Origin of the sequence: Flavobacterium luteum (assembly GCF_008806775.1) — a bacterium.
Classification (GTDB): domain Bacteria; phylum Bacteroidota; class Bacteroidia; order Flavobacteriales; family Flavobacteriaceae; genus Flavobacterium; species Flavobacterium luteum.
Window position 1 is genome coordinate 576,716 of the sequence record NZ_WAEM01000002.1, and the last position, 57,671, is coordinate 634,386.

Genomic DNA, 57,671 nt, shown 5'->3' on the forward strand with positions numbered 1-57,671 from the left:
AAAACGGGTAAATCTGGATTTTTGCCTTCGAGTCTTCCTATTAAATTTCCAAAATTATCGATGTGAGTAGTCATTCCTGCAGCTTTCATCCAAGAAGCAGCAAGTTCAAAACCTTGTTTTTCTAATTCAGTGTGTGCTGGTCTACAAGTGCCCGTTTCGCCTATTTTACCTATTAGGCTCATGGCTTCAAAATGATCTTGTAGTCTTTGAGAATTTATTTTCATAGTATCTAGATTAAAAATCAAAAATCAAGACTAAAGAATCGTAAATAAATTCTTTGCTCTTGATTCTTGTTTCTATTTTTCTTTATTTTAATGATCGTTCAACGGCAACCCTTGTGCTTGCCAATCTTTCCAGTTTACATATTCCGGTGCAACACGATGCTCTTCCATTGTGATACATTCATCAACAGGACATACTAACTTACACAAATTACAACCCACACATTCTTCTTCTTTAATCGTATAATTGTTGTACGGATTGCCTCTTTCTACATTAATAGATTGATGCGATGTATCTTCGCAAGCAATATAACACAACCCACAATGAATACATTTGTCTTGATTGATTTTGGCTATATGATGGAAATTGATGTCCAAATCTTCCCAATGTGTTATTTTTTCAACTGATTTTCCAATAAAGTCAGTAGTTTTTTCATAGCCTTTTTCGTCCATCCAGTTATTCAGTCCTTCGCACATGTCCTCCACAATTCGAAACCCATGGGTCATAGCAGCAGTACATACTTGAACAGAAGTAGCCCCTAATAACATGAACTCAACAGCGTCTTTCCAAGTGCTTACTCCTCCAATTCCAGAAACCGGAACTCTTGAAGCTACTGGGTCTTGAGCAACGGTAGTTAACATTTTTAAGGCTATTGGTTTCACAGCTGGACCACAATACCCTCCAAAAACACTTTTACCAGCCACATAAGGATTCGGAACTAAAGTGTCTAAATCGACTCCTGTTACACTTTGAATGGTGTTAATTAAACTCAATGCATTTGTTCCGCCTTCGACTGCAGCTCTTGCTGTGGGAACAACCGAGTGTACATTGGGTGTTAGTTTTGTAATTACTGGGATGGTCGCTTTTTCCATAACCCATTCTACCACCATTTTAGCGATTTCTGGATCTTGACCTACGGCTGCTCCCATTCCTCTTTCGGTCATTCCATGCGGACAACCAAAGTTCAATTCAAAACCCATTGCTCCTGCATCTTCACACTTCATAATCAAATCATGCCACGATTTACGGTCGTTATCGGCCATTAAAGAAACGATCATCGCTCTGTCAGGAAACATTTTAACGACTTCTAAAATTTCTTTCAAATTGATGTCTAGTGGTCGATCACTAATTAATTCGATATTATTGAATCCCATCATGCGTTTGCCTCCATAATTCACTGAGGAATAACGAGAGGAAACATTTTTTACTTGCGACCCTAATGTTTTCCATACTACACCGCCCCAACCTGCTTCAAAAGCACGAACAACGTTTATAAATTTGTCTGTTGGTGGTGCACTGGCTAGCCAAAAAGGATTCGGTGATTTTATGCCTAAAAAATCTGTTGATATATCTGCCATAATAATTGTATTTAGTTCCGAGAAATTCGGAAGTTGACTTTTTTAATTGTTGAAAGTTGGTTTTAATTCGCAATCTAAAATATAATCTTGTCCAAAGAGGTATTTTACAATCGCTGCCGCTCCGTCTTTTCCTGCTTGAACCGCATCGACTACTTCTCTACCTCCGTTAACACAATCGCCACCTGCAAAAACACCTTCTTGATTGGTTAATGCTTTGTCAGTAACTGCAACCTTTCCTTTATTATTTTCAAAAGAATTATTTTTAACTAACGTTTCAAATGGCATTTGTCCAGCTGCTTTAATCACCATATCTACCTCTAATGTAAATGTCTCTCCTGAAACTACTGGGCTTCTTCTACCGCTTTCATCAGGATCTCCCAATTTCATTACATCGCAAACCAATTGCGACACTTTTCCGTTATCGCCTTTGATTTCTTTTGGCGCTGCTAACCAAATGATTTTACAACCATCTAATTTAGCAATATTCAACTCATGCTCCGTACACGGCATTTCGTCTTGAGTTCTTCTATAAACTAAGGTCACATCAGAAGCGCCCAATCTTTTCGCTTGGGTTGCTGCATCAATAGCCGTCATTCCCATTCCAATTACGGCCACTTTATCACCAACTGCAATTTTAGAATAATCGTTGTTTCGTAATTCGTAAATGAATTTGATAGCATCTTCAACACCTTCTAAATGTTCGCCAGCAATATCTAATTGACGCGCTAAACCAACACCAAATGCTAAATATACAGCATCATAATTGCGTTTTAATTCTTCAACGGTAACATTTTTACCTAATTCTTGATTGTATTTAATGTCAATACCTCCTATCGAAGTAATGTAATTTACCTCATCTTCGCAAAATTCAGGGGTGACTTTATAGGCGGCAATTCCGTAGGTCATTAATCCTCCTCCTTTGCTTTCTTTTTCATAAATGGTAACATCAATACCTTCTCTACTCAAAGTGTGTGCACAACTCAATCCTGCTGGGCCTGCTCCAATTATAGCAACTCGTTTCCCTGTAGAGGGTTTTCTTTCAAATAACTGCCAATTATTGTCCATCGCTTTTTCGGTAGAATAGCGTTGCAATTTGGCAATATGAATAGGCGTTTCATGCATTAAATTATACACACAAGCACCCTCACATAATTTTTCAACGGGACACACTTTACTACATCCTGCCCCCATAATATTGGAAGAGAAAATGGTATGTGCTGAACCTTTAAGATTTTCAGTAGCGATTTGCTTAATGAATTTTGGAACGTTGATAGACGTTGGACATGACTTCATACAGGGCGGATCGTAACAAAACAAACAGCGGTTGGCTTCAACCAATGCGGCGTCTGGAGTTTCGAAAGGTGGATGAATATCTGTAAAATTTTCTTCGTATTCTGCGGTGGTTAATCGATTGTTCTTTATACTCATATTATTTATTTTTTTTGATAATAGTAAAAGTTATTAATTATTCTATTTAATGATATTTATGCATCCTACTTGTTTCAAAATGATTTAAACCACATAGAAACATAGAATTATTCTTTTGGTAATTTTTTAAAATACTCATTTACAAAAGTTTTCTGGCCTTCTTTAAAAATGTTATAACAATTAAAATTGATTAAAATTCCTTTAGGAGATTTCATAAGATTCATATAGTTAAGAAGCTTGGCTTCAAACATAGGATGTATTTCAAATACCGATTTTAATTCAACAATAATTACGTTTTCAACAAATAAATCACATCTGAAATCCAATTCTAACTCTTTATCTTTATAGAGTACAGGTATTTTCATCTCTGATAAAAAATTTATTTTTCTATGTATTAATTCTTCTTTAAGACACTGATGATAGACACTTTCTAGCAACCCTCTCCCCATTATTTTATGAACTTCAATAGCTGAACCAATAATTTCATAAGTCAATTCATCTAAATACTTTTGCGTAATCTTCTCCATAAAAATCTATGTTTCTATGTGGTTTAAAAACCTTTACCCATTCAACCTCCAATTCCCTCTCACATCTCATCACCACCAACCCTATGTGAAAAAATTAATTTTTCTATCTCCACCTTCTACTCAAAACTATTCCTATGTCTCTATGTGGTTCAAAAAAAAGACAACATACTTAAAATACTATAGCGTCGTAATTGCCCCATAGGTTTCTGGTCTTCTATCACGATAAAATTGCCATTTGCTTCTGATTTCTTCAATCAAATCGAAGTCAAATTCAGCTACTAGTAATTCATCCTTATCTTCAGATGCACAAGCAAAGATTTCCCCTAATGGATTTACAAAATAGGAAGTTCCGTAAAAACGCCCTAAATTCCAAGGTTTTTCTATTCCAACTCTATTGATGCATCCCATAAAATAACCATTTGCCACGGCATGTGCGGGTTGCTCTAGCTTCCATAAGTTTTGCGATTGCCCAACGGTTGTCGCTGACGGATTGTAAACAATTTCAGCTCCGTTTAATCCTAAACACCTTGCGCCATCAGGAAAATGTCGGTCGTAACAAATGTAAACGCCTACTTTAGCATATTTGGTTTGAAAAACAGGATACCCTAAATTACCGGGTTTAAAGAAAAATTTCTCCCAAAAACCTCCTGTTTGCGGAATATGGTTTTTTCTGTATTTGCCTAAATACGTTCCATCGGCATCTATAACAGCCGCGGTATTGTATAAAACACCTGCTTGATCTTTTTCGTAAACGGGAACCACTATAACCATGTCGTATTTCTTGGCATAGACTTGCATGCGCTCCGTCGTAGGCCCCGGAACCGATTCTGCTGACGCATACCAAGCGCTGTCTTGTCCTGGGCAAAAATAAGGAGTATTGAATATCTCCTGAAAACACAAAATTTGAACACCTTGCCTACCCGCTTCTTCAATGTAAGGAATGTGCTTTTGCACCATCGCCTCCATGATTTCTGCAATCGTGCCTTCGCCTTCTGTTTTGGCCAAACTCAATTGAATAAGCCCTGATTTTACTATTCTTGCCATACTTTTTACATTTTATCAATTTTCATTTACCCCATAGTGACATAAAAAAGAAAGTTATAGACAGTTCTTTTTCACATAGTCTATTTTACACTATAAAAAGCAAAGCTTCTCAATTCGTTTCAAAATAAATCTATGTCTCTATGTGGTTCAAAAAATTATATTTTCCCTTGTACTTTTTTTCGTTTTATAAACTGCCCGTATCCTTTAGAAACTTTACATTCGTTATTGTCTATAACCACTTTCCCTCTCAACAAAACCGTTTTTACTTTACCGGTTAGTTCCCAACCTTCATAACCGCTATAATCAACATTCATGTGGTGCGTTTTGGCTGAAACGATATGCTTTTCGTTAGGATCTAGAAGTACAATATCAGCATCGCTACCAATGGCGATTGTTCCTTTTTTAGGAAACATTCCAAATATTTTTGCAGCATTGGTACAAGCTACTTCTACATATTTATTTAAGGTGATTTTCCCTTTGTTTACGCCTTCGCTGAAAAGCAATTCCATACGGTTTTCAATAGCTGGATGTCCGTTAGGAATTTTAGAAAAATCGTCCTTACCCATTAGTTTTTGTTCCCACATAAACGGACAATGATCAGTAGCTACGACTTTCACAGTTCCTTGGTTTAATCCCGCCCATAGCGTTTCTTGATCTTTCTTCTCCCGAAGCGGTGGACTCATCACCCATTTTGCTCCCTCAAAATTTTGTTCATACAAACTTGCATCTAAAACCAAATACTGTATACACGTTTCTACAAAAACATTTTGGTTTCGTTTGGTAGCGTTCCGTACGGCGTTTAGCGCCCCTTCGCACGTTAAATGCACAATATACCCAGGGCAACCTGTATAATTCGCCATATCGGCAAATCGACCGCTGGCTTCTGCCTCGGTAACTTCGGGTTGTGATAGGTAGTGATATAAAGGTTCTAACTTGCCTTCGGCTTTGTGCTTGGCTATTAAATAGTCAATCATGTCACCATTCGTGGCATGAACATTTATTAGTCCGCCATGCTTTTTAACTTCTTCCATGAGCCCAACCATTTGGCTGTCATTAATCATTAAGGCTCCTTTGTAAGCCATAAATGTTTTAAAAGAAGTGATGCCTTCCACTTCTACTATATGTTGTATTTCTTTTCTGGTATTTTCATTAAAATCGGTTACGGCCATATGAAAACTATAGTCGCCAACAGCATTGTTCGTGCTTCTTCCTTTCCATTCATCCAATGCCGATTGTAAACTTTTTCCTTGTGTTTGAAGAATAAAATCAATTACGGTTGTGGTACCTCCAAACAAGGCCGCACGAGTTCCCGTTTCATAGTTATCGCTACTGTAAGTCCCCATAAATGGCATTTCTAAATGCACATGAGGGTCAATTCCACCTGGAATGACTAACTTACCTGAGGCATCAATGATTTGATCGGCTTGAACATTTAGATTTTTTCCAATAGCCGAAATAGTCTCGCCTTCAATAAAAATGTCTGCTTGGTAATCATCCGCAGCTGTTATTATTCTTCCGTTTTTAATTAAAATACTCATATTTATTATTTTAAAATTTGAAAGTTTTTACAATCAAAATCAATTATTTTTCTTCATCAACAACCAATACACCAAACCACTAATCCCAAACCCTACAAACCAAGCATAATGATACAATCCTGAAATCCATTCTGGAAACACAGTCGAATCTACTACTTTAATTGTTGTTAAAAATCCTGGAATGTTTGGCAAAATCCCTATCAATAAGGCATAAATAGCGTTTCTATTGAAACCGTTAGTAAAGTTATAGATTCCTTTCGTATCATACAAGTCATTTAAAAGTAATGTTTGTTTTCTGATGAAATAGTAATCAACAATCATAATGCCTCCAACGGGCCCTAACAAACTCGAATATCCTACCAACCAGGTGAAAATATATCCTGTTGGGTCAGCTATCAATTTCCAAGGAAATATCAGAATACCTATTACACCCGTAATATACCCCCCTTTTCTAAAATCGATTTTAGAAGGAGCAAAATGAGCAAAATCATTGGCCGGACTTACAATATTAGCCGCAATATTGGTAGCCAATGTAGATATGGCAACAGCTATCATGGCCAAACTTACCAGCAATTTACTGTCAAACTTACCTGCGAGTATCACTGGATCCCAAATCGTGGTTCCAAAAACAATAGTAGTTGCCGAAGTCACTACAACTCCCACAAAAGCAAATAGAGTCATCGAAGTTGGCAATCCATAAATTTGCCCCCGTATTTGTGCTTTTTGAGACGTCGCATAGCGCGTAAAATCTGGAATGTTTAACGATAAGGTTGCCCAAAATCCTACCATTCCTGTTAATGCAGGAAAAAAGAAGTGAAAGAAATCAGTGGTATTTGTAAATTTTGATGGCGTTGCTAAAATGGGTCCCAAACCATGAGCCGCTACTAATGCCCAAGCTAAAAGTGCTAATGCCGCAATTGGCAGGAAAAAAGCTTTAAAAACCAATAACTTTCTAATGCTATCAACGCCTAAATACACCACATACATATTAAGCAACCAAAACAAGATAAAGCAAATGGCCGGTCCTGTTTGCAAGCCAAAAGAATCTGGGAAAATTTGAGGCAACGTTTCTAATGCCGGAATCCACAAACGCATCATTTGGTAAAGAGCAAATCCGCCTATCCAGGTTTGAATCCCAAACCAGCCGCAAGCCACAATAGCTCTAAGTAAAGCGGGTATATTTGCCCCTTTAGTCCCAAAACTCGCTCTGGCAAAAACCGGAAAAGGAATACCGTATTTCGCTCCGGCGTGACCGTTTAACAACATAGGAATTAATACAATGGTATTGCCTAAAAAAATGGTCAATATGGCTTGCCACCAATTCATGCCCCCTTCTATTAAAGAACTCGATAACATATAGGTAGGAATGCAAAGACTCATACTAATCCACAAAGCGGCATAGTTCCAAGTATTCCACGTTCTGTTAGACTCCGCAATGGGAGCCAAGTCTTTACTATATAACGATGAATCCGTTGTATTTAAATGTGTATCTGTCAAAAGTTATAACAATTTAATCCAAAAAAAGGCTCTTTTCTAGTACCAAAACCACAATTTGCAAGGCTTCTTCTTGGGTAAAATCAAGGGAATTGAAATCCTGAATTGGCATCATTTTCATTAATTATATAATTATTTTACAAAAATATTTCATAAATGTAATAATAATTTCGATATAAGCAAGTTTTATTGACAAATAGTTCATTAGCTTCGCCAAAAAAGAAAACTATAAATAGGTGCTTTTAATTATAATTTTTCGTCAGTTCGAGTGATTTTCTTCAGAAAATCGTATCGAGAACAAGAAAAATTTAATTAAAAACGGTTCGCAATACAAGTCACTTCAAAAAATAGTGCTGTAAATAGGTGCTTTTAATTATAATTTTTCGTCAGTTCGAGTGATTTTCTTCAGAAAATCGTATCGAGAACAAGAAAAATTTAATTAAAAACGGTTCGCAATACAAGTCACTTCAAAAAAGAGTGCTAAAAATAGGCGATTTCAAATATACAAATCCTACTTTCTCTCTTAATCTTAAAAATTCTATCTTTGATAAAAATACACCATATGAAAAAGCTACTTCCGCTGTTTGTTATACTTTTCTTATCCAGCTGTGGAATCCTTGAAAACTATACCACGCCCGATAAAAAACCAGCGCTTTTCAATCTCAATGACATTCCTGAAATAACTTTAGAATTCAATACAAAAAATTGGAATAAACTCCTCACCAATTTTGATTTAAATCCTAATAATGAGAAAAAAGTAGTCTCTAAATTTACTTTTGACGTAAACGGAACTACAATAGCCTTAGACAGTATCGGACTCCGATTGCGAGGCAACACGAGCCGACGCCGTCCAGAAGGGAATTTCGGAGAATTGCACAATCCAACCAATCCCGATTGGAACCATGCGCATTTTGCCCTCGACTTTTCTAAATACAAAGTAGACCAACGATTCAAAGGACTCAACAAAATGAACCTAAAATGGTTTAAGGACGATGCTACTTATTGCCGCGAAATATACAGCTATGACCTCTTTACCCGTTATGGTTGCTGGAATGCCCCAAGAGCTTCCTACGGTAGAGTAACCGTTGCCATAAAGGGCGATGCTAAACCTGCTTATTTCGGAGTGTATGCCATGGTAGAAAACGTAGACGAGGATTTTCTGGAGAAACGAAAAGACCAATGGGGTTCAGGAACTGGATTTTTATGGAAAGGCGGTTATAGCGGTGGCACAAATGCTTCCCTACAAACTTCCTCTACTCAAAGTATAGGCGTGGAAGATGTAAATATAGATCCCGCACTATCGGTCTATTATGCCTACGATTTAAAAACCCGAAAAGACGAACTTCCTGCTGCTCAAGCCGAACTCATTCAATTCATCACCGACCTCAACACCAAAACAGGTGCTGCTTTTCAAACTTGGATTGCCCAAAAAATGGATGTCCCGCTCTTTCTAAAAACCTATGCTACTAATGTTATGCTGGGCATGTGGGACGACTATTGGATCAACGGCAACAACTTTTATTTGTATTTTGCACCCAATGGCAAAGTGTACTTCATTCCTATAGATTATGACAATTCCTTAGGCACGTCTCAAATCATAGAAAACGCAGGTACTCAAGACCCGCTGAAATGGGGAAGCTCTAGTAAACGCCCCCTAATAAATAAAATCCTTGCCATTACGCAATACCAAAACTTGTATAAAAGCTACATAAAAGAACTGGCAAACCCCAAAAACGACCTTTTTACTGCCGAAAAAAGCATGAAGCGCATACAGGTTTGGCAAAACAAAATGGCACCTTATGTCCCTAACGACACCGGCGAAGACATGAGCATTGAGGACAAACCCGCTTCTTGGGGCAACCAACCCAATTACCGCCTTACCACAGGCAACAACCAAGGCGGAAGCAACGGCCCTGCCAATTATTTCTTGAGCCGAGTGGCAAGTATTGCTTGGTAAAACAAAGGGTTTTCAACTATAAATGAACCTCTGACCGTTTGTGTTGGAGGTTTTTTTAATTACCCAACAGACATTTTAGCAGATGCTACCCAAAGATAATTAGGTATTGGCTCGTTTAATTCCCATTTAATATTCATTGGTTTTTCACCTTCATTTTCTTTGAAGTTTCCCTCCCCAATAAAAACATAACCCATTGTATTACCCTTTTCATCATTTGCTTTTTCTCTAACAAAGAGCAAAATCTTTTTTTTATTTTCTTGATGTTGGATATATGACAGTCCTTTTCCAATATCTGGTCTTGACGAATTTTGACTTTGCCAATGAAATAACGTTTCACTAATAGCATAATCATCATACATTGTGGTTGGAGAGAAGTTTTCTTCTGATTTAATTAGATTGATAAAAAGCAATTCTGTATTTGTATTTGTGTTCTCTGCCACACCTTCCCTACTCGGTGATTTTCTCTCAAAAGTACTTAATCCAAAAGCTGCTAAAATTTGATCTCGTGTATATCTTGCATGAACTTTTAACGGTTGGTTGTAAGGCAATTGAATTTCAATTTCTTTAAAATCAACTCTGTCTATTAGTATTTCTAAAACTTCAATAATTTCATTAACTAATATTTTATTCTTACCAATTGTTTTAATGCTTTCTTCTAATGATTGAAACAAACCATGATTTTGCCAAACATCATAATGCAACATCAACAACATGGTTTTCTCGTTTTCATCAAATTTATTTAGATTGAAATTGAAACCTTGTTTCGCGATTTTAAGAATAAAGTTAAAATAACTTGATGAATTTGTTGACAACCACTTTTTACTTATTGTAGAGAAAATTTGTTTTTCATTGGTAATTTCAAAATCATCAATAACACCAGCTAATTGACAAAGTCTTGACCATGTCCCTTTTTTATAAATCGTTTCAATTGAAATATGATTCAATTCCATAAAATTATTTAGCGTTAATGGTAAAGTCGTTTGATGTTGAAAATTTCTGATTTTAGTAATCAGTTGATTAATGTTTAGGGATGTCGCTTTTTTAATATTTTCAAGGATTGTTTCTTTTGTTTTCTTCTCTAAAACAATGGAACAACCTAATGGCAAATGAGGAAAATCATCTTCTATCTCTTTTTGAACCGATGTTGTTGTTTTTCCAATTAATGCTCGAAACTTACTTTCAAAATCATATTCAGGTCTTGAATTCCCAACAAAATCGAGCACTGTTAAACAATCTTTTCCATCAGCCAGACGTAATCCACGTCCTAATTGTTGAAGAAAAACAGTTAAACTTTCTGTAGGTCTTAAAAACAAAACAGTATCAATTTCAGGAATATCAACACCTTCATTAAAAATATCGACAACGAATAAATAATTGAATTCTTTTCTCTTAAATTGTTCTCTAATTCTATCTCGTTCGTTTGAATTATTAGCAGTTAAAAATTGTGCTTTTAAACCCGCTAAGTTAAATTTTTCAGCCATGAAAGTGGCATGCTCAATGGTAACACAAAAACCAATAGCTCGAACATCATTTAAGTCATTCGTATATTTATCTAGATTGGTAATTATTTCACCAACACGAACATCGTTTTTAGTATATAAACTTGTCAATTCACTAGCAACATACTTTCCTTTATCCCATTTTACATTGGTTAAATCGATACTATCGGTAATTCCAAAATATTGAAATGGACTTAATAATTTTTTATTCAAGGCTTCAGGCAATCTAATTTCGGCAGCTATACGATTACAAAAATCCGCCAAAATATCTTCTCCATCCATTCGCTCTGGAGTAGCAGTTAAACCTAAAAGAACTTTTGGTTTAAAATAATTTAAAATCGGTCTATAGGTTGATGCAGAAATATGATGTACTTCATCAATAATAATAAAATCGTAATATTCAGGAGAAAGTTTAATCTCTTTAAGCCTATTATTTAGGGTTTGCACGGAAGCAAAAACATATTCATTAGAATTTGGTTCTAAACCATCAACCCATAAATCGCCAAAATTATTATCTTTTAAAACTCCTTGAAAAGTTGCTTTTGCTTGTTGCAAAATTTCTTTTCTATGAGCAACAAAAAGTAGTTTTGATGACTTACTGTTACTTCTGAAATTCTTATAATCAAATGCAGAAATAACTGTTTTCCCAGTTCCTGTTGCAGCAACTAAAAGATTTCGATATCTATTATGAACTATTCTTTCAACTTCTAATTTTTCAATTATTTCATTTTGATAATGAAAAGGTTTAATATCAAAATACGATGTGGTAAACGTATATTCCTTTGAAAATTTTCCTTGTTTGAGAGCTTCTATTAATTTTACGGAATGAATATTTTGATTATATAATTCAAACTCTGGATTTTGCCAATATGCTTCAAATGTTTTCTTAAATTTATCAATAATATGACCAACTTCTTTAGTAGTTATTTTCAAATTCCATTCTAAACCATCGGTTAAAGCTGAACGAGAAAAATTAGAAGAACCAATATATCCTGTATGAAATCCAGTATTTCTTTGAAACAAATAGGCTTTTGCGTGTAATCTTTCATTACCTGTATTATAGGAAACTTTGACTTCTGTGTTTTCTAAAGAAGCTAAAAATTCAACTGCTTTTGCATCGGTCGCTCCAATATAAGTAGTTGTAATTACTCTTAATTTTCCACCTCTTTCAGTAAATTCTCTTAATTCACGTTCCAGAATTCGAATTCCTTTCCATTTGATAAAAGAAACTAATAAATCAATTTTATCTGAAGATAAAATCTCTTTTCTCAATTCACTTTCGAGTGTTGTACCTGAGTTTCCACCTGTAAAAAGTTCGCTATGAATTAATCTTGTGTAAGGAGTAATTTCTTTTAAACGCAAATCCAAATCGGTAAAGTGAGCATCAATTTTGGTGAAAACGGCTTTTAATATTTTGCCTTCCGTTTCAATTAAATCATCTTCAAACTCTTCTTTTTTTAATTCTTCTTTTAAAAATAAAATGATTTTATTAGCTATTTCAATTTGTGTTTCTAAAACATCTTCTCCTTTAATCAAGGTGAATGCATGTCGTATTGTTTTTCCAATATGTTGAGATAATATCTGGGCCGCCTCAGCTTTGTCTATTGGCGTTTTCTTTACTTGAAAAGTATCTTTATTTAATTCGTTTAATTTATAGTTGATTACTTTTGTAACTAATTCCTCATATATTCCTTGGTTCATAATTCAAGTTTTAAAAATTCTTCTACAATTGGAATATCTGCCGCCGCCCAATCTAAATGTAATAATTCTGATTTATCTAATAATTTATATGCTTTATGTTCAGCCAAAACAATTTCACCCGACACATAATTTGCTACAAAAGGAATTAAATTAATTTTAAAAGTTCCATAATCAAAAATGCTGTTTGAAAGTTTATACAAAACTTCAATCTCTATCTTTAATTCTTCTCTAATTTCTCTTTTGATACAATCTATTTCACTTTCATTTTCCTCTAATTTCCCACCGGGAAACTCCCATTTTAATGGCAATTTCATCTTCTCACTTCGTTGAGTGACTAAAATTTTACTATCAAAAAAAACTAAAGCACAAGTAACGTTAACCATGTTTTGATTTTTTATAAACTTAATTATAATTTTTTGATTGATTAAAATTTTTTTTACTTTTAAAAAAACTCAACAAAGGGTCACATGAATAGCTACCCCGCTCCACGAAGTCTCCTGACTTCGAAAACATTTTCTTGAAGAAACACTTTTACACCTCAATCACCGCCATTTCTAATGCTTTTAAAAAAAAACTCCCCGTTGCACGAACAACGAGGAGAATTTCCAGCTACCATAATCGGTAATAGATAACATTGTCGATAACAGCTTAAGTAATGTTACACCACATCCAAAATGTTTAGCACATTATAAGCACCGTCTTTCAGCGAATACTGCGCCCCATTTACTTCCTGAAAAAATTCAATCAAAAGAAAATGAATTTGAGTACCACTCCCCTGAGGAATCCCGCTAGGGGTTAAGGTCACAGTAGCGGTAGCCATAGTTAGAGGCAAATTAACAGGAGTACTGTAGGTAACATCCCGAACCCCACTGGCAAAATCTAAAACGACAAAACTGCTACGCATGCTAAAATGGGTCGCTCCCGCCGGATAGTTCAATTGCTCCTTTGGGGTAAAATCAGCAATCTCCAAGGCTCCCGTACTGTTGTCTACACTAAAAGGGGCATACAAAACACTCAGCAAAGGAGCGCGGTTATTAAAATCAAACCCTCGCAACACCTGTTGCCCCTCAGCAGTCAACAAACCTTCAGCTACATTGCGTTCGCCACGAACCGAAACCGTGTCTAAGTTTTTGATCTTAGACATAACCTGTACAAGCCTACTCGACAACTTAGCGTCTTTCGCTTTAAAAACCATAGTCCCCGATGCCATCCGCAGCATCTTCCCTGCGCCGGCACTCCGACCAAATTCTGCCCCATTTTCTCGCGTTCTTACAAACGCGGGGTCATTTAAAATACGGGATTTAGAAACCCCTCCTTTAGTTCTAACAAAGTGTCCATCGGCACTTTTGTAAAAAGTAACATTATCTAATGTTCCTTCTACTTTAAATAGGCTCATGTTTTTTGCCATTATTTAAAATATTAAATTAACAGAAGCAACTATTGCTTCATACTACTATAACGGGGAGCATTACTTCTGTTTTATTTTTATTTTCCTAAATAGGACAGAAAGGAGTCAAAGTTTCCTAAAATGGTATAAAGTTTCCTGCATACAATAATAGAACAGCCATATAAAAACGGGCTACAATCAAAAAACAAGACAAAATATAGTTTTTACGTTACTATAGTAACTGGGAAGATGCTCCGTAGATACCCCGTAGATAAAGCGCACATAGTGCGTATATGTTAAAATAGAAAAGAACCTTAAAAAAGTAAAAAATGGAAGAACAACAAACTAGAAGAAAATTAATCATCAGAAACGGTGATATTCAAAGAATTTTAGAAGTCACAGAAAGACAAGCCCGAAATAAAATGCTTAAAATCCGCGAGTTCTTTAAAAAAGAAAAACACCAAGTAATAACGGTTAATGAATTCTGTGACTATATCGGTTTAAAATATGAGGATGTAATTTCGAGGATATAATAAATCCAATACAGGGATGTTAGAGGAGGTCTCAGCAATTAAAAAAGACACACGCTACCACATAAAATCGAAGATTCGAAAGAGTCACAATCCTTTCGTGTGCTACAACAATCCAATAAGAAAAAAAAGCAACAAGGAGTCATCATTAATAGCTACTCCATAGCAAAGGCATAGATAAAGCATACATAGTGTATATGGAGTGTATGTAAACGCAAAGCAATAAAAAGCAAATCGTAGGCCATTTACTTGCTTAGGCATTACCATAATAAGTTAAAGGCATGCTTGTTTTGGTGCTTTTCATTGCTAAAAACAACGATCAAGCTTTAGATTTCAAAACTTCCGGACAACATCAAATTACTAGCTTGAGCTACCTTCGCAACGGGTCTTACTGCCTTAGTGTGGAGGGATTGCTTTGAGTAGTTGCTGCTAATAATGAAGGCTTTCTAATAAAATAGTGTCGAGAAATCCTGTATTCAATCTCGCTTTAGCCAACCCGTTACACTCATTCTTCGCGCATTGGTAAGCAAAACCTCGTGTTCTAACTCATCACTCTTAAAGAAAACGGTTTTGCCTTGAGTAGGTGAAATGCTTTGGTTATTGCTTTTTTGATGTATCAACAATTCACCGCCATCTTGGGTTTGCCAATTGGCGTTGAGGTAACTTATCATGGAAAATTGCCGTTTCGAGCTGTCTTCAAATTGGTCATAATGCGGGCGGTAAAAACTGCCTTTTTCGTAAAGCGAATAATGAAATTCGTAGCTTTTAATATTGGTAAAGCAGCTTTCGTTTAAATAGGCCACAAAAGCATCCATAGTGTCAAAGAATTCGTTTTCAAAATCGTTGTTGTGTGCTTTATCAAGCCAATAAATGGTGTCGGTGCGAACCAAATCGTTGAATACTCTTTTGCCATCATTGCCAATAGCCGCTGCTCGCATTCGATCTTCCGCATTTAAACCCAACAAATGCTGTTTTAATTTTTCGCATAAAGCATCACTCAGAAAATCCTCAGAAATTCCTACTTTATCTTTAATATAACTGGCAATAATTGTTTCAAAAGGGTTTTCCATTGTAATTGGTACTCGAAAAGACAAGCACCGAGACAAGGTAGTGTATTACTACACAGAAACCGGCAATTGTGAAGACTTTGTGAGTAAACCGATTAGAAGTGACTTCTACAGGTTTTCATTAATTTTTGTATTTTTATCAAAAGAAATACGATGAAAAAACTGCTCTTCTTGTTTTTACTGTTTCCGTTGCTTGGTTTTTCCCAAAACAAGGAAGCTGAAAAAGAGGCAATACATACCCTGTTAAACAAGTGGCACAAAGCGGCAACCGATGCTCATTTTGATGCTTATTTTGGAGCCTTATCTGATGATGCTGTTTTTATTGGAACCGATGCTACAGAAAACTGGAACAAAGAAGCATTTCAAGCCTTTGCTAAACCCTACTTTGATCAAGGCAAAGCGTGGGATTTTAAACCTTTAAAACGTAATCTTTATTTCTCTGCAGATGGAAAAACGGCTTGGTTTGACGAGTTGCTTGACACTTGGATGAAAATGTGCAGAGGTTCGGGAGTACTTATAAAAACAGGAAACGAATGGAAAATTAAACAGTATGTATTGTCAATGACAATTCCTAATGATGCTACTGATGCAGTTATAAAAATAAAAGCACCGCTCGAAAACCCATTAATAGAGAAACTGAAAACTAAATAAACCCGGGATGACTTTTTAAATTCTCTAACATGGCAATGGTGGTTTTTGCTAAATCAAATTGATGTTGCCAACCCCAATCGTTTCTGGCTTCGCTATCATCTATACTTCCCGGCCAACTATCCGCTATTTGCTGGCGAGAATCTGGTGCGTAAGTAATGGTAAAATGGGGCAAATGTTTTGTAATTTCCATAGCAATTTCGGCAGGTGTAAAACTCATGGCAGAAAGATTATAAGAAGAACGTATTTTAATTGTATCGGCGTCCGCTTGCATAATACGAATAGCAGCCTGAATGGCATCATCCATATACATCATGGGCATTCTGGTTTCAGAAGACAGAAAACATTCATAGGTTCCTTTAGACAATGCTTTATGAAAAATATCTACCGCATAATCGGTTGTTCCGCCACCGGGAGGTGATGACCAACTAATGAGTCCCGGATAGCGAATGCTTCGAACATCTACCCCAAAAACATGATGGTAATAGTCGCACCACCGCTCGCCCGATTGTTTGCTAATACCATAAACTGTGGTGGGTTCCATAATGGTGTATTGCGGCGTATGCTCTTTGGGGGTTGTGGGTCCAAAAACCGCAATACTCGAAGGCCAAAATATTCTCTTTATCTTCTTGGCTTTCGCCAAATTCAATACGTGAAAAAGGGAGTTCATATTCAAATCCCAAGCAAAAGCGGGATTCTTTTCTGCTGTAGCAGATAGTAAAGCAGCCATTAAATACACATCGGTGATGTTATGAATCTCTACCAAATGCTGTATCTGATTGTAATCTAATGCATTTACCACTTCAAACGGTCCTGAATTGACCACATCGGTATTCATTTTACGAATATCGGAAGCAATCACATTTTCAATTCCGTAAATACTTCGAAGTTTCTGAGTAAGTTCGGTACCAATTTGTCCGCATGCACCAATAATTAGAATTTTTGGATTCATAATTAAATAGGATTTATACTGTAAAGATACCATTTTAATAAAGCAATATGCAGTGAAGTTTATCCTTATTTATTTTAACAAAAACAACATTAACATGAAGCAGACTGATTAAACTTTCATTTTACCTTTGTACCTTTGCAAACTAAATCAAGCTTGGATGAAACGTTATTATTCCTATATTCTTTTTTCGGTTTATTTACTTGTTTCCTGTAATGACAATGCTGAAAAACGAGAGATTGAAAACCTTAAAGATGCCGAAAAGAAAGAAATAATATTTAAGAACATCAATAAAGGTTGGAATTTTTCTAACCCTTCCGTATCGCCAACAGTTCAAGCTACAATAAATAATTGGAGCGAATGGCGTTCGTTTTTGAATGAATTGAATCTAAAACCTAAAAGTTCTATTGGAGCGTTTCAGAAAAAAGCGAAAACTTTATCTAAAAAAGTGATGGAGTTGAATACCAACATTCCTTACGCCTTTAACAAACCTGAAATCAAGAGTAGAATTTCGGTATTGACTACTAAAATCAACTCCATCAATTTATTCATTAATTTAGATGATATTCCTGCACAGAAAGTAGTAACTTTAGTTTCAGAAGTAAATGAAGAATTGGTTTCGTTGACCCAACAAATGGAAGAAATTATCAGAAAAAGTGCCATTCCTAAAGAAGAAGGCGAATCAGATATGATTAGAATGTTAGATACCGCTAGAGCAATTCCTAATAAAATTGTACCGCAACCTTGAGTAAATCAGCCTTATTAAATACCTACGACAATTCGCCAAAAGTCAAGCAAATTGTTGATAGCTTACAAATTCCCGAACAAAAAATCCACTTAAACGGATTGGTTGGTTCGTCGCTTTCGTTTATAATCCAGTCGGTTTTTAAAAAAACAGAGTCGCCTTTTTTAGTTATCCTCAATGACAAAGAAGAAGCTGCCTATTATTTGAACGATTTAGAACAATTAATAGGCGAAAAAGATGTCTTGTTTTATCCAGGTTCGTATCGTCGTCCGTACCAAATTGAAGATACCGATAATGCCAATGTTTTGCTTCGCTCCGAAGTCTTAAACCGAATAAACTCTCGCAAAAAACCGGCAATTATAGTTTCCTATCCCGAAGCGCTTTTTGAAAAAGTGATTACGAAGAAAGAATTGGATAAAAACACTTTGAAAGTAACGGTTGGCGATAAAATATCAATAGAGTTTATCAATGAAGTTTTATTTGAATACGAATTCAAGCGTGTCGATTTTATTACGGAGCCCGGAGAATTCTCTGTTCGTGGCGGAATCATAGATGTGTTCTCTTTCTCCAATGACAATCCGTACCGAATTGAGTTTTTTGGAAATGAAGTCGACAGCATTAGAAGTTTTGATGTAGAAACACAACTTTCTATCGAAAAACAAAATAAAATCGCGATAATTCCTAATGTCGAGAACACCTTTTTTCAGGAAAATAGGGAAAGTTTTCTAGATTATATTGACAGTAAAACGATTATTTGCATTCAAAACACCGAATTGCTTTTGTCTAAATTAGATAAACTATTTGGCAAAGCAGCTGAAATTTATAAAAACCTGAACGCGACTGTAAAACATGTTTCGCCAGAACAATTGTTTGTAAACCAAACCGAGTTTATAAAAAAAGCCTTAGATTTTTCGATTGTAGAGATGGGTTCAAAAGCTGTTTTTAAAACCAAAAAAACATTCGAATTTCATATTCTCCCTCAACCTTCTTTCAATAAACAATTCGATTTGTTATTGAATAATTTAAATGACAACCATTTTAACGGGTACAAAAACTATTTGTTTTGTTCTAATGATGCACAGGCAAAACGGTTTCATGATATTTTCGAAACTCTTGACGAAGCCAATCACGAAAGCATTCGCAAGCAATACCACACCATAACATTACCACTTTACCGGGGTTTTGTTGATGAGGAAAACCAAATTGCGTGCTACACCGACCATCAAATTTTTGAGCGTTACCACAAATTTAGCATCAAAAATGGCTATTCTAAGAAACAAACCATTACGCTAAAGGAACTCACAACGCTTTCTGTAGGTGATTATGTTACCCACATCGACCATGGAATAGGCCGTTTTGGCGGTTTACAAAAAATACAAGTCGAAGGCAAAACCCAAGAAGCCATTAAACTCGTCTATGCCGATAATGATATCGTTTATGTGAGTATTCACTCGCTGTACAAAATTTCTAAATACAACGGAAAAGACGGTGCGCCTCCTAAAATATACAAACTCGGCTCGAATGCGTGGAAAGTTTTAAAACAAAAAACCAAAGCCAGAGTCAAACATATAGCGTTCAACCTGATTCAATTGTATGCCAAGCGCCGATTGGAAAAAGGATTCCGATATGCCCCTGATAGTTATTTGCAAGCCGAATTAGAAAGTTCCTTTATTTATGAAGATACACCTGATCAAACCAAATCGACTGCGGAAGTAAAAGCCGATATGGAAAGTGATCGCCCAATGGATCGATTGGTGTGTGGTGATGTAGGTTTCGGAAAAACCGAAGTGGCCATTCGTGCCGCATTCAAAGCGGTAGATAACGGAAAACAAGTCGCTGTTTTGGTTCCAACCACCATTTTAGCCTACCAACATTATAGAACATTTACAGAACGTTTGAAAGAAATGCCTGTTTCTGTTGGATATCTTAACCGTTTTAGAACGGCCAAACAAAAAACAGAAACCTTACAACAATTAGCCGAAGGCAAACTTGATATTGTTATTGGGACGCATCAATTGGTCAACAAAAACGTAGTTTTTAAAGATTTAGGATTGTTGATTGTGGATGAAGAACAGAAATTTGGTGTGAATGTCAAAGACAAACTCAAAACCATTGCTGCCAATGTTGATACCTTGACCTTAACCGCAACACCAATCCCGAGAACCCTTCAGTTTTCATTAATGGCAGCGAGAGATTTATCAGTAATTACCACACCGCCACCCAATCGCTATCCAATAGAAACCAATGTCGTTGGGTTTAGTGAAGAATTGATTCGAGATGCCATTTCCTATGAAATTCAACGAAACGGACAGGTTTTCTTTATCAATAATCGAATAGAAAACATCAAGGAAGTTGCAGGAATGATTCAGCGTTTGGTTCCTGATGCTCGCGTGGGAATTGGTCACGGTCAAATGGAAGGTGCAAAACTCGAAGAATTGATGTTGGCTTTTATGAACGGAGAATTTGATGTATTGGTGGCGACAACCATTATCGAAAGCGGCTTGGATGTACCCAATGCCAACACTATTTTTATAAATAATGCCAATAATTTCGGATTGTCTGATTTGCACCAGATGCGAGGACGTGTCGGTCGAAGCAATAAGAAAGCCTTTTGCTATTTTATTTGCCCGCCGTATTCAGCCATGACTGATGATGCTAGAAAACGAATTCAGGCTTTGGAACAATTCTCCGAACTAGGGAGTGGTTTCAATATTGCCATGAAAGATTTAGAAATTCGTGGTGCCGGTGATTTATTGGGTGGTGAGCAAAGTGGTTTTATTAATGAAATCGGCTTTGATACGTATCAAAAAATCATGAACGAAGCCATCGAAGAACTCAAAGAAAACGAGTTCAAGGAGTTGTATGCCGATGAAGAAAAACCAGAAAAAGAATATGTAAAAGACATTCAAATTGATACTGATTTTGAGTTATTATTTTCTGATGAATACATCAATAACATTTCGGAACGTTTGAATTTATACAACGAATTAAGTTTGATAAAAACAGACGAGGAACTATTGTTATACGAAAATAAATTAATAGACCGCTTTGGACCGTTACCCAAACAAGCTGTCTCCTTACTGAATAGCATTAAAATAAAATGGATTGCCACACAAATGGGAATTGAAAAACTTGTTATGAAACAAGGCAAAATGATTTGCTATTTTGTTTCTGACCAACAAAGCGATTATTATACTTCGCCTCAGTTTCATAAAGTGTTACAGTTCGTGCAAAAACAACCGCAATTGTGCAAAATGAAAGAAAAACAAACCCCAAATGGGTTACGTTTATTACTGACTTTTGAACATGTAAAATCGATTCGAAAAGCGTTGGAATTGATGGAGCTATTGGAGAGATAAAGCCTTCTTTTCAATGCTTCCAGCCTTTAAAAAGTTATTTACTAAAAACAAAACGGTTAGTTAATTTTTAGGATTTGTTTTTAAAAGCCAATCTAAATAAATACATTTGTTATACTAAAATTGTAAGTTATGAATTTAGCTACTAGAAAATATAATATTATTCAAGAGTTGAGTACGATAGACGAAGGTTTGTTAGAAAAGCTTGAAATTATTATAAAAACCAGCAAAAAAGATTGGTTTACTGAATTGAATTCCGAAGAAAAACTAGAAATAGAAATTGGTTTAAAACAAGCTGAAAATAACGAATTTACTAGTCACGAAACAGTAATGAATAAATTTGCCAAATGGCATTAAAAATCAAATGGACGTCACAAGCTGATAAAGGTTTAGCAGTTGTTATTGACTATTTGGAAGCAGAATGGACTTTTAAAGAAATTTTGCAATTAGAAGAAAATATTACCCAAGTTACCAATCAGATTAGTCTTTACCCTGACTTATATCCAAAATCGGAAACCTATAAAAATCTCCACAAAGCAATAGTAGATAAAAACAACTATTTAGTGTACCGAGTAAATTATAAAAAATCAAGTATTGAAATCATCAATTTTCGAGGGACTAAACAAAAACGGAAGCATTAGTCCTAAAAAGTTGGAAGCTTTATTAAACTACATCTTCACTATTTTAAAATTGGCTTCTTTTTCATTGAATTTCAATTTAAAAAAGTAGGTTCCATTTGCAAATGATGCTATGTCTACTTTTGCATCTAAACCGTTAATTTTCTTTTTGTATAAAAGGAGCCCTTGCGGATTATAGACAAATATTTCTTTTATTTCAGTCTTTGAAGTAATTGCAACAAAACCTTTACTTGGATTTGGATAATACGTAAAATCAATATTGGGTAGAAATGACTTGTTATTAAGATTCGCAACACAATCAACATTGGCTACATAACCTGACCCAACTTCATATTGGTCTGAATAAAACTCTAGCGTTAAAGAACCATCAATTGCTGTCGATTCATATGTTCCAGGAATAGTGGTGCCAGTAAATCCGCCTTGGCTCAAATCGGTTGCCGATGTTGAATTGCCATCATACAAATATAAATAATCGTATTTGTCCTCTAAATCAAAACTGGTAAAAGACAATCTAATTTTTTGATCTGGACTATTTGGAATAATGGTTCTAACATAACTTTCTAAACTTGAATAGTTTCTAGAAACTCCGCCTGTATCTGTGATTGTTACTCCGTTGCAATAATTGGCAGTTGTAACAAGAATAGCATTTCTGCTTGGCGAAATTAAACCAAAATTACAAACAGGGCGGACTTTGATACTATAATGGGTATTAGGCAGTAAATTAGTTGCTGTGTAATTAGTTGCTGTTGTTTGAAACCAATTATTTGAATTCGACGTAAATGGTGTAATAGAAACTTCCCAATTAGTAGCACTTCCTATATCTATCCATGATAGTGTTGCTGAAGTGTTAGTAAGATTCGAAATTATAATTTCCGAAACAGTATTGATACAGGTATTAATACAATCAAAACTCAAACAACTTGCATTGTTTACTTGAGAAAGTATTTCTGCTGCAGGTTGTGGTCCGAAACCATTGGCTAAATTAATGCCAACACCAGAAACTAAATGACAATAACTCATAATAGTTCCGCCACTATCCGTTGAAGGGATTGGTCCAATATCGCAGTTGCCTTCAAAATATTGATCTCCTTTTGATGGTCCGCAACCATCAATTGCTGTATTGTCTCCGTTCCAAGCACAAGCGTGAGTATGAGGCGAACCAAATAAATGTCCCATTTCGTGAGTAATAACCAAAACAGTCCATGAATAAGTAGGTACAGTATCAAAACTAATATCAACATCTGAATAACTAAAATTTTCTTCGGTACATAATCCGTTTATGGTTGCCGCAACTCCTCCTAAACTTCCGGCATCTTCTCCTATAAGTTGTCCTAAATCTCCATCAAATACAGGCCTAACTTCATTAAACTTATATAAATAATTGAAAGATTCCTCGCCAATTCCTTCATAAGGATCTTGGGTAGTCCAAATATAAAGTGATTTTAATGAAATGTTAATTCCATCATTAGCATACAATGTTTGAACATTATTGAATACTGAAGTCATCCAATTTGTAGTAGTCGTTGTGTTGCTATTATTATCGAGAAATAAATTATAATCTATTTCAAAATACATGGTTACACATCTTTGACTGGTAGTTTTTGTATTTCTTTGAGCGTTTAAAATTGGTTTACGAACGCCTTCTTTTGTATGACATTGTAAATTGTTTAGCACTTTCAAATCAGCATCAGAATAAATGATATAATCCGATATATTGAACTTTGTAGCTGTTCTTCCTATTACAACGTTTTTAAAACGGTTATTAGAAAAAATGCCATTCATTTCGTCTTTAAAAAAATTAAAAGAGGCCGTAGAATTGGGATCACCTTTTACTATTCCTCTATAATGTAAGCCCTCCTCGTAAGAAATTGATTTTGTTTTGTCTGTATCTACGTGAAACCCATCGGCAAACAAATTAACTTTATACAACTGTAATGTAATTGTTTCTCCTTGATAAGGAATTTGAACCTCAATGCTTTCGTCTTTATAGGCTATTACATCCCCTAAAGATTTCGAATTCAATTTTGCGAGAGTCGCTTTTTTAAGTGTTTTTTGAATAGCACTACTAGGTTTTGTTGTACTAGTAGTTAATAGTGAATAGACTTTAAAAGTTGTTTTTTGCGAAAGCAATGCATTCACTTTTTTGGAGACTTCATTTTGAGCAAATGCTACAAAAGAAAAGAAAAACACAAAAATTAATAACCCTTTCTTCATTGTTTTTTATTCTAAAAAGAAATCAAATGTAATCATTAATTCAAACGAAATAATTGATTTACTGTTAAACTCAAGTTTTTAGAATTATAATCCCTTTTTTTAACAATTGTTTGTTTTAACTACAAAGATTTTAAATCCTTAATCACTCTAAAAGCAATATCAACCACATCTTCACTTACTAAAATAGTAAACTCATTTGATGTAGAAATTACTTCGTTTATTATAATTCCTTCCCATGCCAATCGCTGGAAAATAAAATAGTAAATTCCAGGAATTACCACATTATCATTAGGAAGTTTTACAGTAATTGATGCTAGATTTTCTAATTTTTGAACCATTTTTTCATTAGCAAAATGTTTGTCTACTAAATGACTGACACTTTCACTAATAATAATATTGGTTTCGCTAACCCCTCTTGAAGACGTATAAAAGATATCAGAATAATCATGAATCTCAGTAATTAACTCCGCTTGACTATTTAGTATACTATCTGAAACCGCAAAAGCATAATCTATCAGCGACGAACGAACGGTTATTTCTCCTAAATTTTTTAAAACCTTAACAATTTTATGATTTAATCTAAAATCTAAATCGACCGAAAGGCGTTTTAAAGCCATGACAATAGCACCTTGTTTCACATCTTTTCCAAACTCATTTTCTAACTCTACCATCATGTTTCTTGATAAAGACGTCAAATTAATGATTCCTTGAGACAAGGCACTCAATAAAAAAGGTTTGGTTTTGATATAATTTTCTACAATTGAAGAGACCGTTTTCATGTTTTTTTGTTTGAAATAGATTGCAAATGTATTAAAAAAAACATTTTGTTACAAATAAAACATTTTAAAAATGATAAAAAGCGTCTTCTAAATGCTCTATTATGAATTTTTTTCCTTTTTTGTGTAAAGCAATGATATCAAAACGAACTTCTACTTCCAAATCATTGGAAATAACATATTCATTTACGGCTTTTACTAAAAGTTGAATTTTCTTAGGTTTTACAAAATCTTGCGGCAAACCAAAATCAATACTCGATCGGGTTTTTACCTCGACAACAGCTAAAATAGTTTCTTTTTGAGCAATAATATCTATCTCTGCTTTTTGAAAAGTCCAATTGGTTTCTAAAATTGTATAGCCTTTTTTTTGCAAAAACTCGACAGCAAGTGCTTCTCCTAGTTTTCCTAGTTCGTTGTGTTCGGCCATATTATGGATTAATCAAATTTCAAAATCGAATAATTGTCATTCACATCTAAGGAAACTTTCTTTCCAAAAATCAATGTTCTATTATCATGAATATGCCCAGAAGGGAAATTGTACACCACTGGAAAATCATATTTTTTTGTAATATCTGCAATGATCTGATAGGCTGTTTTTCCCCACGGAATGTCGTTATCATGCATTTTTATAAAACTTCCCACAACCAGACCTTTTAAATCATCAAAACAACCGCATCGTTTTAAACTCAGTATCATTCGATCTATATGATACAAATATTCGTCAAGATCTTCTAGAAAAAGAATTTTTCCCTTGCAATCTATCTGCGATTTTGAACCCATTAAACTATACAATATAGAAAGATTTCCTCCTATTAATATTCCTTCTACATTTCCGGATTTATTTTCATTTTCGCAAGGAACAATATAACTTAAAGGTTCTCCAAACAAGGCTTTTCTCAGAGTTTCTTCTACTTCTGGCGATGCTTTTTCTACATTTACCGGCATAATTCCGTGAATGGTGGCAAAACCTAAATTATTTAAATGACTATGCAAAACGGTAACGTCGCTAAAACCAACAATCCATTTAGGGTTGTTTTTAAATTTAGAAAAATCGACTAAATCTATCATTCTTGCTGTTCCGTATCCTCCACGAACACACCAAACTGCATGAATATTGGGATTGTCTATCATCTCTTGAAAATCGGAAGCACGCTGTTCGTCAGTTCCTGCCAATTGGTTGTTATCTAAACCTATAGATTTTCCAATTACAACTTCTAATCCCCACTTTTTGGCCAAGTCAATTGCCGGTTTCAAATTATCATCAATGTTTTTTCTAGCAGTTGCAACGATTGCAATGGTATCGCCTTTTTTTAAATTGGGTGGTGTTATCATATTGTGTTGTGCTTGAATAGTTGACACCAAAAAAATTAGTAAAAATATAAAGCTACTTGTTTTTAGGTTTATCATGTTGTTTAGAAAATCATATGGACAAATATATAAAAAGTAAGCGGAAAAATAGTTCTAATAAAAACCTTATCCTGAAGTGTCGGGACTCAATTCTATTGCTTATTTTTGCATTTATTCTGAATTAACTTCAGAAACTAATTAAACTATTTTTATGTTACAACCTCCAAAAAGATATACTATTACTGCTGCATTGCCATATACTAACGGTCCAATTCATATTGGCCATTTGGCTGGTGTTTATGTGCCTTCAGATATTTATTCAAGATATTTACGTTTACAAGGTAAAGATGTTTTGTTTGTTTGCGGAAGCGACGAACACGGTGTTGCTATTTCGATGAAAGCCAAAAAAGAAGGTGTTACTCCACAGGAAGTAATTGATAAATATGATGGAATTATTCGTAAATCATTTTTAGATTTTGGAATTTCATTTGACAATTACTCTCGAACATCGGCAAAAATTCATCACGATACGGCTTCTGAGTTTTTTAAAAAATTATATGACAATGGCGATTTCATTGAAGAGGTTACTGAACAATTATACGATGCGAAAGCCAATCAATTTTTAGCCGATCGTTTTGTAGTGGGGACTTGTCCAAAATGTGGCAACGAAGAAGCGTATGGAGACCAATGTGAAAAATGCGGTTCGACTTTGAATGCTACTGATTTAATAAATCCAAAATCGACAATTACAGGCGAAACTCCTATTTTGAAATCTACAAAACATTGGTTTTTACCTTTGAATCGGTATGAAAATTTCTTGAAAGAATGGATTCTTGTAGGTCATAAAAATGACTGGAAACCCAATGTTTACGGACAAGTAAAATCATGGATTGATGGCGGATTAGAGCCTAGAGCGGTAACTCGCGACCTCGATTGGGGGATTGATGTTCCTGTTGCAGGTGCAGAAGGAAAAAAATTATACGTTTGGTTTGATGCTCCAATTGGTTACATATCGTCTACTAAAGAATGGGCGCAAAGAGAAGGAAAAGATTGGGAACCGTATTGGAAAGACAAAGACACAAAATTGGTTCATTTTATAGGTAAAGATAATATCGTTTTTCACTGCATCATTTTCCCTGCGATGTTAAAAGCAGAGGGAAGTTATATTTTGCCTGACAATGTTCCTGCAAACGAGTTCTTAAATTTAGAAGGAAATAAATTATCGACTTCAAAAAACTGGGCGGTTTGGTTGCACGAATATTTAGAAGAATTCCCGAATCAGCAAGATGTTTTGCGTTATGCTTTGACATCTAATGCGCCAGAAACCAAGGACAATGATTTTACCTGGAAAGATTTTCAGGCTAGAAACAATAATGAATTGGTAGCCATTTATGGTAATTTTATAAATCGTGTAGTGGTATTGACCAATAAATATTATGAAGGAATTGTCCCAAATGCAAACGAACTTTCAGATGTCGATGAAGCGACTTTAACCGAATTAAAAGCCTATCCTGCTGTAATTTCGAGTTCTATAGAAAGATATAGATTTCGTGAAGCTTTAAGCGAATTGATGAATGTAGCTCGATTGGGTAATAAATATCTCGCCGATGAAGAGCCCTGGAAAATGGTAAAAACCGACCCCGCTCGAGTGCAAACTCAAATGTATGTGGCTTTGCAAATTGCTGCTGCTTTGAGTTCACTTTGCGAACCTTTTTTACCTTTTACTGCCACAAAACTATCTAGAATTTTAAAAATTGATTCCCCTCTGAATTGGAAAACAATTGCTGACGCTTCTGATTTGCTTCCATCTGGACACCGAATTGGCGAAGCCGAATTGCTTTTTTCTAAAATTGAAGATGAAGAAATACAAAAACAAATAGACAAATTGGAAGCTACAAAAACCGCAAATAAGGATGAAATTGCTTCATCCCTCGCAATGACGGAGCCACAAAAAGAATTGATTCAATTTGATGATTTTTCAAAAATGGATTTGCGTGTGGGAACGATTTTGGAAGCCGAAAAAATGCCAAAAGCCAACAAACTATTGATTTTAAAAGTGGATACCGGAATTGATGTTCGTACCATTGTTTCAGGAATTGCCGAGAGTTTCAAGCCAGAAGATATTATTGGAAAACAAGTGACTGTTTTAGTGAATCTAGCTCCAAGAAACCTTCGTGGAGTTGAAAGCCAAGGCATGATTTTGATGACCAACGACACCGAAGGGAAATTGGTTTTTGTAAATCCAGACACTTCGACTTCGCTCAGTACAGGTTCGGATGGTGTTGGGAATGGGGAGACTATAAATTAGAAAAAAATAACCGCAGATTCGCAGATTAATGTAAAAAATCTGCGAATCTGCGGTAAAAAAAAACAATCCTATGAACCTAAAAGTAATAGCATTCGATGCTGACGACACTTTGTTTGTCAACGAACCGTATTTTCAAGAAACGGAACAAAAATTTTGCGCCTTAATGCAAGATTATCTCTCGCATCAAGGTTTGTCGCAGGAATTGTTTAAAACTGAAATCGAAAATTTAGATTTATACGGCTACGGCATCAAAGGTTATATCCTTTCTATGATTGAAGCTGCGATGCGAATTTCAGACAATACCATCTCAATTGAAATTATAGAACGCATTATCGAATTGGGAAAAGAGTTGTTACAAAAACCAATAGAATTATTAGATGGCGTGGAAGATACTTTAAAAGCTTTACATGGGAAATACAAATTGGTCGTGGCGACTAAAGGCGACTTGAAAGACCAACAAAGTAAGCTGCATCGTTCAGGCCTTGGTCCGTATTTTCATCATATTGAAGTCATGGCCGATAAACAAGAAATTAATTATAAAAAACTATTAAAGCGTTTAGAAATTAAACCTAATGAGTTTTTTATGATTGGTAATTCCCTAAAATCAGATGTATTGCCCGTTTTAGCTATTGGCGGTCATGCGGTTCATATTCCGTTTCACACTACTTGGGAACATGAAAAAATTAGCCATAAAGTGGAGCATAAAAACTTTAAAACAGTAGAAAAAATAACAGATGTTTTAAAGATTTTAAAACATTAAAAATCTCTGATATACTAATACGTTTTGACTTTTATTTTTTAATTTTACATAAAAACGATCACCATGTTAACAAAAAATATTGAAACTGCATTAAATAAACAAATTCGTATTGAAGCTGAATCTTCACAAACCTATCTTGCCATGGCTTGTTGGGCAGAAGTTAGCGGTTTAGAAGGTATTGCTCAATTTATGTTTACCCAATCTGACGAAGAGCGAGCTCACATGCTTAAATTGATAAAATATGTAAATGAACGTGGCGGTCACGCTCTCGTTTCTGAGTTAAAAGCGCCTACAACCACTTATGGCACTTTCAAGGAAATGTTTGAAGCTTTATACAAACATGAAATTTTTGTTTCTGATTCCATCAACGAATTGGTGCACATTACTTTTTCCGAAAAAGATTATGCTACTCATAATTTCCTACAATGGTATGTTGCTGAACAAATAGAAGAAGAAGCTACTGCAAAGTCTATTTTAGATAAAATAAATCTCATTGGTGATGATAAAGGAGGTCTATATCTATTTGATAGAGATATTCAACAAGCGGCTATAACAGCAGCAATTCCTAAAGTATAACTTTATTGTTAAATTTATTTAGAATAGATAAAAATAATATACTTTTGTGCTGGAATTAAATTTTTTACCATTGAGCATAAAGTCTAAAAAGAAAGATAAAATAAAAGTTCTTACTAAAATTAAGGTTTCTGAAAACTGCAAGTCTAAGTGTTGTAAGAAATTTAAAAAAGGAGATGATAAAAGATGCAAGCGATGTCCGATGTTTGATTTATTTAAAAAAACATCATGATTTAAATAAAAAAAGGCTTTTTCACTAGCGGTGAAAAAGCCTTTTTATTTTTTAACATTACAAAAAAAGTAATGTAATTAACATCGTTTGTGTTTTTATAATAACAATAAGTCACTTACCACTATTTCGGTAATGTAACGCTTTTCCCCGTTTTTATCGTCAAAGCTTCTATGAGACAGCTTCCCTTCAACGGCAACTTGTTTCCCTTTCGTCACATATTTTTCAATAATTTCAGCAGTTTTCCCCCAAGCAACCACACGGTGCCATTCGGTTTGTTCTACTTTTTCTCCTTTGTCATTTTTGTAACTGTCGTTTGTTGCGATAGTCAAATTAGCTAATTTTTTTCCTCCTTCAAGATTTTTAATTTCAGGATCATTACCTACGTTTCCGATTAACTGTACTCTGTTTTTAATTGCATTCATGGCGTGTAAAATTTAATTGTTTATAAAAATGATTTTTGTTTCGTGTCGATACTTGTTTGATTTCGACATTGCAAAGATGCGACGGTTGCCAAAATTTATTCGGTTACTAACTGCTTACTTTCGGTTGTAATTATTTGTAACCGTTTGTAAATGGAAAAATTTGTTTATATTTGATTGATTTTAAGTTTTTTACTGATTTTAAAATAAAACTTATAAAATGACAAAATATGACTAAAACCTGCCTAGAATGCAACGAAAAAATCATCGGTCGTGAAGATAAAAAGTTTTGTAGCGACGGTTGCCGTAATGCATACAACAACAAAATAAATAAAGACAGCACCAACTTCATGCGCAACATCAATAACAAATTGCGTAAAAATTACAGAATTCTTTCTGAAATAAATGTAGAAGGAAAATCAAAAACCACGAGAGCAAAACTATTAAGTAAAGGTTTCGATTTCGAATTTTTTACCAATATTTTAGAAACCAAAACAGGAAATACCTATTTTTTTGTTTACGATCAAGGCTATCGCGTTTTAGAAGACGACTATTATATGTTAGTAAAAAAAGAAATATAAAAAACATCCCTAAATTTGCCTCGAAAAATGTTAGTCTAATTTTAATTAATGATACTTTAATTGAAAGATAAAAAATATGCGGTCACAATTTGTGACCATCAATCTACACGCCTCATTTATGCAAGTAACTACATTACAATCTAAGATATACGAAATTCGGGGTCAAAAAGTCCTTCTTGATTTCGATTTAGCTTTACTCTACGAAGTAGAAACTAAAGTGTTAAACCAAGCGGTTAAAAGGAATATTAAAAGATTTCCTGTTGATTTTATGTTTCGATTAACTATTGAAGAATCGGAAAATATGCGGTCACAATTTGTGACCGCATATCAAAATAAAAGAAATATAACGGCAACTCCTTTTGCTTTTACTGAACAAGGAGTAGCTATGTTAAGCGGTATATTAAATTCTGATGTAGCTATAAATGTAAACATTGCAATTATGAGAACTTTTGTAATGATTAGAAAATATGCTCTATACACAAGGAATTTAATGAAAAATTACTTGAAATGGAAACCAAATATGACAAAAAGTTCAGTGATGTATATGATGCTTTAAACTACCTTATAAAAAAAGAAGAGAAGGAAACAATCCAAAAAGAACGCAAAAAGATTGGTTACAAAAAATAAAAAATGACAAAAATTAGTATTTTAGGTTGTGGTTGGTTGGGTTTGCCTTTAGCAAAATCGTTACTAAAAAAAGGCTTTTATGTAAAAGGGTCTACAACTTCAATAGAAAAATTGACTGTTTTAGAGCAAGCCAATATTGATGCTTTTTTGATTTCGCTTCATAGCGATAGTATAGTTGGTGATATTGAAACATTTTTAAAAGATTCTGAAATACTAATTATTGATATTCCACCAAAATTAAGAGGCATTAACAACGAAAGTTTTGTTGGTAAAATGAAAACGTTACTACCGTATATAGAAAATTCGTCTGTTAAGAATGTGCTTTTTGTGAGCTCAACTTCAGTTTATGCTGATGAAAACAGAAGAATTACAGAAGAAACTACACCAAATCCAGAAACTGAAAGTGGCGAACAATTGTTGCAAGTAGAACAGCTTTTTCAAAAAAATACTAATTTTAAAACTACGATTGTTCGTTTTGGCGGTTTAATTGGCGAAGACCGTCATCCTATTCATTCGCTTTCTAAAAAGGACAATGTCGAAAATCCAAATGCACCTATCAATCTTATTCATCAAGAAGATTGTATTGGAATAATTGAAAAAATAATTGAAATGAAATCATGGAACGAAACCTATAATGCAGTTACTCCGTTTCATCCCTCAAGAGAAATCTATTATACTCAAAAAGCGATTGAATTAAATATAAACGTGCCTAAATTCAATCATTCTAAAACATCTATTGGGAAAACTATTTTAAGCAACAAAATACATAAATCACTTGATTATCAATTTATTAGAATATCCCTTTAATGCTAATTAAAATAAAAAATGCTTTTTCAACTAAAGTAAACGCTATAGGTTTGCCTATAATTGCATTGTGTTGGGTATGTTTTTTTTGGGGAACAACCTGGATTGCTTCTAAAGAAGGGGTTCGGAACATGCCCGCGCTACAGTTAGTAGCCATTAGACAATTTATTGGAGGATTCTTATATCTAGTTTATTTTTTATATAAAAAAACACCCTGGCCAAAAGGGAAACAATGGAAAACTATATTGATACTGACGTTTCTTAATTTTGTAATGAGTAATGCGCTCAGCACTTGGGGAGTAAAATATATTAGTAGTGGTTTAGGTGCCATTATTGGCGCCATTGTTCCTTTATGGATTGTAATTATTGGCTTATTTAGAGGAGAACGATTGTCAAAAATAACGATTATAGGAATAATTATTAGTTTTAGTGGTATTTGTATTATTTTTTACGATCACTTAAATGATTTTTTAAACCCGAGTTTTCGATTTGGAATCATTATTTCAATAATAGCGACCATAACTTGGGCGTTTGGGAGTTTATATACTAAGAAAAAGGCAGCTACTTTTAACCCCTACTTTAGTATAGGTTTACAAATGTTTATTTCAAGTATTTTTATTTTTGCTTTGCTTGGGGCAACAGGAACTGCAGTTAGTTTAAGTGCAATTCCAGCTATCTCTTGGTGGGCTATTGCTTATTTAGTGGTGTTTGGAGCTATTCTTACCTTTATTGCTTTTATTTATGCATTACAAAATCTTCCAGCAGAAATCAGTAGTGTTTATGCCTATATTAATCCTGTTGTAGCTGTAGTTCTTGGTGTAATTATTTTTGGAGAGTCGCTCAACACTGCAATTGCAATTGGTGGCTTTGTAACTTTAGTCGGAATATATATTGTAAATTATGGTTTACCTAAAATACTTAAGCTAATCAATCCTTTTAAAAGTTAAAGATTAACTAATAAAACAATAACTGCCAAGCATTAAAAATGTCTTTTTGTATTTTTGCCTCAAATTCAAATTATGAAATCCTTATTATATAGATACCGAATATTCATTGTGTGTTTTTTAGTTTTTTCTGTAGTTACAATTGGATTGTTTTATTCGGCATTAAAACCTACTAAATCATTGCCCATTTTTAATCCAGCAGATGTAAACCCAGAAATGGTTGATAGCACAGTACAGTATAAAAGTAAATACCATACGATAGCCGATTTTTCGTTTACCAATCAAAATGGAAAAACAATAACTCAAAAAGAGTATGAAGGAAAAATTTATGTAGCCGATTTTTTCTTTACTACTTGCGGTTCTATTTGTCCAAAAATGACAACAAATCTTGTTGAAGTTCAAAAAGCTTTTTTAAATAATCCAAAAGTTATGATTTTGTCTCACTCCGTTTTACCCAATGTTGACGATGTTGCAAAACTTAAAGCCTATGCCATAAAAAACGGTGTAAATGATAAAAAATGGAATTTAGTTACAGGCGATAAAGCTGCCATTTATGCTATGGCTAGAAAATCATACTTAGCGGTAAAATTAGGAAAACCGAACGAACTTTATGATATGGTTCATACCGAAAATTTTGTTTTAGTCGATACAAAAAAAAGGGTTCGGGGTTTTTATGACGGAACGAAAGAAGATGAAATTCAGCGATTAATTGCAGATATTAATTGGCTCTGTCAAAATAATAAAAAATAGTAAACCTGATAATTATCAACTAATATTCTATTTTTATCTTTACTTTTGTAATCTTAATTCAATCTAAATAAGGTTTGAAAACCACAATTTCCAGTTTAAAAAAAGGCGAAAAAGCCATTATCTCAGCATTTGATGTAGCATCTATTCCATTAAAATTATTGGAAATGGGTTGTTTGCCTGGAAATAGTGTTGAGCTCCTTCAGATTGCTCCGTTTGGAGATCCTTTGTATTTAAATATTAATGGCTCACATGTGGCCATTCGATTAGAAACTGCCTGTGAAATTGAAGTTGAAATTTTAACAAAGTAAGCAGTAATGATCAGTAAACAAAATATCAATGTTGCTTTAATTGGAAATCCAAATACAGGAAAAACATCAGTGTTTAACCAATTAACTGGCTTAAATCAACAAGTTGGGAATTATCCTGGCATTACGGTCGAAAAAAAAATTGGCTTTTGCAAATTACCCAATAATTGTAAAGCGAATATTCTTGATTTACCAGGAACCTATAGTTTAAACGCTAGTTCAATTGATGAAAACGTAGTTATTGAGTTATTGCTAAACAAAAAAGACAAATTATATCCCGATGTGGCTTTGGTGGTGACAGATGTGGAAAATTTAAAACGAAATTTACTACTTTTCACTCAAATAAAAGACTTAGAAATCCCAACTATTCTTGTCATTAACATGGCTGACAGGATGAAACACAAAGGGATTTCTCTTGATATTCCATATTTAGAGAGTCAATTGAAAACTAAAATTGCATTGATTAGTTCGCGAAAAGGTTTTGGAATTGATGAATTAAAAAACTTAATTGTCAATTATAAATCTATTTCAAACGAACCTTGCCTAAATGCTTCAAGTATTGACCCTGACTATTTCAATAGCCTTCATAAAACATTTCCCAATCAACTATTATATAAATTGTGGCTGGTTATTACCCAAGATGTTAACTTTTTAAATTTAGATAGGAACGAAATTCGGAGTTCGTTTACCAAATCACATTCCGATTTAAAGCGCCTACAACAAAAAGAAACCATAAAACGCTATCAGTTTATCAATGAAGTACTAAAAGAAGGGCAGAAAATTGACACCACGATTGCAACAGATTTTCGTAGCAAACTAGATCGCATTTTAACTCATAAAATTGGGGGTTATGTAATTTTCTTTGTGATTCTATTTGTGATTTTTCAATCTATTTTCGAATGGTCTAAAATTCCTATGGATTTTATTGATAGTACTTTCGCTTCCTTAAGTTCATTTGCAAGTGAAAAATTAAACCCTGGAGTTTTAACTAACTTAATATCACAAGGAATTATACCCGGTATTGGAGGAATTCTTATTTTCATTCCACAAATTGCGTTCTTATTCATGTTTATTTCAATATTAGAAGAAAGTGGCTATATGAGTAGAGTTGTTTTTTTGATGGATAAAATTATGCGAAAATTTGGTTTATCGGGCAAGAGTGTTGTACCGCTAATTTCTGGAACTGCTTGTGCTATACCTGCAATTATGGCCACTCGAAATATAGAAAATTGGAAAGAAAGATTAATCACAATCTTAGTTACCCCATTTACAACCTGTTCTGCTAGACTGCCAGTTTATGCCATAATCATAGGATTAGTCATTCCTGACGAACGCCTTTTTGGTATCATAAATATGCAAGGTCTAACTTTAATGTTATTGTATCTTCTCGGATTCGGAATGGCAATCTTCTCGGCTTACGTGCTTAATAAAATACTAAAAATAAAAGGAAAAACGTATTTTGTTGTAGAAATGCCTAATTATAAATTACCGCTTTTCAAAAATGTTTTTATCAATGTAATCGAGAAAACGAAAGCCTTTGTTGTTGGAGCAGGAAAAATCATATTAGCTATTTCAATCATCTTATGGTTTTTAGCATCAAACGGATCGGGTTCAAGTTTTAATGATGCTGAAAAAATAATAACTGTAAAAAATCTAGAAAACCCTCTATCCGAATTAGAGTTTAAAAATGAAGTGGCTTCACAAAAACTTGAAAATTCTTATATTGGTTTGATGGGAAAATCAATAGAACCTGCCCTTAAACCATTGGGTTATGACTGGAAAATTGGCATTGCCATAATTAGTTCATTTGCAGCAAGAGAAGTTTTTGTAGGAACTCTAGCTACTATTTACAGTGTTGGCGGAAGCGACAATGAGGATACTATAAAAAACAAAATGCAAGCCGAAATTAATCAGGAAACTGGAGAGAAAATTTTCAATTTTGCCTCTGGAATCTCACTTCTACTTTTTTACGCTTTTGCCATGCAGTGCGCCAGCACACTTGCTATTACAAAAAAAGAAACCAATTCTTGGAAATGGCCACTGGGTCAACTTATTTTTATGAGCATTTTTGCCTATTTGATAGCATTATTTGCCTATCAATTATTAAAATAATCCTCCTCTTATCTGTTCTGACTTGAACAAAAGTTAATTTTTAAAAAATGTTATTTTTAATTTGTCTAAATAAGTTTTAGGTGTTATTTTTGTCGCATAGAATCAATCTAAATAAAATGAAACACCTATTTTTTTATCTCCTATTATTTAATGTATTTTCAATTACCGCTCAAGAAGTCCAAAACCAAACTAATGATACTACGAGAATACTGAAGCCCGTATATATTATTTCTAAACAACAAAGTCCAGAAAGAATGCCAGAAACAAAAGACAATATCTTGTTTTCTGGAAAAAAAAATGAGGTGCTAAAACTCTCTAACATCAATGGAAACTTAACCAATAATAATGCTCGTGAAATTTTTGCAAGAATTCCTGGTGTAACCGTTTGGGAAAATGAAGGTTCTGGTTTACAAATAAATGTAGGAGTTCGTGGTTTGAGTCCAAACAGAAGCTGGGAATTAAATACCCGCCAAAATGGAATAGACATTTCTGCAGATGTGTTTGGTTACCCAGAAGCCTATTATAACCCACCTTTGGAAGCAGTCGAAACCATTCAAATGATTCGTGGTGGTGCTTCATTGCAATTTGGTCCACAATTTGGAGGTATGCTAAACTATGTATTAAAAAGAGAAAAAGAACAGCCTTTCACCTTCGAAACTCAAAATACAGTAGGGAGTTATGGCTTGTTAAGCTCTTTTAATGCTATTGGCGGAAAATATAAAAAATGGTCGTATTATTTCTACAATCATTCGCGAAGCGCAAAAGGTTGGAGAGAAAATAACCGATTTGAATCTAGGAATACTCACGCTTTTATTGAATATCGTTTTTCTGAAAAAACAAAAATTTCAGCTGAGTACACCAATTCTGATTATGAGATGCAACAACCAGGCGGCTTGACTGATGCTCAATTTAAAGCCAATTCGAGACAATCCAATCGAGAAAGAAACTGGTTTGGAGTGCCGTGGAATATTTTTTCGGTGAATTTTGACACTAAAGTAAATGCGAATTTTGATGTAAATATAAAAGCATTCGGATTGATTGGCGAACGAAATAGTGTAGGTTTTACAAGTGCTGCGAATGTTGAAGATGTAATAAATACAACCACAAATCAGTATTCAAACAGAAGACTAGACAGTGATGAATATAAAAATCTTGGTGTAGAAAACAGAAATATTTACCGTTATCAATTAGGGAAAACCAAACAAAACCTTGCTTTTGGGGCACGTTTGTATCAAGCAAAAACAAATCGTTTTCAAAATGCGAATGGTTCAACAGACACAAATTTTAATATGTCTCCTGAAGGAAGATATCAAAAAGATTTACAGTTTACTACAAAAAACATTGCTCTTTTTGCTGAAAATCAATTCAAGATTACTGATAAATTTAGTATAACTCCAGGAATTCGTTACGAACACATTACCTCAACTGCTGATGGAAGAATTGATATTGCCGAAGGAAAAGATGTTAATTTTGATCAGCAAACTCGAGTTAGAAATAAACCTCTTTTGGGTGTAGGTTTTGAATACAAATGGAAGCAAACTAACCTTTATGCTAATGTATCCCAAGCCTTTCGACCAGTATTATTCAGCGATTTAACTCCTGGTGTCATAGTGGATGTAATAGATCCAAATTTAAAAGATGCAAGTGGATATAATGCCGATTTTGGTTACCGTGGTATTTATAAAGGCTTTTTAAACTTTGATGTTGGACTTTTCTATTTGAGTTATAACAATCGAGTTGGAGGCTTAACACAATTTATTAATAATAACGATCCAACTCAGGGAACTTATTTGTTTAGAACCAATTTAGGGGAAACTCGTAACAAAGGAATTGAAAGCTTTTTTGATTTGAATATTACTAAAATGGTTGGTATTGAAAAACCTTATGGTAACTTAGATATTTTTGCATCGATGTCATTTATAGACAGTCGTTATGTCGATTTTACAACTTCTTCATTATCAAAAACTAACCTAGCAGGAAATAGAGTAGAAAATGCCCCTAGATACATTCATAACTTTGGTTTATCGTGGGGGAACACTAATTTTTCGGCAACGGTACAATACAAAATCTCTGGACGAATTTTTACAGACGCCAACAATACTGTTGCTCCTTCAACAAATGCGCAAACAGGAATTTTAGACGGATATGAAATCATGGATTTTTCGTCTGAATATAAATTCTTAAAACACTATAATGTTCGCAGCGGAGTTAATAATTTATTAAATAAAGATTATGCCACAAGACGCGCGGGAGGATATCCTGGCCCAGGTATATTACCCGGTGAAGGAAGGACTTTTTATATTTCGATAGGCGCTAAGTTTTAATAATAAAATCATAAAAGGTTCTCTAATTATGGAGAACCTTTTTACATTTGTACCATGAGCTTTCAAGAAATAGTAGTTTTTATTATCGTTGGGTTTGCACTGGCTTACCTAATTAGAAAGTTTATTTGGAAACCAAAATCAAATAAAAATTGCGGGAATGACGATTGTGGTTGTCATTAAACTAGCTTTACAAAAAGATTATTTGCAATTTTATTAGAAATAGTAACCTCTTTTTCATCCACCTTTATTTTTAATGAAAAATCGAAATCTTCTTTAGTAAGAATTTCAATTTGTGTACCTAAAGCAATTTGATTCTTATCTAAATATTTCAAAAATTCCTTTGAAGAATCTTTAACGCCTACACAAATTCCAGATTGATTAAAGCCTAATTCTGAAAGTAATAATTTCTCTGTTTTAATAATTTTTCCATAAGCGTCCGGAATTGGATCACCATGAGGGTCTTCTGTAGGGTTTCCAAGAAAATTATCCAATTTATTAATCAACTTTTCTGATTTAATATGTTCTAATTGTTCTGCGATATCGTGTACCTCATCCCAAGGAAAATCTAACTTCTCTACTAAAAAAACTTCCCAAAGACGATGCTTTCTAACAATCATTTTTGCCAAAAGCCTTCCGTTTGCTGTTAGTGAAACTCCTTGGTATTTTTTATAATGCACCAAATCTTTTTCGGCAAGTTTCTTTAACATATCCGTTACTGATGAAGCTTTAGTTGCCATCATTTCAGCAATAGCGTTTGTACTGACTTCTTGATCTGAAAATGCAGTTAAATGAAAAATGGTTTTAAGATAATTTTCTTCGGAAAAAGTCATGATATTTCTTTTGAACTAAAATAATAAGTGATTTGTAAAAAGTTAAATCTTTACAATAAATAATGGAATTTTAATTTTATGTCTTACATTATCTACAGTTGTCCCAAAAATCAAATCATTTAAGCCAGTATGTCCATGTGTCCCCATAACTAAAACATCAAATTCGCCTGAATTAATTATAGCAGGAATCACTTTGTTTGGTTTTCCAAAGCCCAATTTTGTTGTCACTTTAAATCCTTTTTCAGACAACATTTTTTCATACTCTAACAATAATGTTTCGTCAATTAACGTTTCGTGATCTTCAATGTTTTCTCCATACATTATAGCACCAACAGTTTCTACAACATGAATTAAAGTGTAATTTGCTTCTAATCCTCCAAGTTCAAAAGCATTGTTTAATGCAATTTCATCGGCAGTAGAAAAATCTACACTAACTGCAATGTTTTTTTTGTTGTAATTGCCAGATTTTGAAAATTGTAATTTTAAACTGTGGGGAGAATGATTTTGAATATCGATTTTTGATTTAGAAACAAAGGGTTGAAAAACGATATACAACAATAAAATTAAAAACCCTATTGCTAATGGAACTACAGTAAACCATAAAACCATTGGGTTATTAGAAGATTCTAACCAGCCTTTTATTTCGTCAAAAACTAATTTTGCATTTAACGAAACTATAATCGAAGCTATAATCCATGCTGCTATTTGTGTCACCACACTTATATGGAAGCCTTTCATTTTAGACTTATCACTTACAAAGTGTATCAACGGAATTATAGCAAATCCTAACTGTAAACTCAAAATAACTTGACTTAAAATCAACAATTTACCAGTAACGCTTTCGCCAAAAACAGAAATTACAATTACAGCAGGCACAATAGCTATTAATCGGGTAATGATTCGTCTTACCCATGGTTGAATTCTTAAATTCAAATACCCCTCCATAATAATCTGACCTGCCAAAGTTCCTGTTATAGTAGAACTTTGCCCTGCTGCAATTAATGCAACTGCAAACAATATTGGAGCCCATTTACTACCCAATAAAGGTTCAAGAAACCGATGAGCATCCTGAATTTCAGCTACCTCAAACATCCCGTTCTTGTAGAATGTTGCAGCGGCTAATATTAAAATAGCAGCATTAACAAAAAAGGCCAAATTCAATGCAATGGTAGAATCAATAAAATTATATTTTATAGCTTGTTTAATTCCCGCTTTACTTCTATCAAATTTTCTCGTTTGTACCAAAGAAGAATGCAGATACAAATTATGAGGCATTACAGTTGCGCCGATTATTCCTATTGCGATATACAATGCAGTTTCGTTAGGCATAGAAGGAATTAAACCGTAAATTACTTTCCCCATTTCTGGTTGTGCAAAAATCATTTCAAAAATGAATGAAATACCAATAATTGTAACTAAAGCTATAATAAATGCTTCCATTTTTCGAATTCCTTTATTAATTAGGAATAACAATAGAAAAGTGTCTAAAACAGTAATCAAAACACCTTCTATTAAAGGAATTCCAAATAATAAATTTAATCCAATCGCCATTCCTAATACTTCGGCCAAATCGCAAGCTGCAATAGCAATTTCGGCAAGAAAATAAAGAATATAATTAATAGGTTTAGAGTAGGTTTCTCTTGATGCTTGAGCTAAATCACGTTGGGTTACAATTCCTAGTCTTGCACTAAAACTTTGCAAAAGTAACGCCATAATATTGCTCATTAATAAAACCCATAATAATGCATAACCAAACTGACTTCCTCCAGCAATATCGGTTGCCCAGTTTCCTGGATCCATATAACCAACACTTATTAAATATGCTGGACCAAAAAAAGCTAATATCCTTCTAAATACTGAAGTTTTATTTTGTGTAGAAACCGATTGGTTTACTTCTTCTAATGATTTACTCATAAATTCTATTTTTTCTGAAAACAAATATAAATAAATATTTGATTAGAGTAAATAATTTTTTAGCTTTGTCTAAAAAGCGTCATGAAAATTTCAATCTCATTTTTACTTTTACTTATTTCTCTTGTTGGATACACTCAAAATATTGAGCCAATTCAGGCTGATAGGCCCGATCAAACTGAGACTCCTGCCATTGTACCTACAGGAATGTTTCAAGTAGAAACTGGATTCACTTTTCAAAAAAACGACAAAAAAAGCACCCTTTTTTCACTTCCAACAACATTATGGAAATATGGTGTTAACGAAAATTTCGAGTTGCGATTGATTACGGAATTTATTTCAGAAAAAAACAATATTTCAAAATCAAACGGTTTTAATCCAATATATATTGGATTCAAAGTGAAATTAACTAATGAAAAAGGAATCATACCAAAAACATCTTTTATATCGCACATTTCATTACCAAATGTGGCTTCGAACAAATATAAAACCGATTTCTATGCACCTGAATTTAGGTTTGTAATGCAACATACTCTAAACGAGAAATTATCATTAAGTTATAATTTAGGCGCTGAATGGGATGGCTTTACTCCTGAACCAACTTTTATTTATACACTTACAACTGGTTATTCTATTTCAGACAAATTAGGCTCCTACATTGAATTGTTTGGGTTTGGCCCACAAAATGACAAAGCCAACCATAGTTTTGACGGCGGACTTACGTATTTGATTAACAATAATTTTATGTTAGATTTGTCTTCTGGAGTAGGCATTACAAATAATGCACCAGATTATTATACCGCAATTGGTTTTTCATTTAGAATTTAATATGCAACATTATCATTACATTTTCACGGGTTCTGGATTATCAGCACTAATGACTGTTTATGAAATGATAGTTTCTGGAAAATTTAAGGATAAAACCATTTTACTTTTAGATGCAGATCAAAAAAAAACCAACGACAGAACATGGTGTTTTTGGGATGATGGTGATTTATTTGAGCCTATCACATCAAAAAAATGGGATGCTGCTCTTTTTGCCAATAAATCCTTTACTCGTAAATTAAAAATACAACCCTATCAATATAAAATGATTGAAGGTTTGGATTTATACAATCATATTTTTAAAATTATTTCAAAACAAGAAAACATTCATTTCATACAGGAACGAGTACTGAATTATGAAGATTTAGGCAATCAATGTATAGTGAAAACAATAAATAAAAGTTATTCTTGCGACAAAATTTTCAATTCTATTTTCAATCCTGAACTTGTAAAAAGACAAACGAAATATCCTTTATTACAACAACATTTTATTGGTTGGTTTATCAAATCTAAAGAAGAAGTTTTTAATCCAAATTTGGCTACTTTCATGGATTTTTCTATCGAACAAAAAGGAAATACACGATTTATGTATGTTTTGCCAACCTCAACAACCGAAGCATTGCTTGAATATACGCTGTTTTCTGCTGATTTATTGCCAAAACAGGAATACGAAACCGAAATTCAAAACTATATTCAAAAACTTGGAATTACCGACTATGAAATCATTGCAAAAGAACAAGGTAATATACCCATGACATCCTACCCTTTTTGGAAACACAATACTAACAACCTCATTAACATTGGTTCGGCCGGTGGTTGGACCAAATCTAGTACAGGTTTTACTTTTAAAAATACAGTAAAAAAATCAAAACAATTGGTTCTATTTCTTGAAAAAAAAACTGATTTTAGAAAATTCTACAAAAAGGATAAATTTTGGTTCTATGATATGCTTTTTATTGATGTCCTTTTCAAAAATAATTCGCTAGGTTCAAGTATTTTTTCCTCTTTATTTCAAAAAGGAAATCCTGTTTTAATTTTTAATTTTCTAGACGAAGAAACCTCTTTTTTAGAAGATTTTAGAGTAATGCTTAAATGTCCAACTGTTCCTTTTACGAAAGCATTATTTGAACGAATGTTTCGATTTTAGTTTTCTTTATCAAACAATAACAAATCTTTATGGTTTATATTTAAGTGACAACTTAAAAACTTTGTAACTTTGCGACTCATTAACTTTGAATCTTAAAAATATGTATCCAGAAGAAATGGTAAAACCAATGCGAGCAGAACTTTCTGTAGCTGGTTTTCAAGATTTATATAACGCAGAAGCGGTAGAAAAAGCAATTAATTCAGAAGGAACAACACTTGTGGTTGTAAATTCGGTTTGTGGTTGCGCAGCCAGAAATGCTCGTCCAGGAGCAAAAATGAGTTTAGATGGTGCTAAAAAACCAGACCATTTAGTTACTGTTTTTGCGGGTGTAGATAAAGATGCTGTTGATGCAGCTCGCCAACACATGTTTCCTTTTCCTCCATCATCGCCAAGTATGGCTTTGTTTAAAAATGGCGAATTGGTTCACATGCTTGAACGCCACCACATTGAAGGCCGTCCAGCTGAAATGATTGCTGAAAATTTGAAAGACGCTTACGCAGAATTCTGTTAATTAATCAGAATAAATTTATTTAAACCATTAAGTGAGTTAAAGAAATTAAGTGAAAAACTTAATAAAACTTAACTGCCTTAATGGTTTATTTTTTTAAATTTGCACTCGAATTCTTCCATTTAGAACTCACAACATATTTCTGAACTGACGCACTAAAGTGCGCCGCTAAACACGTTTATAGCATGCAACTGTATAACACCTTAAGCGCAGAAGAAAGAGCCGATCTTATAAACCAAGCTGGCGAACAGCGACTTACGTTGTCTTTCTATGCGTATGCCAAAATTAAAGACCCAAAACAATTTCGCGACGATTTATTTATAGCTTGGAATGCTTTAGATGCATTAGGCAGAATTTACGTTGCACACGAAGGAATTAATGCTCAAATGAGTATTCCAGCCCAAAATATCGATGCTTTTAGAGAAACATTAGAAACTTATGAGTTCATGAAAGGCATTCGCTTAAATGTTGCGGTAGAACATGATGACCATTCTTTCTTAAAACTAACCATAAAAGTCCGTGAAAAAATTGTAGCCGACGGTTTAAACGACGAAACTTTTGATGTAACAAATATTGGAGTACACTTAAAAGCAAAGGAGTTTAATGCAATTTTAGAAGATTCAAATACCATTGTAGTTGATTTTAGAAACCATTACGAAAGTGAAGTTGGTCATTTTAAAGGCGCCATAACTCCCGATGTAGAAACTTTTAGAGAGAGCTTACCCATCATCAACGAGCAATTAAAAGATTTTAAAGAAGATAAAAATCTAGTGATGTATTGCACTGGTGGAATTCGATGTGAAAAAGCTTCGGCTTATTTTAAACATCAGGGTTTTAAAAATGTGTTTCAGCTGGAAGGCGGAATTATCAATTATGCCAAACAAATTCATGAAGAAGGTTTGGAAAGCAAATTCATTGGTAAAAATTTCGTTTTCGACCATCGTCTTGGCGAAAGAATTACCAATGATATCGTATCGCAATGCCATCAATGTGGAAAACCTTGTGACAACCACACGAATTGCGAAAATGAGGGTTGCCATTTATTATTCATACAATGTGATGATTGCAAATTAGCGATGGAGAATTGCTGCTCTTCAGAATGTCAAGAAACCATTCACTTATCATTAGTTGACCAAGTAAAATTACGTAGTGGTATTAAAAACGGCAATAAAATTTTCAGAAAAGGAAAATCGGATAAGCTATTATTTAAACATTCCGGAGAACTATCAGATACATCATTGGCATTAGCAAATTCTCTCCAAGTCAATTTAGAAAAACATGAGCCTAAAGATATTCGCAAGAAAATTTCCATTAAGAAAATATTAGTCGGTAAGGGGGAACACTACTATCCAAAACCACAAGTAGCTTTGTTTTCTATAGAAAATCATGAACTAAAAATTGGTGATAGCCTTTTAATTTCAGGACCAACGACAGGAAATCAAGAGATAATTTTAGAAAAAATGCTTGTTAACGGTAGTGATTCTGAAACTGCAAAAACAGGAGATAAAGTAACTTTTTATTTGCCATTTAGAATTAGATTATCTGATAAATTGTATAAAATCCTAAATTAATTCAATTAAAAATAGAAAATAATTTCAATTAACCTATTCTAGCCGTACACCTTGTTTTTCTTTTTTGAAAAAATCTAAAATCTTTACTATCTTTACCAATTAAACGTTTAAGAACTTAAATTGTGTTTATCACAATACTACATATATAATTATGGCATGTACAAGTTGTTCAACTTCTGATGGTGGCGCACCTAAGGGTTGTAAAAATAATGGGACTTGCGGCACCGATAGCTGCAATAAATTAACGGTTTTCGATTGGTTAGCAAATATGAGTCTCCCAACAGGAGAAGCCCCTTTTGATTGTGTTGAAGTACGCTTTAAAAACGGAAGAAAAGAATTTTATAGAAATACCGAAAAGCTAACATTAAGTATTGGCGATATTGTTGCCACTGTGGCTTCACCTGGTCATGATATTGGCATTGTTACATTAACTGGTGAATTAGTAAAAATTCAAATGAAGAAAAAAGGAATCAATCATGCAAGCAATGAAATTCCTAAAATTTACCGAAAAGCTTCTCAAAAAGATATAGATATTTGGTCAACAGCTAGAGATCGAGAAGAACCTATGAAGGTTCGAGCTCGTGAATTGGCAATTGCTCAAAAATTAGAAATGAAAATTTCAGATATCGAGTTTCAAGGAGACGGATCAAAAGCTACTTTTTATTATACCGCTAATGATCGAATTGATTTTCGTCTTTTAATTAAAGATTTTGCTAAAGAATTCAACACTAGAGTCGAAATGAAACAGGTGGGCTTTCGTCAAGAAGCAGCAAGATTAGGCGGTATTGGTTCTTGCGGCAGAGAATTGTGTTGTTCTACTTGGCTTACTGATTTTAGAAGTGTAAATACATCTGCGGCGCGGTACCAACAATTGTCTTTAAATCCTCAAAAATTAGCTGGACAATGTGGTAAATTAAAATGTTGTTTGAATTATGAATTAGATACTTATATGGATGCGCTTCAAGGATTTCCTGATTTTGAAACCAAATTAGTCACCGAAAAAGGAGATGCTATTTGTCAAAAACAAGATATTTTTAAGGGCTTAATGTGGTTTGCTTACACCAATGATTTTGCAAATTGGCATGTCCTTAAAATAGAACAAGTACGAGAAATTATTGCTGAAAATAAACTTAAAAATAAAATTTCTTCACTTGAAGATTATGCCTTAGAAATTGTTGCAGAGCCTGAAAAACATTTTAATAATGCTATGGGTCAAGAGAGTTTAACTCGTTTCGATCAGCCTAAGAAAAAGAAACGTCCCAACAAAAACAAAAAACCAGCTATTCAAAATGCAACATTTGGAGCGAGTAAACCTGATGGGGGGGGGAACTCAACTGACAATAAAATCAGACCGGCCAGTAACAAAATAGTTCCTAATCACAACAAAATAATACCTGCTAATAAAAATGAACCTGAAAAGTAGACTTCTGTTTTTTGTCTTAACAATTCTCTTTTATTCCTGTGATAAAAAAAGAGTTTTTGACGAATATAAATCGGTTGGAAAAGGTTGGAACAAAGATAGCATTGTGAGTTTTGATTTGCCAAAAATGGATGTTTCAAAATCCTACAATTTATTCTTAAATGTTAGATGTAATAACGATTATCCATTTAATAATTTGTTTTTAATTGTTTCTCTAGAACAACCTAATAAAATAACTAAAGTCGATACTTTAGAATATCAAATGTCTGATGTTGATGGAACATTGCTCGGAAACGGTTTTACTGATATTAAAGAAAGTAAACTGTATTATAAAGAAAAAATGAAGTTCGTAAAAGGAGATTATAAAGTACATATAAAACAAGCTGTTAGACAAACAGGTAAAATTCAAGGAATAGAAACTTTAAACGGTATAACAGAAGTAGGTTTTAGAATAGAAAAATTAGATTAAAAACTGTATGGCTACTACAAAAAACAACAATCAAATTAAAGACATTAACTACTATAAAAAGAAATTTTGGAAAATTTTCTTTTACAGTTTAGGAGGACTTTTTCTGTTTTTTATACTTGCTTCTTGGGGACTTTTTGGCTCAATGCCTTCTTTTGAAGATTTAGAAAATCCCGATTCTAATTTAGCAACAGAAGTTATCTCTACAGATGGGGTAACTATCGGAAAATTTTATAACGAAAACAGAACTCAAATAAAATACAACGATTTGCCAAAACATCTCGTAGATGCTCTGGTTTCAACAGAAGACGAGCGTTTTTATGAACACTCCGGAATTGACGGAAGACGCACCCTTGGAGCAGCGTTACGTTTAGGGACCAACGGAGGCGCAAGTACTTTAACACAACAATTGGCTAAATTATTATTTCATGGTGAAGGCTCACGATTTCTTCCACTTCGAATGATTCAAAAAGCAAAAGAATGGATAATCGCCATAAAATTAGAGCGACAATATACTAAAAATGAAATCATCGCCATGTATCTAAACAAAGCCGATTTTGTGAACACAGCCGTTGGAATTCGCTCAGCTGCAAAAGTATATTTCGGAAAAGAACCTAGAAATTTATCTATCGAAGAAGGCGCTATGCTCATAGGCATGCTTACCAATCCTTCATTATTTAATCCTGTTAGAAGACCAGAAAGAGTTCAAAAACGAAGAAATATTGTTCTTGGTCAAATGGTAAGAAATGGGTTTCTGGAAGAGTCCGATAAGTTAGCATTAGAAAAAAAACCTATTGTTTTACATTTTCATCCTGAAAGTCATATTGATGGAATAGGAACCTATTTTCGTGAATACCTCAGAGATTTTATGAAAAACTGGGTAAAAGAAAATAAAAAATCCGACGGCTCTGATTATGACATTTATCGAGACGGTTTAAAAATTCATACCACTATCGATTCTAGAATGCAATTGTATGCAGAAGAAGCAGTAACCGATCATCTAAAAAACTTACAAATTGAATTAGATAATCAACATAAAAACAGTAAAAATGCTCCTTTCGTAAATATTTCTGAAGCTGAGACAAAAAAATTGTTGCTAAAAGCAATGAAATCTTCTGAAAGATGGCGCGTTCTAAAAACAAAAGATTTAAGTGATGAAGAAATAATTAAATCATTTGATGTAAAAACAAAAATGACTGTCTTTACTTGGAAAGGAGAAAGAGATACCATAATGACTCCAACCGATTCTATTCGTTATTACAAAGGATTTTTACAATCTGGCGTTATGGCAATGGAGCCACAAACGGGTCATGTAAAAGCTTGGGTAGGAGGAATAAATTACAAATATTTTCAATACGATCACGTAGGTCAAGGCGCACGACAAGTAGGCTCTACGTTTAAACCATTTGTATATGCTACAGCAATAGAACAATTAAACATGTCTCCTTGTGATTCAATTATAGACAGTCCTTTTATGATTCACAAAGGGCGTCATCATGTTACTGAAGATTGGGAGCCTAAAAATTCTGACAATAAATACCGCGGAATGGTTACCCTGAAAAAAGCTTTAGCCAATTCCATAAATACGGTATCAGCAAAACTTATAGACAAAGTTGGGCCAGAAGCTGTTGTAGAATTAACACAAAAATTAGGAGTAAATTCTGAAATTCCTGTTCAACCTTCTATTGCTTTAGGAGCAGTAGAAATTACAGTTCAGGATATGGTTGCTGCATACAGCACTTTTGCAAATGAAGGAGTGTATATTAAGCCTCAGTTTATTACCAAAATTGAAGACAAAAATGGAGTTGTTATTTACGAACCCATACCAGAATCTCATGATGTATTAAATAAAGATATTGCATTTGCCGTTATCAAATTATTAGAAGGTGTTACCGAAGGTGGTTCAGGTTCACGATTAAGAACAGAAGGCGGAGGAGCTGGTGACAATCGTTGGACAGGTTATCCGTACTCGTTTACAAACGCAATTGCAGGAAAAACAGGAACAACTCAAAACCAATCTGATGGATGGTTTATGGGAATGGTACCAAACCTTGTCACTGGAGTATGGGTAGGTTGCGAAGATCGATCAGCCCGATTCAAAACAATAACTTATGGACAAGGAGCGACTGCTGCTTTGCCTATTTGGGGAATTTTTATGAAGAAATGTTATGCTGATTCCTCACTTAACGTTTCTAAAAGCGATTTCGAAAGACCCGCAAATCTTTCTATAAAAGTTGATTGTTGGGCTCCCGTAAAAGACACTACTGATTTTGAGCAAAATACCGATGAGTTCGAATTATAATTTAATTATTTGAAGCTATTCCAGCTGTTCGCTAAATCTTTTTCATGCTAAAGAAGCAAGAAAAAGGATATCGCTGCCATCTGGGCTAAAAAACTCAAAATGATACCAAAAAAAGTTAATACGGTTCAGGAAGCTCTTAACGGAATTGAAAATGGTATGACTATTATGTTCGGCGGTTTTGGTCTATGCGGAATTCCAGAAAATAGCATCGCTGAACTTGTAAAAAAAGAAACCAATAATTTAACCTGTATTTCCAACAATGCTGGTATAGACGATTTTGGACTTGGTTTGCTACTCCAAAAAAAACAAATCAAGAAAATGATTTCTTCCTATGTTGGAGAAAATGCCGAATTTGAGCGCCAAATGCTTTCCGGCGAACTCGAAGTAAATTTAATACCACAAGGAACATTGGCTGAACGTTGTCGAGCTGCACAAGCAGGAATTCCTGCATTCTTTACCCCTGCTGGTTTCGGTACCGAAGTAGCTACTGGAAAAGAAACCCGAGAATTTAACGGTAAAATGCACATTATGGAGCATGCCTTCAAAGCTGATTTTGCCATTGTAAAAGCTTGGAAAGGCGACACGGCAGGAAATTTAATTTTTAAAGGAACTGCTAGAAACTTCAACCCTTGTATGTGCGGTGCTGCTAAAATAACCATTGCTGAAGTAGAAGAACTTGTTGAAGCCGGTACTCTTGACCCTAATCAGGTAAATATTCCCGGTATACTAGTCCAACGTATTTTTCAAGGAGAAAAATATGAAAAGAGAATTGAGCAACGAACAGTACGGAAAAAATAGTATTCCGTGTTCAGTGAAAGTTTAAAGTTTAAAAACAAAACTACTATAATCTTACATTAATATAGGATTCAAAAGATAATAGCTTGTAGACAGTTTGATTTATTAAAACTTAATTTATCTTAAATTTCTTAATGGTTTAAAAATATTTTTATGCTAACAAAAGAACAAATCGCAAAACGAATCGCCCAAGAAGTCAAAGACAAATACTTTGTAAATCTCGGAATTGGCATCCCAACTCTTGTTGCTAATTTTATCCCAAAAGGAATTGACGTCGAATTTCAAAGCGAAAACGGTGTGCTTGGAATGGGCCCGTTTCCATTTGAGGGAGAAGAAGATGCCGATGTTATAAACGCAGGAAAACAGACGATAACAACACTTCCTGGAGCCTCTTTTTTTGATTCAGCAACAAGTTTTGGAATGATTCGAGGGCAACATGTCGACTTAACTATTCTTGGTGCTATGGAAGTCTCTGAAAATGGCGATATTGCCAACTGGAAAATCCCAGGAAAAATGGTCAAAGGCATGGGCGGTGCAATGGATTTAGTGGCATCTGCTGAGAATATTATTGTAGCTATGATGCACGTCAATAAAGTAGGTGAATCTAAAATTTTAAAAAAATGTACGTTACCGTTAACTGGAGTTGGGTGCGTAAAAAAAGTAGTAACCGAACTAGCCGTTTTAGAAATCACTCCAAAAGGTTTCAAATTATTAGAACGTGCCCCTGGAGTTTCTGTTGAACATATTATTGCATCAACTGAAGCTAATTTAATTATTGAGGGTGAAATTCCTGAAATGGTTATCGATTAAGATAATCCAATAAAACTTCCGAAGCATTTCCGAAAGTATTCCCTTTCTGAATGATGCTAACCGCTCGTTTTTTATTCAATTTATAGGTCAAATCAAATTCCGTGGTAAATAAAATTGCCGACATAAATGGATTATTGATGTATTGTACCAAAACATCTTTTGTATTATCAATAGAATGAATTTCAACTTGTTCCTCTTGTTGGAATTTGAATTTGAGTTCCATTTTCAAAATACCTTCTTCAACAACTGGGCGAACATAAATATTCATCAAATCTGTATTTCCAATAGTTTTTGCTAAAGTTAATTTGGCAAAAGTTCCATCTTCTAGACTCAATTTAACTTTGGTATAAAATTCGAAAAAAGATTCTTGAAAAAACATACAATTTTTTTAAACCGCAGATTCGCAAATTTTATAATTAATCTGCGAATCTGCTGTTAGTTTTTAAGTTATAAATTAGCAAAAAAGTCATTCCCTTTATCATCGGTAATAATAAAAGCAGGAAAATCTTTTACAGTTATTTTTCGAACAGCTTCCATTCCGAGTTCTTCAAAATCAACTACTTCCACTTTTAAGATATTGTCTTGAGCTAAAATTGCTGCTGGTCCTCCAATGGACCCTAAATAGAAACCACCATAGGTTTTACAAGCATTCATTACTTCTTTGGTGCGATTTCCTTTAGCCAACATAATCATACTTCCACCTGCTTTTTGAAATTCTTCAACATAAACGTCCATTCTTCCCGCAGTAGTAGGTCCAAAACTTCCAGAAGCCATTCCTTCGGGAGTTTTTGCTGGTCCTGCATAATATATCGGATGGTTTTTGAAATAATCAGGCATTGGTTTTCCTGCATCTAATAATTCTTTGATTTTAGCATGTGCAATATCTCTCGCTACGATTAGAGTCCCGTTTAATTTCAAACGCGTTTTAATTGGATATTTTGATAATTCTGCTAAAATTTCTGCCATAGGACGATTCAAATCTACCTCAACTGCTGCTTCTAAATGTGGAGGAACTTTAGGTAAAAACTGTTGAGGATTTACTTCTAATTGCTCTAAAAAAACACCGTCTTTAGTGATTTTTCCTTTGATATTTCTATCGGCAGAACACGAAACACCTAATCCAACCGGACAAGAGGCAGCATGTCGTGGCAAACGAATGACACGTACATCATGTGCAAAATATTTACCACCAAATTGGGCTCCAATAGCACTTTCCTGACAATACAACAATACTTTTTTCTCCCATTCTATATCTCGAAAAGCCTGACCTGCCATGTTACCAGAAGTAGGTAAATGATCAAAATAACCTGCTGACGCTTTTTTTACAGCGGCTAAATTGGCTTCGGCAGATGTGCCTCCAATTACCAAAGCTAAATGGTAAGGCGGACAAGCTGAAGTTCCTAAATCTTTAATTTTATCTCGAACAAATTCCTCCATTGATTTATCATTCAACAACGATTTTGTTTTTTGATACAAGAATGTTTTATTAGCTGAACCTCCTCCTTTTGTTAAAAATAAAAACTCATATGAATTTCCTTTTTTGGCATAAATATCAATTTGCGCAGGTAAATTTGAACCCGAATTTTTTTCCTCAAACATTGAAATAGGAACAATTTGAGAATACCGTAAGTTTTTATTTTGAAACGTATTAAAAATTCCTTTCGACAACCACTCGGCATCATCTACTCCTGTGTATACATTTTCGCCTTTTTTGGCCATAACAATCGCTGTTCCTGTATCTTGACAGGATGGTAACTGACCTTCTACCGCTACTGATGCATTTTGCAGTAAGTTATAGGCCACAAATCGATCATTATCTGTAGCTTCAGGATCGTTTAAAATGTTGTTAAGCTTTTGTAAATGGGCTGTTCTAAGCATAAAAGAGACATCGTTCATTGCCTCTTGCGCTAGTAATTCTAATCCTTTTGGATCTACAGTTAAAATTTCTCTTTCGCCTAATTTTTCAACTGAAACGTAATCCGAAGATAGTTTTTTATATTGCGTATCGTCTTTTAAAATCGGATACGGATCTTGGTATATAAAGTCCATTTTTGATGTGTTTTTAAGGAAGTTCAAATATAAGAATTGTAGAAAGAACTAAACCTGATTTGTATCAAATTATGGTTTAGAATTGTTATAAATTGATAAGAAAAATGATATTATTTATTAAACGAAAAAAGAAGAAATGTTAAAACCAATAAAATGATAAATCCTAAACTCGAATTATCGTCTTTAACAACTTCATCCATAGATTTTGTGCCAAAATAAAATAACCATTTGGTAATATTTCCCAAGAAATGACAAATTAATCTAGCTTCTAACATAATATTTTATCTTAAAAAAACCATCCTGCCACCAAAATTGCGGTAATTACACAAATCACATCAACAAGTAGCATGGTCCCTAATGCATAACGAGTGTTTTTAATATTAACGGAACCAAAGTAAACTGCAATTACATAAAAGGTACTTTCGGCACTACATTGAAAAATACTGCTTAGCCTTCCCGTCATCGAATCGGCACCAAAAGTATTCATAGAATCTATCAAAAACCCTCTTGATCCTGCAGAACTAAATGGTCTAAGAAGAGCCACTGGCAAAGCATCAGTGATTTCTTTACTCACGCCTATATTAGAGAAACCAAAAGAAATCCAGTGGCTTATGATTTCAAATAAACCACTATTTCTAAATAAAGAAATGGCCACTAACATACCCAAAACATAAGGAAAAATAGTGACTCCTGTTTTTACACCATTATTAGCTCCTACAACAAAAGTTTCATAAACAGTAGTTTTGGCTTCTGTAAATTTCTTTTCTTTAATAAAGGAAAAAATTAAGGTGAAACCTATAATCACTACTAATATTAAAGAAGAAAGATTAGAGGTAAAGTAGTTTTTGCCAATTAAATCCAAATGGTTTACATACATTAACAAACCAACGATTGCTGCAATTAATACCATCAACACTATTACTAAAGAGGCACTTTTAAAATTAATTTTTTGCTTAATCCCTACAATAAGAAAAGCAGCAATAGTTCCAATAAATGAGGTAATGATACAAGGTAGCATTACATCGGCTGGATTAGTTGCATTGGCAGCAGCTCGATAGCCTATGATTGAAGTTGCAATTAAAGTTAGCCCTGAAGCATGCAAGCACATAAACATAATTTGGGCATCACTCGCTTTGTCTTTTTCCGGATTTATAGTTTGTAAACTCTCCATCGCTTTTAATCCAAATGGCGTTGCAGCTGAATCTAAGCCTAAAAAATTGGCAGCAAAATTTAAGGTCATGTACGAAATAGACGGGTGGTTTTTGGGAATGCTAGGAAATACTTTTACAAACACTGGGCTCAATACTTTAGCTAATTTTCCAGAGGCTCCGGAAATAATTAAGAGTTCCATCAAACCACAGAAAAAGGCCAAATATGCCATTAATGGTAAAATTAAATCAATCAAGGTGGCTTTACATGTTGGCAAAAGCCCATCTGATTTTTGAACGCCGCTAAATATTTTTACTGTTTTATTTTTAAAAACATAAGTTGTATCGGCATTTATAGTATCTCGGTTTACGACCATCGTTTGGTCTGGAGCTTTTTTAATGCTGTCTTTAATGAATGCTGGAACTTCGTAAATATATTTTTCGGAAAGTAAAATAGGATCGTCTTTTTTTCCGTTTAATACATAGTCGATTGTATAGCTGTTGCCAAAGAACAAATTAAAAACTACAAACACAATTGAAGAAATAAAAATAGCGAGCCAAAATCTACTGAGAACCATGATTAGTTTTTTTTGTAAATGTAATAAAAACCTAAAAAAAATAATCAAGATTTTTCTACAATATCAGTTTCGCTTTTTAAAGGATAACAACAAAAAGCTACACGAGAGATAGGATTATAAACCGTTAAGTTTAATAATTAAAAGCTTAAATTCGAGTATTTTTTGGAATAATTCAGAACGAATCTTATTAATATGCTTCAGCCACAAAGAGACGTATATAAACAATCATGTTCAATTCTAATTTTTCGTTTTCTCAATATACTTTTATATTGAAAAATAATCGAAACGAAGGAAAATTATAATCAAAAAATAAAGTCAAATGGTGAGTACAAATATATTTTATTTTTAAGGGGTAAATACATTCCAATTTGCTCCGTCACTCAAAACGATGCATGATCTTAAACCATTTCCATTTGCATGGTCATTTGAATTCTGACTATCATACATATATAACTGATTGCTACTATTAGCGTATGAATTCGCAAAATAAAACTTTACTCCTGTTCCCTCCATTGTAATTTTTGCAGTACTTGAGCTTATATTTCTAATAAAATATACTCTACCAGGAAATGATATTGGATTTGGTAATTTAAACTCTTGATCTGTAGCGGTAGGATTTACAGAAATATAAACACCATTATTTATTAATGTTACTGAACTACTACCAACTAAAGAAACTGTTTTTACAGATAAATTACCATTAATATCCAATGTGCTTAAAGGTAAAACTGTATTTATCCCAACCTGACCATTTGATATATTTATAAAAAAAATTGCTATTATAAAGTATATTTTTTTCATAATTGTAAATGATATTTGGTTTTTACTAATTTTAACATAGCAAACATAGATTTTTTTTATCAAAACAAAAACTTTACATCATTCGAAATCGTTTTCGTGTTAAAAACTTTTTAAAATTCTACAAAAATAAAATTTATATAACATGTAAATCCTTAAGGACTGTCTATTAGTTTATTGAAGAAGATATAAATTATACGTGAATAATTTCTTCTTCAATCAACAACTCTTCTCTTCGTAATCGCAAGAAAATTTGAGCTACAGCAATAGTGTCTTTCTCACAATACGTTACAATGCGGTCAATATCTTTTTCTACATAAAAAACATGACCTACTTGACTGCCATCGATATCGCCTTTTGGAGAAGGAATTCCAAGAATTTTAGTTAGTAATTTAAGAGAAGTAAAATGCTTGTAATCGCCAAATTTCCATAATTCTAAAGTGTCTAAATGTGGGATTTCCCATGGTTTTTTGCCAAATAAATTCAGCTTGTTTGGAATAGCGATTTGATTAATAATCATTCGACGAGCAATGAACGGAATGTCAAATTCCTTAGCATTATGCCCGCACAAAACATGCTGTGGCTGATTGAAGTGATTGTTTAAAAGATTGATGAAATCATGAAGTATTTTCTTTTCATCACCAAAAAAAGACGTCACTCTAAAATTTCTAATATCACCTTTCAAAGTAAAATAACCTACCGAAATACAGACAATTTTACCAAATTCGGCCCAAATTCCAGCTCTTTCATAAAATTCCTCGCCTGAAAAATCCTCTTTGCGTTGGTATTGGGTTTTAAGTTCCCAAAGTTGTTTCATTTCAGCATCAAGCGAATTGAAATTTTCTTCTTCTGGTACGGTTTCAATATCTAAAAAAAGAATGTTATCTAATCGGATTTTTTCTATCATGGTTTAGGCTTTTAGAGATTTATACTTATTACAAATCTAATAAATCTAAGTAACCTAAATTGTTTGTTTTAAAATAAACTTTGTTGATTGGTTGGATTTTCGTGTTCTAAGAGCCATTTTTTACGCCATAAACCTCCTGCATAGCCAGTAAGTGAACCGTTAGTGCCAATCACTCGATGACAAGGAACGACAATCCAAAGTGGGTTTTTACCATTTGCTGAAGCTGCTGCTCGAATACCCTTTGCGTCGCCTAATTTTTTAGCCAAATCAAGATAAGAAATAGTGGTTCCGTATGGAATATGTAGTAATTCCCTCCAAACTTTTTGATGAAAATCGGTTCCTTTTGCATTAGTTTTGAAAGTAAACTCGGTTCTTTCATTTCTGAAATAGTCTTGAAGTTGTAAAACTGCTTCTTGTAAAACAGACGGAATTACAGCCGAAA

Annotated in this window: 54 protein-coding genes (2 of these 54 running past the window's edge); 28 read left to right on the forward strand and 26 right to left on the reverse strand. The window is 33.8% G+C overall.

The window, feature by feature from the left end; genetic code table 11:
• From F6464_RS06310 to F6464_RS06340, 7 genes are all read right to left on the reverse strand, one after another.
• Window positions 1-224 carry the start of a M20 family metallo-hydrolase gene (locus tag F6464_RS06310; RefSeq protein ID WP_151106950.1) on the reverse strand. 1,012 nt of this gene lie to the left of the window's left edge, so only the first 224 of its 1,236 coding nucleotides appear in the window; its start codon is at window positions 222-224; the stop codon falls past the left edge of the window.
• 87 nt (window positions 225-311) lie between these two features.
• Window positions 312-1,580: an NAD-dependent dihydropyrimidine dehydrogenase subunit PreA gene (gene preA / locus F6464_RS06315; protein ID WP_151106951.1), complete on the reverse strand. Its 1,269-nt coding sequence runs from the start codon at window positions 1,578-1,580 to the stop codon at window positions 312-314.
• A gap of 42 nt (window positions 1,581-1,622) precedes the next feature.
• Window positions 1,623-3,008 carry an NAD(P)-dependent oxidoreductase gene (locus tag F6464_RS06320; RefSeq protein WP_151106952.1) on the reverse strand — a complete coding sequence of 462 codons (1,386 nt, stop codon included), beginning with the start codon at window positions 3,006-3,008 and terminating at the stop codon, window positions 1,623-1,625.
• Between the two features lie 107 nt (window positions 3,009-3,115).
• Entirely contained in the window at window positions 3,116-3,535 is a 420-nt protein-coding gene (locus F6464_RS06325) for a GxxExxY protein (protein ID WP_151106953.1), read from the reverse strand.
• Between the two features lie 177 nt (window positions 3,536-3,712).
• Window positions 3,713-4,579 (reverse strand): nitrilase-related carbon-nitrogen hydrolase, encoded by an 867-nt coding sequence (locus F6464_RS06330; protein WP_191963330.1) that lies wholly within the window; start codon window positions 4,577-4,579, stop codon window positions 3,713-3,715.
• Between the two features lie 155 nt (window positions 4,580-4,734).
• Window positions 4,735-6,117, reverse strand: coding sequence for a dihydropyrimidinase (hydA, locus tag F6464_RS06335; protein WP_151106954.1), 1,383 nt, complete (start codon window positions 6,115-6,117; stop codon window positions 4,735-4,737).
• A 39-nt stretch (window positions 6,118-6,156) separates the two neighbouring features.
• Complete coding sequence (locus tag F6464_RS06340) at window positions 6,157-7,614, reverse strand: NCS1 family nucleobase:cation symporter-1 (protein ID WP_151106955.1); 1,458 nt, start codon at window positions 7,612-7,614, stop codon at window positions 6,157-6,159.
• 559 nt (window positions 7,615-8,173) lie between these two features.
• Between F6464_RS06340 and F6464_RS06345 the strand changes: the two genes are divergently transcribed.
• Entirely contained in the window at window positions 8,174-9,568 is a 1,395-nt protein-coding gene (locus tag F6464_RS06345) for a CotH kinase family protein (protein WP_151106956.1), read from the forward strand.
• Between the two features lie 59 nt (window positions 9,569-9,627).
• Here F6464_RS06345 and F6464_RS06350 read toward each other — a convergent pair whose 3' ends face one another.
• From F6464_RS06350 to F6464_RS06360, 3 genes are all read right to left on the reverse strand, one after another.
• Window positions 9,628-12,768, reverse strand: coding sequence for a DEAD/DEAH box helicase (locus tag F6464_RS06350; RefSeq protein WP_151106957.1), 3,141 nt, complete (start codon window positions 12,766-12,768; stop codon window positions 9,628-9,630).
• Window positions 12,765-13,151 carry a (deoxy)nucleoside triphosphate pyrophosphohydrolase gene (locus tag F6464_RS06355; RefSeq protein WP_151106958.1) on the reverse strand — a complete coding sequence of 129 codons (387 nt, stop codon included), beginning with the start codon at window positions 13,149-13,151 and terminating at the stop codon, window positions 12,765-12,767. The genes F6464_RS06350 and F6464_RS06355 overlap by 4 nt, the downstream gene beginning before the upstream one ends.
• A 275-nt stretch (window positions 13,152-13,426) precedes the next feature.
• The gene (locus F6464_RS06360; RefSeq protein ID WP_151106959.1) at window positions 13,427-14,176 is read right to left on the reverse strand and encodes a hypothetical protein; all 750 of its coding nucleotides are present in this window, start codon (window positions 14,174-14,176) and stop codon (window positions 13,427-13,429) included.
• A gap of 308 nt (window positions 14,177-14,484) precedes the next feature.
• Here F6464_RS06360 and F6464_RS06365 point away from each other — a divergent pair, with 308 nt between their 5' ends.
• Window positions 14,485-14,688, forward strand: coding sequence for a hypothetical protein (locus tag F6464_RS06365; RefSeq protein ID WP_151106960.1), 204 nt, complete (start codon window positions 14,485-14,487; stop codon window positions 14,686-14,688).
• Between the two features lie 473 nt (window positions 14,689-15,161).
• Here the strand turns inward: F6464_RS06365 and F6464_RS06370 are convergent, their stop codons facing one another.
• Complete coding sequence (locus F6464_RS06370) at window positions 15,162-15,755, reverse strand: 2OG-Fe(II) oxygenase (protein WP_151106961.1); 594 nt, start codon at window positions 15,753-15,755, stop codon at window positions 15,162-15,164.
• 150 nt (window positions 15,756-15,905) lie between these two features.
• On the opposite strand from F6464_RS06370, the gene F6464_RS06375 reads away from it, so the two are divergent.
• Window positions 15,906-16,403 carry a nuclear transport factor 2 family protein gene (locus tag F6464_RS06375; RefSeq protein ID WP_151106962.1) on the forward strand — a complete coding sequence of 166 codons (498 nt, stop codon included), beginning with the start codon at window positions 15,906-15,908 and terminating at the stop codon, window positions 16,401-16,403.
• On the opposite strand, the gene F6464_RS06380 is transcribed toward F6464_RS06375, so the two are convergent.
• Window positions 16,396-17,352: an L-threonine 3-dehydrogenase gene (locus tag F6464_RS06380; protein ID WP_151106963.1), complete on the reverse strand. Its 957-nt coding sequence runs from the start codon at window positions 17,350-17,352 to the stop codon at window positions 16,396-16,398. The two genes, F6464_RS06375 and F6464_RS06380, sit on opposite strands and share 8 nt — an antisense overlap.
• Before the next feature lie 157 nt (window positions 17,353-17,509).
• Between F6464_RS06380 and F6464_RS06385 the strand changes: the two genes are divergently transcribed.
• The 4 genes from F6464_RS06385 (at window position 17,510) to F6464_RS06400 (ending at window position 22,091) form a co-directional block, all read left to right on the forward strand.
• Complete coding sequence (locus F6464_RS06385) at window positions 17,510-18,097, forward strand: hypothetical protein (RefSeq protein WP_151106964.1); 588 nt, start codon at window positions 17,510-17,512, stop codon at window positions 18,095-18,097.
• The gene (gene mfd / locus F6464_RS06390) at window positions 18,094-21,453 is read left to right on the forward strand and encodes a transcription-repair coupling factor (RefSeq protein WP_151106965.1); all 3,360 of its coding nucleotides are present in this window, start codon (window positions 18,094-18,096) and stop codon (window positions 21,451-21,453) included. The genes F6464_RS06385 and mfd overlap by 4 nt, the downstream gene beginning before the upstream one ends.
• A 129-nt stretch (window positions 21,454-21,582) precedes the next feature.
• Window positions 21,583-21,807 carry a hypothetical protein gene (locus tag F6464_RS06395; RefSeq protein ID WP_151106966.1) on the forward strand — a complete coding sequence of 75 codons (225 nt, stop codon included), beginning with the start codon at window positions 21,583-21,585 and terminating at the stop codon, window positions 21,805-21,807.
• The gene (locus F6464_RS06400; RefSeq protein WP_151106967.1) at window positions 21,798-22,091 is read left to right on the forward strand and encodes a type II toxin-antitoxin system RelE/ParE family toxin; all 294 of its coding nucleotides are present in this window, start codon (window positions 21,798-21,800) and stop codon (window positions 22,089-22,091) included. The genes F6464_RS06395 and F6464_RS06400 overlap by 10 nt, the downstream gene beginning before the upstream one ends.
• Before the next feature lie 27 nt (window positions 22,092-22,118).
• On the opposite strand, the gene F6464_RS06405 is transcribed toward F6464_RS06400, so the two are convergent.
• From F6464_RS06405 to F6464_RS06420, 4 genes are all read right to left on the reverse strand, one after another.
• On the reverse strand, window positions 22,119-24,302 hold the full coding sequence (locus F6464_RS06405) for a M12 family metallo-peptidase (protein ID WP_151106968.1): 2,184 nt from the start codon (window positions 24,300-24,302) through the stop codon (window positions 22,119-22,121).
• A 119-nt stretch (window positions 24,303-24,421) separates the two neighbouring features.
• Window positions 24,422-25,081 (reverse strand): aspartate kinase, encoded by a 660-nt coding sequence (locus F6464_RS06410; RefSeq protein ID WP_151106969.1) that lies wholly within the window; start codon window positions 25,079-25,081, stop codon window positions 24,422-24,424.
• A gap of 64 nt (window positions 25,082-25,145) precedes the next feature.
• Window positions 25,146-25,505: a YraN family protein gene (locus F6464_RS06415; RefSeq protein WP_151106970.1), complete on the reverse strand. Its 360-nt coding sequence runs from the start codon at window positions 25,503-25,505 to the stop codon at window positions 25,146-25,148.
• Window positions 25,506-25,513: 8 nt separating this feature from the next.
• Window positions 25,514-26,485 carry a S66 peptidase family protein gene (locus F6464_RS06420; protein WP_394349394.1) on the reverse strand — a complete coding sequence of 324 codons (972 nt, stop codon included), beginning with the start codon at window positions 26,483-26,485 and terminating at the stop codon, window positions 25,514-25,516.
• Window positions 26,486-26,636: 151 nt separating this feature from the next.
• Here F6464_RS06420 and metG point away from each other — a divergent pair, with 151 nt between their 5' ends.
• The 3 genes from metG (at window position 26,637) to F6464_RS06435 (ending at window position 30,069) form a co-directional block, all read left to right on the forward strand.
• Window positions 26,637-28,733 carry a methionine--tRNA ligase gene (gene metG, locus F6464_RS06425; protein WP_151106971.1) on the forward strand — a complete coding sequence of 699 codons (2,097 nt, stop codon included), beginning with the start codon at window positions 26,637-26,639 and terminating at the stop codon, window positions 28,731-28,733.
• A gap of 70 nt (window positions 28,734-28,803) precedes the next feature.
• The gene (locus F6464_RS06430; RefSeq protein ID WP_151106972.1) at window positions 28,804-29,493 is read left to right on the forward strand and encodes an HAD family hydrolase; all 690 of its coding nucleotides are present in this window, start codon (window positions 28,804-28,806) and stop codon (window positions 29,491-29,493) included.
• Window positions 29,494-29,556: 63 nt separating this feature from the next.
• Window positions 29,557-30,069: a ferritin gene (locus tag F6464_RS06435; protein ID WP_151106973.1), complete on the forward strand. Its 513-nt coding sequence runs from the start codon at window positions 29,557-29,559 to the stop codon at window positions 30,067-30,069.
• 324 nt (window positions 30,070-30,393) lie between these two features.
• Here the strand turns inward: F6464_RS06435 and F6464_RS06440 are convergent, their stop codons facing one another.
• The gene (locus F6464_RS06440) at window positions 30,394-30,720 is read right to left on the reverse strand and encodes a single-stranded DNA-binding protein (RefSeq protein WP_151106974.1); all 327 of its coding nucleotides are present in this window, start codon (window positions 30,718-30,720) and stop codon (window positions 30,394-30,396) included.
• Window positions 30,721-30,947: 227 nt separating this feature from the next.
• Here F6464_RS06440 and F6464_RS06445 point away from each other — a divergent pair, with 227 nt between their 5' ends.
• The 9 genes from F6464_RS06445 (at window position 30,948) to F6464_RS06485 (ending at window position 39,344) form a co-directional block, all read left to right on the forward strand.
• Window positions 30,948-31,298: a hypothetical protein gene (locus tag F6464_RS06445; RefSeq protein WP_151106975.1), complete on the forward strand. Its 351-nt coding sequence runs from the start codon at window positions 30,948-30,950 to the stop codon at window positions 31,296-31,298.
• A gap of 76 nt (window positions 31,299-31,374) precedes the next feature.
• Window positions 31,375-31,854, forward strand: coding sequence for an ORF6N domain-containing protein (locus F6464_RS06450; RefSeq protein ID WP_225318034.1), 480 nt, complete (start codon window positions 31,375-31,377; stop codon window positions 31,852-31,854).
• 74 nt (window positions 31,855-31,928) lie between these two features.
• Window positions 31,929-32,732, forward strand: coding sequence for an SDR family oxidoreductase (locus tag F6464_RS06455; RefSeq protein WP_151106976.1), 804 nt, complete (start codon window positions 31,929-31,931; stop codon window positions 32,730-32,732).
• Complete coding sequence (locus F6464_RS06460; protein ID WP_151106977.1) at window positions 32,732-33,676, forward strand: DMT family transporter; 945 nt, start codon at window positions 32,732-32,734, stop codon at window positions 33,674-33,676. Before F6464_RS06455 ends, F6464_RS06460 begins: the two co-directional genes overlap by 1 nt.
• Window positions 33,677-33,748: 72 nt before the next feature.
• Complete coding sequence (locus F6464_RS06465) at window positions 33,749-34,423, forward strand: SCO family protein (RefSeq protein WP_151106978.1); 675 nt, start codon at window positions 33,749-33,751, stop codon at window positions 34,421-34,423.
• A 74-nt stretch (window positions 34,424-34,497) separates the two neighbouring features.
• Entirely contained in the window at window positions 34,498-34,731 is a 234-nt protein-coding gene (locus tag F6464_RS06470) for a FeoA family protein (protein ID WP_151106979.1), read from the forward strand.
• A gap of 9 nt (window positions 34,732-34,740) precedes the next feature.
• A complete protein-coding gene (gene feoB / locus F6464_RS06475; RefSeq protein ID WP_151107139.1) occupies window positions 34,741-36,840 on the forward strand; it encodes a ferrous iron transport protein B in 2,100 nt (699 codons plus the stop codon).
• A gap of 116 nt (window positions 36,841-36,956) precedes the next feature.
• Window positions 36,957-39,164, forward strand: coding sequence for a TonB-dependent receptor family protein (locus tag F6464_RS06480; protein WP_151106980.1), 2,208 nt, complete (start codon window positions 36,957-36,959; stop codon window positions 39,162-39,164).
• A 54-nt stretch (window positions 39,165-39,218) separates the two neighbouring features.
• Complete coding sequence (locus tag F6464_RS06485) at window positions 39,219-39,344, forward strand: FeoB-associated Cys-rich membrane protein (protein WP_151106981.1); 126 nt, start codon at window positions 39,219-39,221, stop codon at window positions 39,342-39,344.
• Here F6464_RS06485 and F6464_RS06490 read toward each other — a convergent pair.
• On the reverse strand, window positions 39,341-39,994 hold the full coding sequence (locus F6464_RS06490) for a metal-dependent transcriptional regulator (protein ID WP_151106982.1): 654 nt from the start codon (window positions 39,992-39,994) through the stop codon (window positions 39,341-39,343). The genes F6464_RS06485 and F6464_RS06490 overlap by 4 nt on opposite strands.
• A 42-nt stretch (window positions 39,995-40,036) precedes the next feature.
• Window positions 40,037-41,908: an Nramp family divalent metal transporter gene (locus F6464_RS06495; protein WP_151106983.1), complete on the reverse strand. Its 1,872-nt coding sequence runs from the start codon at window positions 41,906-41,908 to the stop codon at window positions 40,037-40,039.
• An 81-nt stretch (window positions 41,909-41,989) separates the two neighbouring features.
• Here F6464_RS06495 and F6464_RS06500 point away from each other — a divergent pair, with 81 nt between their 5' ends.
• The 9 genes from F6464_RS06500 (at window position 41,990) to F6464_RS06540 (ending at window position 51,749) form a co-directional block, all read left to right on the forward strand.
• Window positions 41,990-42,733 (forward strand): transporter, encoded by a 744-nt coding sequence (locus tag F6464_RS06500; RefSeq protein WP_151106984.1) that lies wholly within the window; start codon window positions 41,990-41,992, stop codon window positions 42,731-42,733.
• The gene (locus F6464_RS06505; protein WP_225318035.1) at window positions 42,687-43,877 is read left to right on the forward strand and encodes a lycopene cyclase family protein; all 1,191 of its coding nucleotides are present in this window, start codon (window positions 42,687-42,689) and stop codon (window positions 43,875-43,877) included. Before F6464_RS06500 ends, F6464_RS06505 begins: the two co-directional genes overlap by 47 nt.
• A 100-nt stretch (window positions 43,878-43,977) precedes the next feature.
• Entirely contained in the window at window positions 43,978-44,388 is a 411-nt protein-coding gene (locus F6464_RS06510) for a BrxA/BrxB family bacilliredoxin (protein WP_151106985.1), read from the forward strand.
• Between the two features lie 182 nt (window positions 44,389-44,570).
• Window positions 44,571-45,956, forward strand: coding sequence for an oxygen-dependent tRNA uridine(34) hydroxylase TrhO (gene trhO, locus F6464_RS06515; protein ID WP_151106986.1), 1,386 nt, complete (start codon window positions 44,571-44,573; stop codon window positions 45,954-45,956).
• 151 nt (window positions 45,957-46,107) lie between these two features.
• Window positions 46,108-47,379 carry a PSP1 domain-containing protein gene (locus tag F6464_RS06520; protein ID WP_151106987.1) on the forward strand — a complete coding sequence of 424 codons (1,272 nt, stop codon included), beginning with the start codon at window positions 46,108-46,110 and terminating at the stop codon, window positions 47,377-47,379.
• The gene (locus F6464_RS06525; RefSeq protein WP_151106988.1) at window positions 47,363-47,845 is read left to right on the forward strand and encodes a gliding motility lipoprotein GldH; all 483 of its coding nucleotides are present in this window, start codon (window positions 47,363-47,365) and stop codon (window positions 47,843-47,845) included. The genes F6464_RS06520 and F6464_RS06525 overlap by 17 nt, the downstream gene beginning before the upstream one ends.
• Window positions 47,846-47,852: 7 nt before the next feature.
• Window positions 47,853-50,144 (forward strand): penicillin-binding protein 1A, encoded by a 2,292-nt coding sequence (locus F6464_RS06530; RefSeq protein WP_151106989.1) that lies wholly within the window; start codon window positions 47,853-47,855, stop codon window positions 50,142-50,144.
• A gap of 99 nt (window positions 50,145-50,243) precedes the next feature.
• Entirely contained in the window at window positions 50,244-50,942 is a 699-nt protein-coding gene (locus F6464_RS06535) for a CoA transferase subunit A (RefSeq protein WP_151106990.1), read from the forward strand.
• A 150-nt stretch (window positions 50,943-51,092) separates the two neighbouring features.
• The gene (locus F6464_RS06540) at window positions 51,093-51,749 is read left to right on the forward strand and encodes a CoA transferase subunit B (RefSeq protein WP_151106991.1); all 657 of its coding nucleotides are present in this window, start codon (window positions 51,093-51,095) and stop codon (window positions 51,747-51,749) included.
• Here the strand turns inward: F6464_RS06540 and F6464_RS06545 are convergent.
• The 7 genes from F6464_RS06545 to F6464_RS06570 all read right to left on the reverse strand — a co-directional run.
• Window positions 51,739-52,128 (reverse strand): hypothetical protein, encoded by a 390-nt coding sequence (locus F6464_RS06545; RefSeq protein ID WP_151106992.1) that lies wholly within the window; start codon window positions 52,126-52,128, stop codon window positions 51,739-51,741. The genes F6464_RS06540 and F6464_RS06545 overlap by 11 nt on opposite strands.
• Before the next feature lie 68 nt (window positions 52,129-52,196).
• Window positions 52,197-53,798 (reverse strand): fumarate hydratase, encoded by a 1,602-nt coding sequence (locus F6464_RS06550; protein WP_151106993.1) that lies wholly within the window; start codon window positions 53,796-53,798, stop codon window positions 52,197-52,199.
• A 110-nt stretch (window positions 53,799-53,908) separates the two neighbouring features.
• Complete coding sequence (locus F6464_RS14485; protein WP_191963331.1) at window positions 53,909-54,073, reverse strand: hypothetical protein; 165 nt, start codon at window positions 54,071-54,073, stop codon at window positions 53,909-53,911.
• 11 nt (window positions 54,074-54,084) lie between these two features.
• On the reverse strand, window positions 54,085-55,524 hold the full coding sequence (locus F6464_RS06555) for a nucleoside recognition domain-containing protein (protein ID WP_151106994.1): 1,440 nt from the start codon (window positions 55,522-55,524) through the stop codon (window positions 54,085-54,087).
• Window positions 55,525-55,869: 345 nt separating this feature from the next.
• Window positions 55,870-56,325, reverse strand: a complete 456-nt coding sequence (locus F6464_RS06560) for a hypothetical protein (protein ID WP_151106995.1) — start codon at window positions 56,323-56,325, stop codon at window positions 55,870-55,872.
• Between the two features lie 190 nt (window positions 56,326-56,515).
• Window positions 56,516-57,229 carry a 3'-5' exonuclease gene (locus F6464_RS06565; RefSeq protein WP_151106996.1) on the reverse strand — a complete coding sequence of 238 codons (714 nt, stop codon included), beginning with the start codon at window positions 57,227-57,229 and terminating at the stop codon, window positions 56,516-56,518.
• 68 nt (window positions 57,230-57,297) lie between these two features.
• On the reverse strand, window positions 57,298-57,671 hold the 3' portion of the coding sequence (locus tag F6464_RS06570) for a methylated-DNA--[protein]-cysteine S-methyltransferase (protein ID WP_151106997.1). The gene runs 97 nt beyond the window's last position; only the last 374 of its 471 coding nucleotides appear in the window; the start codon falls outside the window, past its right edge; the stop codon is at window positions 57,298-57,300.

Excerpts from the sequence above, each read along its gene's own strand:
- preA (WP_151106951.1), bottom strand. The coding sequence starts at position 1,580 with ATGGCAGATATATCAACAGATTTTTTAGGCATAAAATCACCGAATCCT.
- F6464_RS06320 (WP_151106952.1), bottom strand. The coding sequence starts at position 3,008 with ATGAGTATAAAGAACAATCGATTAACCACCGCAGAATACGAAGAAAAT.
- F6464_RS06325 (WP_151106953.1), bottom strand. The coding sequence starts at position 3,535 with ATGGAGAAGATTACGCAAAAGTATTTAGATGAATTGACTTATGAAATT.
- F6464_RS06330 (WP_191963330.1), bottom strand. The coding sequence starts at position 4,579 with ATGGCAAGAATAGTAAAATCAGGGCTTATTCAATTGAGTTTGGCCAAA.
- hydA (WP_151106954.1), bottom strand. The coding sequence starts at position 6,117 with ATGAGTATTTTAATTAAAAACGGAAGAATAATAACAGCTGCGGATGAT.
- F6464_RS06345 (WP_151106956.1), top strand. The coding sequence starts at position 8,174 with ATGAAAAAGCTACTTCCGCTGTTTGTTATACTTTTCTTATCCAGCTGT.
- F6464_RS06350 (WP_151106957.1), bottom strand. The coding sequence starts at position 12,768 with ATGAACCAAGGAATATATGAGGAATTAGTTACAAAAGTAATCAACTAT.
- F6464_RS06355 (WP_151106958.1), bottom strand. The coding sequence starts at position 13,151 with ATGGTTAACGTTACTTGTGCTTTAGTTTTTTTTGATAGTAAAATTTTA.
- F6464_RS06360 (WP_151106959.1), bottom strand. The coding sequence starts at position 14,176 with ATGGCAAAAAACATGAGCCTATTTAAAGTAGAAGGAACATTAGATAAT.
- F6464_RS06365 (WP_151106960.1), top strand. The coding sequence starts at position 14,485 with ATGGAAGAACAACAAACTAGAAGAAAATTAATCATCAGAAACGGTGAT.
- F6464_RS06370 (WP_151106961.1), bottom strand. The coding sequence starts at position 15,755 with ATGGAAAACCCTTTTGAAACAATTATTGCCAGTTATATTAAAGATAAA.
- F6464_RS06375 (WP_151106962.1), top strand. The coding sequence starts at position 15,906 with ATGAAAAAACTGCTCTTCTTGTTTTTACTGTTTCCGTTGCTTGGTTTT.
- F6464_RS06380 (WP_151106963.1), bottom strand. The coding sequence starts at position 17,352 with ATGAATCCAAAAATTCTAATTATTGGTGCATGCGGACAAATTGGTACC.
- F6464_RS06385 (WP_151106964.1), top strand. The coding sequence starts at position 17,510 with ATGAAACGTTATTATTCCTATATTCTTTTTTCGGTTTATTTACTTGTT.
- F6464_RS06395 (WP_151106966.1), top strand. The coding sequence starts at position 21,583 with ATGAATTTAGCTACTAGAAAATATAATATTATTCAAGAGTTGAGTACG.
- F6464_RS06400 (WP_151106967.1), top strand. The coding sequence starts at position 21,798 with ATGGCATTAAAAATCAAATGGACGTCACAAGCTGATAAAGGTTTAGCA.
- F6464_RS06405 (WP_151106968.1), bottom strand. The coding sequence starts at position 24,302 with ATGAAGAAAGGGTTATTAATTTTTGTGTTTTTCTTTTCTTTTGTAGCA.
- F6464_RS06410 (WP_151106969.1), bottom strand. The coding sequence starts at position 25,081 with ATGAAAACGGTCTCTTCAATTGTAGAAAATTATATCAAAACCAAACCT.
- F6464_RS06415 (WP_151106970.1), bottom strand. The coding sequence starts at position 25,505 with ATGGCCGAACACAACGAACTAGGAAAACTAGGAGAAGCACTTGCTGTC.
- F6464_RS06420 (WP_394349394.1), bottom strand. The coding sequence starts at position 26,485 with ATGATAAACCTAAAAACAAGTAGCTTTATATTTTTACTAATTTTTTTG.
- metG (WP_151106971.1), top strand. The coding sequence starts at position 26,637 with ATGTTACAACCTCCAAAAAGATATACTATTACTGCTGCATTGCCATAT.
- F6464_RS06430 (WP_151106972.1), top strand. The coding sequence starts at position 28,804 with ATGAACCTAAAAGTAATAGCATTCGATGCTGACGACACTTTGTTTGTC.
- F6464_RS06435 (WP_151106973.1), top strand. The coding sequence starts at position 29,557 with ATGTTAACAAAAAATATTGAAACTGCATTAAATAAACAAATTCGTATT.
- F6464_RS06440 (WP_151106974.1), bottom strand. The coding sequence starts at position 30,720 with ATGAATGCAATTAAAAACAGAGTACAGTTAATCGGAAACGTAGGTAAT.
- F6464_RS06445 (WP_151106975.1), top strand. The coding sequence starts at position 30,948 with ATGACTAAAACCTGCCTAGAATGCAACGAAAAAATCATCGGTCGTGAA.
- F6464_RS06450 (WP_225318034.1), top strand. The coding sequence starts at position 31,375 with ATGCGGTCACAATTTGTGACCATCAATCTACACGCCTCATTTATGCAA.
- F6464_RS06455 (WP_151106976.1), top strand. The coding sequence starts at position 31,929 with ATGACAAAAATTAGTATTTTAGGTTGTGGTTGGTTGGGTTTGCCTTTA.
- F6464_RS06460 (WP_151106977.1), top strand. The coding sequence starts at position 32,732 with ATGCTAATTAAAATAAAAAATGCTTTTTCAACTAAAGTAAACGCTATA.
- F6464_RS06465 (WP_151106978.1), top strand. The coding sequence starts at position 33,749 with ATGAAATCCTTATTATATAGATACCGAATATTCATTGTGTGTTTTTTA.
- F6464_RS06480 (WP_151106980.1), top strand. The coding sequence starts at position 36,957 with ATGAAACACCTATTTTTTTATCTCCTATTATTTAATGTATTTTCAATT.
- F6464_RS06485 (WP_151106981.1), top strand. The coding sequence starts at position 39,219 with ATGAGCTTTCAAGAAATAGTAGTTTTTATTATCGTTGGGTTTGCACTG.
- F6464_RS06490 (WP_151106982.1), bottom strand. The coding sequence starts at position 39,994 with ATGACTTTTTCCGAAGAAAATTATCTTAAAACCATTTTTCATTTAACT.
- F6464_RS06495 (WP_151106983.1), bottom strand. The coding sequence starts at position 41,908 with ATGAGTAAATCATTAGAAGAAGTAAACCAATCGGTTTCTACACAAAAT.
- F6464_RS06500 (WP_151106984.1), top strand. The coding sequence starts at position 41,990 with ATGAAAATTTCAATCTCATTTTTACTTTTACTTATTTCTCTTGTTGGA.
- F6464_RS06505 (WP_225318035.1), top strand. The coding sequence starts at position 42,687 with ATGCACCAGATTATTATACCGCAATTGGTTTTTCATTTAGAATTTAAT.
- F6464_RS06510 (WP_151106985.1), top strand. The coding sequence starts at position 43,978 with ATGTATCCAGAAGAAATGGTAAAACCAATGCGAGCAGAACTTTCTGTA.
- trhO (WP_151106986.1), top strand. The coding sequence starts at position 44,571 with ATGCAACTGTATAACACCTTAAGCGCAGAAGAAAGAGCCGATCTTATA.
- F6464_RS06520 (WP_151106987.1), top strand. The coding sequence starts at position 46,108 with ATGGCATGTACAAGTTGTTCAACTTCTGATGGTGGCGCACCTAAGGGT.
- F6464_RS06525 (WP_151106988.1), top strand. The coding sequence starts at position 47,363 with ATGAACCTGAAAAGTAGACTTCTGTTTTTTGTCTTAACAATTCTCTTT.
- F6464_RS06530 (WP_151106989.1), top strand. The coding sequence starts at position 47,853 with ATGGCTACTACAAAAAACAACAATCAAATTAAAGACATTAACTACTAT.
- F6464_RS06535 (WP_151106990.1), top strand. The coding sequence starts at position 50,244 with ATGATACCAAAAAAAGTTAATACGGTTCAGGAAGCTCTTAACGGAATT.
- F6464_RS06540 (WP_151106991.1), top strand. The coding sequence starts at position 51,093 with ATGCTAACAAAAGAACAAATCGCAAAACGAATCGCCCAAGAAGTCAAA.
- F6464_RS06545 (WP_151106992.1), bottom strand. The coding sequence starts at position 52,128 with ATGTTTTTTCAAGAATCTTTTTTCGAATTTTATACCAAAGTTAAATTG.
- F6464_RS06550 (WP_151106993.1), bottom strand. The coding sequence starts at position 53,798 with ATGGACTTTATATACCAAGATCCGTATCCGATTTTAAAAGACGATACG.
- F6464_RS14485 (WP_191963331.1), bottom strand. The coding sequence starts at position 54,073 with ATGTTAGAAGCTAGATTAATTTGTCATTTCTTGGGAAATATTACCAAA.
- F6464_RS06555 (WP_151106994.1), bottom strand. The coding sequence starts at position 55,524 with ATGGTTCTCAGTAGATTTTGGCTCGCTATTTTTATTTCTTCAATTGTG.
- F6464_RS06560 (WP_151106995.1), bottom strand. The coding sequence starts at position 56,325 with ATGAAAAAAATATACTTTATAATAGCAATTTTTTTTATAAATATATCA.
- F6464_RS06565 (WP_151106996.1), bottom strand. The coding sequence starts at position 57,229 with ATGATAGAAAAAATCCGATTAGATAACATTCTTTTTTTAGATATTGAA.